General features: G+C 55.6%; 52 protein-coding genes (1 of these 52 running past the window's edge). 36 read left to right on the top strand and 16 right to left on the bottom strand.

Features of this window, described 5'->3' with window-relative positions:
* On the top strand, window positions 1-412 hold the 3' portion of the coding sequence (gene trbC, locus APH44_RS18405) for a type-F conjugative transfer system pilin assembly protein TrbC (protein WP_224459419.1). It extends 320 nt beyond the left edge of the window; 412 of the gene's 732 nt are visible here — the last part of the coding sequence; the start codon falls outside the window, past its left edge; it ends in the stop codon at window positions 410-412.
* A 42-nt stretch (window positions 413-454) separates the two neighbouring features.
* Complete coding sequence (locus tag APH44_RS18400) at window positions 455-850, top strand: hypothetical protein (RefSeq protein ID WP_023383774.1); 396 nt, start codon at window positions 455-457, stop codon at window positions 848-850.
* Between the two features lie 41 nt (window positions 851-891).
* Here the strand turns inward: APH44_RS18400 and APH44_RS18395 are convergent, their stop codons facing one another.
* Window positions 892-1,272 carry a hypothetical protein gene (locus APH44_RS18395; protein WP_023383775.1) on the bottom strand — a complete coding sequence of 127 codons (381 nt, stop codon included), beginning with the start codon at window positions 1,270-1,272 and terminating at the stop codon, window positions 892-894.
* An 80-nt stretch (window positions 1,273-1,352) separates the two neighbouring features.
* Window positions 1,353-2,249: a recombination-associated protein RdgC gene (locus tag APH44_RS18390; protein WP_023383776.1), complete on the bottom strand. Its 897-nt coding sequence runs from the start codon at window positions 2,247-2,249 to the stop codon at window positions 1,353-1,355.
* 122 nt (window positions 2,250-2,371) lie between these two features.
* Between APH44_RS18390 and ligA the strand changes: the two genes are divergently transcribed.
* The 3 genes from ligA (at window position 2,372) to APH44_RS18375 (ending at window position 6,185) form a co-directional block, all read left to right on the top strand.
* Window positions 2,372-4,378 (top strand): NAD-dependent DNA ligase LigA, encoded by a 2,007-nt coding sequence (ligA, locus tag APH44_RS18385; protein WP_054893916.1) that lies wholly within the window; start codon window positions 2,372-2,374, stop codon window positions 4,376-4,378.
* Window positions 4,379-4,438: 60 nt separating this feature from the next.
* Entirely contained in the window at window positions 4,439-5,506 is a 1,068-nt protein-coding gene (locus APH44_RS18380; RefSeq protein WP_023383778.1) for a toprim domain-containing protein, read from the top strand.
* Between the two features lie 142 nt (window positions 5,507-5,648).
* Window positions 5,649-6,185, top strand: coding sequence for a DUF882 domain-containing protein (locus APH44_RS18375; protein WP_054893915.1), 537 nt, complete (start codon window positions 5,649-5,651; stop codon window positions 6,183-6,185).
* Between the two features lie 46 nt (window positions 6,186-6,231).
* On the opposite strand, the gene APH44_RS18370 is transcribed toward APH44_RS18375, so the two are convergent.
* The 4 genes from APH44_RS18370 to APH44_RS18355 form a co-directional block, all read right to left on the bottom strand.
* Window positions 6,232-7,137, bottom strand: coding sequence for a hypothetical protein (locus APH44_RS18370; RefSeq protein ID WP_023383780.1), 906 nt, complete (start codon window positions 7,135-7,137; stop codon window positions 6,232-6,234).
* Window positions 7,138-7,148: 11 nt separating this feature from the next.
* The gene (locus tag APH44_RS18365; protein WP_054893914.1) at window positions 7,149-8,423 is read right to left on the bottom strand and encodes a hypothetical protein; all 1,275 of its coding nucleotides are present in this window, start codon (window positions 8,421-8,423) and stop codon (window positions 7,149-7,151) included.
* Window positions 8,416-10,176, bottom strand: coding sequence for a type IV secretory system conjugative DNA transfer family protein (locus tag APH44_RS18360; protein ID WP_054893913.1), 1,761 nt, complete (start codon window positions 10,174-10,176; stop codon window positions 8,416-8,418). The genes APH44_RS18365 and APH44_RS18360 overlap by 8 nt, the downstream gene beginning before the upstream one ends.
* Before the next feature lie 64 nt (window positions 10,177-10,240).
* A complete protein-coding gene (locus tag APH44_RS18355; RefSeq protein ID WP_054893912.1) occupies window positions 10,241-11,113 on the bottom strand; it encodes a hypothetical protein in 873 nt (290 codons plus the stop codon).
* A 222-nt stretch (window positions 11,114-11,335) separates the two neighbouring features.
* Here APH44_RS18355 and APH44_RS18350 point away from each other — a divergent pair, with 222 nt between their 5' ends.
* The 13 genes from APH44_RS18350 (at window position 11,336) to APH44_RS18295 (ending at window position 26,366) form a co-directional block, all read left to right on the top strand.
* Window positions 11,336-11,947: an OmpA family protein gene (locus APH44_RS18350; RefSeq protein WP_054893911.1), complete on the top strand. Its 612-nt coding sequence runs from the start codon at window positions 11,336-11,338 to the stop codon at window positions 11,945-11,947.
* Window positions 11,944-12,228 (top strand): type IV conjugative transfer system protein TraL, encoded by a 285-nt coding sequence (traL, locus tag APH44_RS18345; protein ID WP_054893910.1) that lies wholly within the window; start codon window positions 11,944-11,946, stop codon window positions 12,226-12,228. Before APH44_RS18350 ends, traL begins: the two co-directional genes overlap by 4 nt.
* A gap of 58 nt (window positions 12,229-12,286) precedes the next feature.
* Complete coding sequence (locus APH44_RS18340) at window positions 12,287-12,919, top strand: TraE/TraK family type IV conjugative transfer system protein (protein WP_023383786.1); 633 nt, start codon at window positions 12,287-12,289, stop codon at window positions 12,917-12,919.
* Window positions 12,916-13,761 (top strand): type-F conjugative transfer system secretin TraK, encoded by an 846-nt coding sequence (locus APH44_RS18335; RefSeq protein ID WP_054893909.1) that lies wholly within the window; start codon window positions 12,916-12,918, stop codon window positions 13,759-13,761. The genes APH44_RS18340 and APH44_RS18335 overlap by 4 nt, the downstream gene beginning before the upstream one ends.
* A gap of 2 nt (window positions 13,762-13,763) precedes the next feature.
* A complete protein-coding gene (locus APH44_RS18330; RefSeq protein ID WP_054893908.1) occupies window positions 13,764-14,966 on the top strand; it encodes a TraB/VirB10 family protein in 1,203 nt (400 codons plus the stop codon).
* Window positions 14,967-14,980: 14 nt separating this feature from the next.
* Window positions 14,981-15,589 (top strand): type IV conjugative transfer system lipoprotein TraV, encoded by a 609-nt coding sequence (gene traV, locus APH44_RS29280; RefSeq protein WP_082412207.1) that lies wholly within the window; start codon window positions 14,981-14,983, stop codon window positions 15,587-15,589.
* 19 nt (window positions 15,590-15,608) lie between these two features.
* A complete protein-coding gene (gene traA, locus APH44_RS18325) occupies window positions 15,609-15,950 on the top strand; it encodes a TraA family conjugative transfer protein (RefSeq protein ID WP_054893907.1) in 342 nt (113 codons plus the stop codon).
* Window positions 15,951-16,062: 112 nt separating this feature from the next.
* Window positions 16,063-18,495 (top strand): type IV secretion system protein TraC, encoded by a 2,433-nt coding sequence (traC, locus tag APH44_RS18320; protein ID WP_054893906.1) that lies wholly within the window; start codon window positions 16,063-16,065, stop codon window positions 18,493-18,495.
* A 180-nt stretch (window positions 18,496-18,675) separates the two neighbouring features.
* Window positions 18,676-19,140 (top strand): hypothetical protein, encoded by a 465-nt coding sequence (locus APH44_RS18315; protein WP_023383792.1) that lies wholly within the window; start codon window positions 18,676-18,678, stop codon window positions 19,138-19,140.
* Window positions 19,141-19,144: 4 nt separating this feature from the next.
* Window positions 19,145-19,708 carry a S26 family signal peptidase gene (locus tag APH44_RS18310; protein ID WP_041925802.1) on the top strand — a complete coding sequence of 188 codons (564 nt, stop codon included), beginning with the start codon at window positions 19,145-19,147 and terminating at the stop codon, window positions 19,706-19,708.
* Between the two features lie 29 nt (window positions 19,709-19,737).
* Window positions 19,738-20,709: a conjugal transfer protein TraF gene (traF, locus tag APH44_RS18305; RefSeq protein ID WP_082412208.1), complete on the top strand. Its 972-nt coding sequence runs from the start codon at window positions 19,738-19,740 to the stop codon at window positions 20,707-20,709.
* Window positions 20,710-20,720: 11 nt separating this feature from the next.
* Entirely contained in the window at window positions 20,721-22,160 is a 1,440-nt protein-coding gene (locus APH44_RS18300) for a conjugal transfer protein TraH (RefSeq protein ID WP_224459420.1), read from the top strand.
* A gap of 9 nt (window positions 22,161-22,169) precedes the next feature.
* Complete coding sequence (locus APH44_RS18295; protein ID WP_023383796.1) at window positions 22,170-26,366, top strand: conjugal transfer protein TraG N-terminal domain-containing protein; 4,197 nt, start codon at window positions 22,170-22,172, stop codon at window positions 26,364-26,366.
* Window positions 26,367-26,558: 192 nt separating this feature from the next.
* Here APH44_RS18295 and APH44_RS18290 read toward each other — a convergent pair whose 3' ends face one another.
* Genes APH44_RS18290 through APH44_RS18280 form a run of 4 tightly spaced genes read right to left on the bottom strand, consistent with a single transcriptional unit; the run spans window position 26,559 to window position 29,439 of the window.
* A complete protein-coding gene (locus APH44_RS18290; RefSeq protein WP_224459421.1) occupies window positions 26,559-27,179 on the bottom strand; it encodes a thiol:disulfide interchange protein DsbA/DsbL in 621 nt (206 codons plus the stop codon).
* Window positions 27,085-28,719 carry a GspE/PulE family protein gene (locus tag APH44_RS18285; protein WP_023383798.1) on the bottom strand — a complete coding sequence of 545 codons (1,635 nt, stop codon included), beginning with the start codon at window positions 28,717-28,719 and terminating at the stop codon, window positions 27,085-27,087. The genes APH44_RS18290 and APH44_RS18285 overlap by 95 nt, the downstream gene beginning before the upstream one ends.
* A 9-nt stretch (window positions 28,720-28,728) precedes the next feature.
* Window positions 28,729-29,007 carry a hypothetical protein gene (locus APH44_RS29275; RefSeq protein WP_023383799.1) on the bottom strand — a complete coding sequence of 93 codons (279 nt, stop codon included), beginning with the start codon at window positions 29,005-29,007 and terminating at the stop codon, window positions 28,729-28,731.
* On the bottom strand, window positions 29,008-29,439 hold the full coding sequence (locus APH44_RS18280) for a lytic transglycosylase domain-containing protein (RefSeq protein WP_023383800.1): 432 nt from the start codon (window positions 29,437-29,439) through the stop codon (window positions 29,008-29,010).
* A gap of 48 nt (window positions 29,440-29,487) precedes the next feature.
* Here APH44_RS18280 and APH44_RS18275 point away from each other — a divergent pair, with 48 nt between their 5' ends.
* From APH44_RS18275 to APH44_RS18220, 11 genes are all read left to right on the top strand, one after another.
* Window positions 29,488-30,450, top strand: coding sequence for a tetratricopeptide repeat protein (locus tag APH44_RS18275; RefSeq protein ID WP_023383801.1), 963 nt, complete (start codon window positions 29,488-29,490; stop codon window positions 30,448-30,450).
* An 825-nt stretch (window positions 30,451-31,275) separates the two neighbouring features.
* Complete coding sequence (locus tag APH44_RS30110) at window positions 31,276-32,460, top strand: hypothetical protein (RefSeq protein WP_175442732.1); 1,185 nt, start codon at window positions 31,276-31,278, stop codon at window positions 32,458-32,460.
* A gap of 245 nt (window positions 32,461-32,705) precedes the next feature.
* Window positions 32,706-33,122: a hypothetical protein gene (locus APH44_RS18260; RefSeq protein ID WP_023383803.1), complete on the top strand. Its 417-nt coding sequence runs from the start codon at window positions 32,706-32,708 to the stop codon at window positions 33,120-33,122.
* Window positions 33,119-34,279: a hypothetical protein gene (locus tag APH44_RS18255; RefSeq protein WP_041925803.1), complete on the top strand. Its 1,161-nt coding sequence runs from the start codon at window positions 33,119-33,121 to the stop codon at window positions 34,277-34,279. The genes APH44_RS18260 and APH44_RS18255 overlap by 4 nt, the downstream gene beginning before the upstream one ends.
* A gap of 12 nt (window positions 34,280-34,291) precedes the next feature.
* Window positions 34,292-35,884: a conjugal transfer protein TraN gene (locus APH44_RS18250; protein ID WP_217989949.1), complete on the top strand. Its 1,593-nt coding sequence runs from the start codon at window positions 34,292-34,294 to the stop codon at window positions 35,882-35,884.
* 306 nt (window positions 35,885-36,190) lie between these two features.
* A complete protein-coding gene (locus tag APH44_RS18245) occupies window positions 36,191-36,655 on the top strand; it encodes a membrane protein (RefSeq protein WP_041925804.1) in 465 nt (154 codons plus the stop codon).
* Window positions 36,656-36,934: 279 nt separating this feature from the next.
* Complete coding sequence (locus APH44_RS18240; RefSeq protein WP_224459422.1) at window positions 36,935-38,728, top strand: helicase-related protein; 1,794 nt, start codon at window positions 36,935-36,937, stop codon at window positions 38,726-38,728.
* A 14-nt stretch (window positions 38,729-38,742) separates the two neighbouring features.
* Window positions 38,743-39,384, top strand: coding sequence for a hypothetical protein (locus APH44_RS18235; RefSeq protein ID WP_023383808.1), 642 nt, complete (start codon window positions 38,743-38,745; stop codon window positions 39,382-39,384).
* An 80-nt stretch (window positions 39,385-39,464) separates the two neighbouring features.
* Entirely contained in the window at window positions 39,465-41,198 is a 1,734-nt protein-coding gene (locus APH44_RS18230) for a VWA domain-containing protein (RefSeq protein WP_023383809.1), read from the top strand.
* 125 nt (window positions 41,199-41,323) lie between these two features.
* Window positions 41,324-42,388 (top strand): AAA family ATPase, encoded by a 1,065-nt coding sequence (locus APH44_RS18225; RefSeq protein WP_023383810.1) that lies wholly within the window; start codon window positions 41,324-41,326, stop codon window positions 42,386-42,388.
* Between the two features lie 115 nt (window positions 42,389-42,503).
* Complete coding sequence (locus APH44_RS18220) at window positions 42,504-43,625, top strand: DUF3150 domain-containing protein (protein WP_054893903.1); 1,122 nt, start codon at window positions 42,504-42,506, stop codon at window positions 43,623-43,625.
* Between the two features lie 48 nt (window positions 43,626-43,673).
* On the opposite strand, the gene APH44_RS18215 is transcribed toward APH44_RS18220, so the two are convergent.
* Complete coding sequence (locus tag APH44_RS18215; protein ID WP_224459423.1) at window positions 43,674-44,369, bottom strand: XRE family transcriptional regulator; 696 nt, start codon at window positions 44,367-44,369, stop codon at window positions 43,674-43,676.
* Window positions 44,370-44,655: 286 nt separating this feature from the next.
* On the opposite strand from APH44_RS18215, the gene APH44_RS18210 reads away from it, so the two are divergent.
* The 3 genes from APH44_RS18210 (at window position 44,656) to APH44_RS18200 (ending at window position 50,861) form a co-directional block, all read left to right on the top strand.
* The gene (locus APH44_RS18210) at window positions 44,656-45,648 is read left to right on the top strand and encodes a hypothetical protein (RefSeq protein WP_054893902.1); all 993 of its coding nucleotides are present in this window, start codon (window positions 44,656-44,658) and stop codon (window positions 45,646-45,648) included.
* Between the two features lie 141 nt (window positions 45,649-45,789).
* A complete protein-coding gene (locus tag APH44_RS18205) occupies window positions 45,790-48,324 on the top strand; it encodes a DNA topoisomerase (protein ID WP_023383812.1) in 2,535 nt (844 codons plus the stop codon).
* Window positions 48,321-50,861 (top strand): hypothetical protein, encoded by a 2,541-nt coding sequence (locus APH44_RS18200; RefSeq protein WP_054893901.1) that lies wholly within the window; start codon window positions 48,321-48,323, stop codon window positions 50,859-50,861. Before APH44_RS18205 ends, APH44_RS18200 begins: the two co-directional genes overlap by 4 nt.
* 60 nt (window positions 50,862-50,921) lie before the next feature.
* Here APH44_RS18200 and APH44_RS18195 read toward each other — a convergent pair whose 3' ends face one another.
* Window positions 50,922-51,377 carry a hypothetical protein gene (locus APH44_RS18195; RefSeq protein ID WP_023383814.1) on the bottom strand — a complete coding sequence of 152 codons (456 nt, stop codon included), beginning with the start codon at window positions 51,375-51,377 and terminating at the stop codon, window positions 50,922-50,924.
* A gap of 81 nt (window positions 51,378-51,458) precedes the next feature.
* Window positions 51,459-52,388: a recombinase family protein gene (locus APH44_RS18190; protein WP_003150544.1), complete on the bottom strand. Its 930-nt coding sequence runs from the start codon at window positions 52,386-52,388 to the stop codon at window positions 51,459-51,461.
* 201 nt (window positions 52,389-52,589) lie between these two features.
* Here APH44_RS18190 and APH44_RS18185 point away from each other — a divergent pair, with 201 nt between their 5' ends.
* From APH44_RS18185 to APH44_RS18175, 3 genes are read left to right on the top strand one after another with little or no spacing between them, the layout of a single operon-like run.
* Window positions 52,590-52,829: a ribbon-helix-helix domain-containing protein gene (locus APH44_RS18185; RefSeq protein WP_003089107.1), complete on the top strand. Its 240-nt coding sequence runs from the start codon at window positions 52,590-52,592 to the stop codon at window positions 52,827-52,829.
* The gene (locus APH44_RS18180) at window positions 52,829-53,239 is read left to right on the top strand and encodes a putative toxin-antitoxin system toxin component, PIN family (protein WP_003150546.1); all 411 of its coding nucleotides are present in this window, start codon (window positions 52,829-52,831) and stop codon (window positions 53,237-53,239) included. The genes APH44_RS18185 and APH44_RS18180 overlap by 1 nt, the downstream gene beginning before the upstream one ends.
* Window positions 53,240-53,242: 3 nt before the next feature.
* Window positions 53,243-56,236 (top strand): Tn3 family transposase, encoded by a 2,994-nt coding sequence (locus APH44_RS18175; RefSeq protein WP_003299771.1) that lies wholly within the window; start codon window positions 53,243-53,245, stop codon window positions 56,234-56,236.
* 12 nt (window positions 56,237-56,248) lie between these two features.
* Here the strand turns inward: APH44_RS18175 and APH44_RS30445 are convergent, their stop codons facing one another.
* Genes APH44_RS30445 through APH44_RS18160 form a run of 3 tightly spaced genes read right to left on the bottom strand, consistent with a single transcriptional unit; the run spans window position 56,249 to window position 57,107 of the window.
* Complete coding sequence (locus APH44_RS30445; RefSeq protein WP_003089113.1) at window positions 56,249-56,461, bottom strand: GDCCVxC domain-containing (seleno)protein; 213 nt, start codon at window positions 56,459-56,461, stop codon at window positions 56,249-56,251.
* Between the two features lie 7 nt (window positions 56,462-56,468).
* Window positions 56,469-56,744: a mercury resistance system periplasmic binding protein MerP gene (gene merP / locus APH44_RS18165; RefSeq protein ID WP_003150552.1), complete on the bottom strand. Its 276-nt coding sequence runs from the start codon at window positions 56,742-56,744 to the stop codon at window positions 56,469-56,471.
* A 12-nt stretch (window positions 56,745-56,756) separates the two neighbouring features.
* Window positions 56,757-57,107 carry a mercuric transporter MerT family protein gene (locus tag APH44_RS18160; RefSeq protein WP_003089115.1) on the bottom strand — a complete coding sequence of 117 codons (351 nt, stop codon included), beginning with the start codon at window positions 57,105-57,107 and terminating at the stop codon, window positions 56,757-56,759.
* Window positions 57,108-57,181: 74 nt separating this feature from the next.
* Here APH44_RS18160 and merR point away from each other — a divergent pair, with 74 nt between their 5' ends.
* The gene (gene merR, locus APH44_RS18155; protein WP_003089120.1) at window positions 57,182-57,580 is read left to right on the top strand and encodes an Hg(II)-responsive transcriptional regulator; all 399 of its coding nucleotides are present in this window, start codon (window positions 57,182-57,184) and stop codon (window positions 57,578-57,580) included.
* Window positions 57,581-57,671: the final 91 nt, after the last annotated feature.

The raw sequence follows: 57,671 nt of genomic DNA, 5'->3' as shown, positions 1-57,671 counted from the left end.
CTTCGTGTCGTTCTCGATGCCCAAAGACAGGCTTGAGCGGCTGGCGCAACAAGCTCGCGAAACCGGTGCTGTCATGGTCGTGAGAGGGTTCAAGAATGGCTCCCAGATGCAGACCAAACAGGCTGCGCTGGAGGTGAACAAGGCCGGTGTGCCGTGGGAGATCAATCCCAATCTGTTCAAGGCCTTCAAAGTGGAATCGGTACCAACGTTCGTCGTGGCGTCTGCAGAAGCAGAGTCCGTTCTGGACGATGGCTGCTCACCAGATGCCACCTTCACGTCGATCACCGGCGACATCAGCGCAATGTTGGCCCTGGATACCATCCGCCTCCGTGCGCAGCCTGAGATCGCAAAGCTTGCCGAGGCCAGGTTGCAGAAGATCTACAAACAACAAGCCCCTGGCACCGTCCACTGATCACGATCGAGCCCGGCATCGCGCCGGGCTTCTGGTGAAACTATGCAAACTGAACTGACCACCATTGCTTGGGAGCCTGGCTTCCAACTGAACCTGAGCTCCTGGGCTGATTTGGAGATTGCGAAGCGTCGTGGAGAAAGCCCAGGCGAACTATCAGCATGCGCTTTGAATTCCTGCATCTTCTACCTAGGCGCCTATGTCATGACTCGCGACCTGGTCGCACACGTCGAAAAGGGCATCACCTGGAACGCGCAGGTTTATGAGGCATGGAACTATGGCCGCTGCCAAGAAATTCACAAAATCTGCCGAGGGCTTGCACCATCAGATGCCGACGCCCTGTTGCATGCTAGTGGGTATGCGGACGTCAGCCTGGATGAGCTCAGCGACGCCTCGGACGAAGCAGTCCAAGAGGCATGGGCCGCGCTGTACGGCGAGTAATAAAAAACCCGGCCTCAGGAGAGGCCGGGTGCTGTAAAACGTTAATCAGCTTGAGCCAAGCGCCCAGAACCGAATGCCACACGACGGGCCACTGCATTCCATTCCTGCACAGTAACCAGCATGCTGGAGCGGGCCTTCTCGTGACCGTTTACTGTCTGGCGATACTGCAAGCGCACAAAGCCAGGCGTGACACTTGGATACCCTTCGAGCTCATACACGTTACGAAAACCGTCAACATCGATGTTGCTGGCGGTGTAGATCTGCGAGAAGAACATCCTGTAATAACCGGCCTTTGCCAGCATCACAGCAATTTCGCAGAGCAGTTTCAAGCGCATGCAGCACGCGGTGATGAACAGTACGAGTTCAAGCGACAGAGCTTGAGCCTTACGTTTGCAAACATCGGTGTCGATAGTCAGTTTCATGGTCATTCTCCCGGGTTGAGTGGCTAAGCCTTGCGTTTGCCTAGTACCCGGTAATGCACATCACGCGACTACAAATCGGATTATCCCTGTGCGGCCTCCTCACCGCCGAGCGCTTCCATGAGAGCGGGTACGAGCTTTGCCAGCACGCCGGCGTAAGTCAGAAACATCGCGCCGAATGCAGCCTCCTCTTCCTCCTCATCGGGAATCTCTTTGTTCACGTTTTCGAGGAAAACAATGCGCTTGAGTGTCGACTTGTCAGTCAGCACGAAGGACACCTCTTCATTGAACGTCATGGCCAACCGTACGGGGCGCCGACCTTCGAGGAGGTGCTGTCGGATCTCCTCGCGCTCCAGGCTGATCGAGGCGTAGCCCACCTTAGATTTTTCAAGGTCCAGCCCCTGCAGGTTGACCTCACGGTCGACCGTGAATTCGTCGGGGGATTCGTTGTTCATCAACCAGGTGGCCATCGCAGAGGAGGGGTCCATCGAGGTTCGAATCAGTGATGCAGGGATATCGATGGCGTCATGTATTTGAGTGACGACATCATCGGCTTTCGCCGGTGAGCCACAGTCGATGCCGATCAGGCCCGCCGAAGTATCGATCCACACCTTCTCAGTGCTCTGTGACTCGAATGCCCTGGGCAAGAGCTCGATAAACGCCTCTTCCTTCATCGCCTTGAGCTGGTCCCGGCTCGGCTTGTAGCCCTTCTCGGAGAGCATCTTGGCCGCCTTCTTCGCCACGTGTCGCTGCAATACAGGCTCGGGTACCTTCTTTTCTTCAAAGCACAGATTTAGCAGGATCTGCTTCTGCACCTCGAACACGAGGCCACCGCCAACCCGGGGCTCCACCCAACCCTGGGTTTTGATGACGCTACCCGTACAGGGAGTGAATGCCCTTTTTTCCAGACGTTTCGCAAGCTCGGCCGTAGACAAGCTCCAGGGCTCAGTAATCCGGTAGAGGTGAAGGTTCGAAAACATGATGCAACTCACTCCTGGCCGGCTTACCGCCAGCACAATTTGGCGCACGAAAAAGAAACATGTACGCATAATACTGGCAGATTTATAATCATGCACACACCTATCCTGCCAGTGGAAAAACCATGTCTGAATTCGCCCAGGTTGAGCAACGCCTTCTTCAACTCCGTGCAGAGGTCGCTGGACACATGGATGCGTACCACCGACTCGATGCCCCGACGATCCCGGACGGAGAATTCAACCTCCTGTTTCGTGAACTGGAGCAACTGGAAGCTGCGTATCCAGATCTGGCTACCGCTGACTCAACAACGCAGCGGGTCGGTGGCCGGGTTCTGGAAGAGTTCCTCCAAGCACAACACGATGTCCCAATGCTGTCGCTCAAAGACGCCATGAACGAGGAAGAGGCCCGGGCATTTGCAAGCTCTGTGGTGGATGAGCTGTCACAGCCGGCGGACATCGAGTTCACCGCTGAACTGAAGTACGACGGCTTAGCGCTTTCGGCTCGATACTTGGCTGGCGTCCTGGTTCGCGCAGTCACCTGCGGGGATGGAACGACCGGTGAGGATGTAACGGCACAGGCCAAAACCATCCTGAACTTGCCCCTGACCCTACCAGCGGCCACTGATCTGGAGGTTCGTGGCGAGGTTGTCATACTCAATAGCGATTTTAAGATCGTGAATGAGCGCCTCAAGAGCCAGGGCTTGAAGACCCTCGCCAACCCCCGCAACGCCGCCGCCGGCAGCATGCGCCAGCTGGACCCCAAAGTAACTGCGTCCAGGAGACTGTCTTTCTACGCGTATGGCGCCCAAGAGCTCGACGGCACCCCTGCGTTCAAGGCAACCAAACAGTGGAAGATCATTGAGGGCTTGCTGGAGCTCGGATTCAGCATTGCCCCGGAAACGACCGTGGTCCACGGCTGGGATGGCATCAAAGGGTTCTACGATGCGGTGGGTGCGAATCGCCACAACCTCCCAGTAGCCATCGACGGCGTCGTATTCAAGGTCAACTCCCTCGCCGACCAAGAACGCCTTGGCTGGAACAATCGCACCCCCCGATTCGCCATTGCGTCCAAGTACCCAGCAGAGGAGGCCGTCTCCGTCGTCGAAGACATTGTGGTGCAGATCGGCCGAACGGGGCCTGCGACCCCTGTGGCAAAGCTCAAGCCTGTGCGCGTCGGTGGCGTAGTGGTATCCAGCGCCAACCTCCACAACGCCGATCAGATCGAGGCCAAGGGTATCAAGGTCGGTAGCACCGTCATCGTTCGCCGAGCGGGCGATGTGGTACCGGAGATCGTTCGGACAGTGCCCTCGATCGGCGATAAGACCCTCTCCCACTATGTGATGCCGACAGAGTGCCCGTCATGTGGTAGCCCCCTCGTTCGCCTGCAGGGCGCCGTCGAGCTGCATTGCCCAGGTGGCATTAAATGCCCGGCACAGAAGCAGGGCAAGATCGCTCACTTCGCGTCTCGGCTGGGAATGAACATCGACAACCTGGGCGACAAGTCGGTCTCAACTCTGATCGCCGCCGGCCTGATCAGCATGCCTTCCGACTTGTACAGTCTGAACGACAAGGTCATCGCACCGCTCCCCGGGTTTGGGCCGGTCTCAGCGAAGAACCTGGTCGCGGGCATTGAGGGCTCGAAAGCTCCGGACCTTCCGCGATTCATTTTCTCGCTGGGGATCGAGGGTGTCGGCGAGGCCACCAGCAAAGCTCTGGCGGCGCAGTTCGGGTCCTGGTCAGCATTCCGCGCAGCGACTTACGCGCAACTGCTGGCCATCGCGGATGTTGGGGATGGTACCGCCACCAACATCACCCGATTCTTCGAGGATTCTACTCTCGGTGCTGAGGCAGATCGGCTGGCCACGATCACCACACCCAACGACTTCGCTGCCATCGGCGGGGCCTCGCTGAAAGGGAAGGTTGTCGTCCTCACCGGCACTTTTCCAACCCTCAGCAGAGAGGCTGCCAAAGCTCTGGTCGAAGGAGCCGGGGGGAAGGTCTCAAGCAAGGTTTCAAGCAAAACCAGCTTCGTCGTTGCCGGCGAGGCAGCAGGCTCGAAACTCGAAGCCGCCAAGGACCTGGACATCGATGTGTGGGATGAAGCCCGGCTATTGGCCGCCGCCGCGGGCTGAGTATTACAGGCCGGCGTGAAGCATCACAGAGCATTAAGATTTCATCTGGAGAACCAGAAAATGTCAGTAACTAATGGACCATACAAGCGCGATGCTAATGGAGTCGCCTATGAAGTCGACTTTGAGTATGTGCGAGATAACGTCCCGCTCGACTGGTTCTTCGAGCACATGCTCGGTGCGAAAGCGAGACCATCAGCAGGTGCAATTCGGTACAACATCTGTCCAAACCCTGAATGCGGAGCTTCTTCCGTTCACTCGGTGAAGATCAGCGTGAAAAACGGCGGGTGGCTCTGCTACTCGTGCGGTGAGCAAGGTGACGTGGTCGCTGCGGCGGCATTTTACTGGGGGAAATCTCATCGGGAGGCAGGTCTTGACCTGATGGGCGCCGATGTTGAGCTGCTGAAGCACTATGTTCCGCCCAAGCCCATGGACGCGATCCAACGCGATGACAGTGCTCTTGCGCTGGTATTGCAACGCGTCGCCGAAGCTTGCAGTTATCCCTCGAAAGATGCCCTGAAGTACTTTGCTGGCCGGGGTATATCTGAGGATGTAGCCCGGGAAGCTTGCAACCGAGGCATCCTCATCACAATCCCGAACAACCCGATGGAAGCCAAGGGGTTCTTGACTGAAGTCGCAGGGCAGGAACTGATGGTGAAAGCGGGCCTGTGGAACCCCGAAAAAAAGGCGCCAGCCTGTGCATTTCGGCCACTGTGGTTTCGGTCGCAATCGCACTGTGCTGCTGAGTTTAGGCTCATGCGTGAACCCAAAGAAGGGGAGAAGAAGGCCATGCGGTACGGCGGAAAATCTCCTTGGATCTGGGAAGGCTCTGAAAGTGAGTTCATGATCGTCGAAGGTCCGATCGACATGTTATCAGCCGTCGAAATGGGGTCGAAAAGGACGATCTTCGCGCTTCCTGGTTGCGAGAATTGGGAGCCTGAATGGTTCAACATGATGGCCAAGAAGAACGTGCTTCAGGCGCTCGATCCTGATAAGCCGGGCTTCAAGGCTGCAGAGAACCTCAAGCCAGTGCTAGTGGCTCTTGAAGCCAACCTTGGCACCTTCAATCCACCCAACCGGGTCGGCGACTTAAACGAGCAGCTCAAGCACATGCGTGGCCTCCTAAACTAACCCACCAAACCCGGCTCTCGCAGCCGGGTTTTTTTGGCTTGTTACAATGCGACCCCGGGGAGTGCGTCGGTAGATTCATAACGCGTACACATACATCAATACGGGTGATAAAATCACCGCTCAGAGAAGTGGAGCCCCCCTTTTGGACCGTCGAACATTCCTGCAATATGCCCTCGGCTTGGCCGCTTCCTCAACTCCGCTGCTCTCAAGCGCCAGCACCTTCTGGGATCAACCCAGACGTCTCTGGCTGAAGCGTGAGATCAAACCCGGGCAGTGGGAGGAGGTCGACAAGGTCTATTACCAGAACGGTCGACTCGATTGGTCCGGCTATGACCCCGTGTGCCGACTGATGCGCGATGTTCACACGGGCAAGGCTGTGCAGATGAGCCCTGTGCTCCTGGACGTCGCAGGAATTCAAGGTTGGTTCAAAATTCACGGGATAACGAAGCCCATCATCGTGCTTTCAGGGTATCGCGAAGAGTCGACCAACAAGAAGGTGGGTGGCAAAAAGCACTCTGCGCACCTAAGAGGTGGCGCTTGCGACCTCACAGTGCCAGGCGTACCGGTAGACTACCTTCGACGACTAGCCCTATATCTTGAGGGCGGCGGCGTGGGCGTTTACCCAGGCCGGAACTTCATTCACGTAGACGATGGAAATTTGAGGGTCTGGCGGGGATAGTACCAGGCTCTCGCTCGATGAAGAGCCTGGCTGCCCCCGATCATGCTTAGAACATGCTGGACCAGGAGATCTGGTTGACGAGGGGCTTGTGAGGGAGCAAGGCCAGGTCCACGGCCCTCAGTGCTGGGTTACGGCCGGTGAGGTACCAGCAATCATTTTGCTGACTCAGCATGTATCGATCACACAGCCGCTCCAAAGCCGAACGATAGGCCTCTGTGACATTGCCGCCGGATGCGAGTGCCAGCAGGTCAGCCGATCGAATGCCAGGCTGCCCCCACGCTACCCGAGCAAGATCGTACCCTTCATCACCGGCCAGGATGAAGATCTCATCCGCAACAGCTTCTGGCACGGGGTCGATCATGAAAGGAAACTCGACCGGGAACACGTACCAGCGACGCCAGAACTCGTAGTGGATCCGCAGACGAATGACGTCCTTGCGAGCTCCAAGCACCTCACAGCACTTATCAAATGCCCAGTCGCCAAGGGTAGGCCCGAACACCCATTGGGCAGCTGTCACATACACATCGGTCGGCAGTTTCTTCGCGAACAAAGCCTCGACGTTGGCCTTAATGATGCGAAACGCGAGACGCGTTACGCCGTCCTCGAAATCCTCTTCATCAAGCCGGCGCAGCTCATCCTTCTTCAGTTTTCGTCTTTGCGCTCCAAGGTTCGATAGATTATTGAGTGCGGCGAGCCCAAGTTCTTCAGCAAAAGGATATGACTCGACCACAGTTTCGTCAGTCCCCAGAAAATCCACTTGAGCATCGTCTGCAGCGTTATCAAGATCGAAGGCGTCAAGACCTTCGAAAAGATTGGCGCTATCAAAGCTCTCAAGCCAGTTACGAACATCGCCAGGATCAGAAAGACCGCCAGAATCGTCAGATAGAAGCTCAGATCCGAAGACATCATTTTCTTCCTCGTTGCCCAGGGGCATATCAGTGAATTCGTTCATTGGCACCACCCTTAAACCGGAACTGTTTGCGTGAATTGATCTGCGCCAGCCATTCGGGCATGCTGGCGCCTGGCCGGCCATCTGATGTCGGCCGCTGTGGCGAACCTCACTTCACCAGGGGTGGCCACACTCGCCCAGGTCACCTGGTGCTCGCCGGAAACAATCGCGTAGTCGGTGGTGCCCATCGACAAGAGTTTTTGCATCACATCCCCTGTGCCCTGGGCTTGCTCAGGCTCCGTAGGCAACAGCTGCGAATAGACCTGCGCTGCCGACTCGGATTGAGGTTTGAACAGAACCAGGTTGCGAGCTCGACTCAGGCAGGCCTCGCGCAGATCCAGAGACTCACGCCCAAGATCGTCGAGCGAACCAGCTGCAACCCATACGCTCATCACCTGCTCAGTCTGTGGCGAGAGCAGCTGCTCGATGCTCGGGTCATTGCAACCACCTGGATCGGTGAACACAGCCAGCGCAGTGGGTGCACCAGGCTCACCGATCGACCGCAGAACAGCATCCGCCAGATTCGAGATCACGATGCGGCGGAGATTGGACGCCGCCTGGCCTCGGCCGATGTAGGGAATTGCGAGATACACGATCTTTCGTGTTACCAGCGCCTCGTGCAGCACGACGTCAGGCTGGTAGCTGTTGAACACTTCACCCGCTCTACCGGCGCCGAGCATGCACATGCTCCCAGCGAGGCCCGAGAAGCGTCCTTTCAGCTTTACCGCACAGATGTCGCCAACATCATCCTGAAAGGCCTTGCAGGCCTGCTGCAGGGCTCCCAGCTGCACTGAACGAGGGTATGCAGTGGCCATGTGTTCGATCAGCGCTGAAATAGCGTCAGGCTTCATCACGAACATACCCAGATCAAGGTACGAGTAGGGCAGGCCAGCGAGCTGCAGCGAGGACACAATCGCCCGAACAAGAGCTGCGGTTGGGGTTGAATCGTGACCTGCCGTCGCATCCTGATCCGCGAGGAAATTCAAGACATGGCTCGCGACCTTGGTAGGAGCTGTGTGCAGCACCGGGTTGTAGGTATGGCTCAAGGCGGGACTACCAGGATTCACGATGAGCAGATCAGCTCCCCGGCCAACTGCAGTGCTGGCGCCGATCATCGCTCCCAAAAGTGATTCATCGACCGATGAGCCGACCACGAAGACCGCAGCGCCGGCTGCAATGCGTCGCTGAATCACCTCCCTGATCAGTTGCCCCTGGCCCTCAGTGCTCTCATCGAGCACAAGGGTATGCCCGGGCACAACATGAGCGCCCTTAGGTTCTACGTTACTCATCTCTCAGCTGCTCCTGTTGTTTCTTCCGCCCACCAGTGGGCAGCCCGCTGCCACCCAGGTACTTGTCACTATTCTTGAAGAAGTCCGCACCCTTAACGGACGGCCTGCGGAAGTGGTTGATTCGAATAGGGCCGATTTCTTTCTGCAGCTTTCTGTCGATGCTGATCATCGGCACCCGGACGTTGAAGATCTGGTCTCCGCCGTACTGGATGATGCATTCCCCCTTACCGAGCGCTTTGAGGTCATCCGGCGAGACCTTGTACTCCTCCTGCTCTCGCTCACCGACCGATATGCCGGCGGCAGCACCGGTGCCACCCTCTGGCGCCACATTGAGAAGGGGGGTGCTACTGCTTTCGTTCTGCGTACCGCTCAATGACTTCGTGATACCGATTTTCATGCCGATGAGGTCTGCACACTCAACGGCCGTGGCCTGGGTACCGATCTTGAAAAAGATCTTGGTCCAGGTGTTACCGATGACCATCTCTTTGAAGTCAGGAGAAACCACATCCAGGTTGGCCAAGGTCTGGGCTGCGGGGAACAGTGCCATCTGCGCGCTGCGCCCCTGTTCAAAGGGGCGTGCTAGCGACTGAACGGCGTAACTGCCCAGCTCATCCATGAAATTGAAATGCGGGGGGTTAGGCCGGTCCTCTTCAGGCAGCGCCTGGATCCACGAGATAGCCGTACGCAGGTCGCCCAGGAACATCTTGCCGAAGTTGGAGGCGGCTTCGTTTTTACCCATCGTCGGGAGAGCGACGTAGATGATCTTCTTCGCCCGGATTGCTTCGAACAGGTCGATCTCGGGGGCGTAGGTGTTCATCACGTCACCGAATTTCCCCGTACCGAACAAGTACATCCGGCCGGCAAGACCGCCGAACGTTTCCTTCATCCGCTTGATGTCAACCACGTTCTCCATGCCCGGCTTTCCGCCGATCTTGTATTGCTCAAGGAACAGGGAGAAGTTCTTGGTCGCCGGGTTGTGAGGCTGGGTCTTCTTGAGCAGGGTTTCCAGTTCCTCGATCGCTTTGTGGTTCATCAACAGGATCGTGAAGTCGATGAAGTTGTAAGCGAGGCCAGCAGCTTGCATTGCCGCTACGAGGGTGGTGATGCCTTGGTTCGCCGACTGTTTGTAGTGGTCAGCGCCAGGGTTATTCTCGGTAGAGGGAATGATGGACAGGATGCGGGCGGCGATCTCATCAGGGTCACCCCTGAGGATGGGGTTGTATGTATTGCTGAGTGATGGGTTACCCGGGTTCAGAATCAGCAGATCCTGCTCGCGGCCCGCCCAGACGCAGTACTGGTAGATCGTTTGAATGTCGTCCGCATTCATCTTACCGTCGATGAACGTCAGGCCGCCGCCACGCTGGATCTGCTGGAACATCATCAGTTTGCCCAATACGGTTTTACCTACACCGGACTGGCCCAGGATAAATCCATGCCGCATGAAGTCTTCATCAGGGACACGTACAGGCTGTCCCGTGTCGGTAGTGAAGCCAAGCAGCAAGCCATCTCCGTGCGCCAGATCGGTAGCCGAGCGGATATTGATCTTCGACTCAAGGAGGAGCTGGTTCTTCCAGAAATCAAAGACACGGTTGCCCACGTACGCCGCACCCGCAGCCCCCATGGCGAGGGGGAGGGTGGCCGGCACAGAGCTGAAAAAAGGCGATGTCAGAAGTCCACCAGCACCGATCGAACTCAGTGCCAGGGTGTCTTTGAAGCCACCGATTTTCGAGCGAAGTATCTGATCCATACTCATGGAGGTGAGCCTTAAGCTACGCACAAAAAAACCCGAGCACCATGAGGCGCCCGGGTTGTGGGGGTTAGAGGAAAACGCTCGACTCGGAAGCCTGCGCATTGTCTTTCTCTGCTGCGGGTAAGCGCAGCAGCGGCGATTGCAAAAGCGTTTGGATTTCCATCTGCGACAGGAGCTTGTCCTGCTCGATGGTGGTCCGAACGCCTGGCACGTCCTTTACGGTCTGCCCGGTTTGAGCAATTTGATCCAGCTGATCCTTGTACTTCTGGTACCGAGATTTCTCTGGCGGTTGCGTCGATGTCTGCTGTTGGGTATCTGATTGAACAGTCTCAGCTGCACCTGTTGTGCCTCCAACTGATTCGTTTACCTGACCATGCTGGGCTTCCTCGCGGAGACCCTCGACATATTTGGTGTCATCGAATTTGCCAGTGAAGACATCGGCACTGAAGCCAAGCAACGAAAGGCATTTTGAAGTTGCGTCTGTGAGACTTTTCTTGGCGTGATCCTCATCACTACTGATGATTCCGTAGGAATCTCGCGTGATGTAGGTGGTAGCGCCGAACTGCTTCACTGAACCGCGGAATCCCTGTTGCAGGTACCACAGCTCAACGTACACCTTGTGAATGACTTCTTTACCAACGACCTGGCCATCCACAACGAACGGTTTCCCGTCCACGTACGCTTCACTGATCAGCTCGACACCCCAGCCAAGGCCAAAAGGTCCGAAAACCTCAGTAGCACGCTTGATCTGATAGATGGGCGCGATCGCGGTCCCCTGGAAACCACCCTTGTTGAAGGACTTGGTCTCATCAGGATTGGTCTTCTCAACCTTGTTCCACACCTGCAGGCCAATAGAAGCCGCGGCCTGGCCCTGGCTGGCCCACAGCGATTCGCCGTTGGCCGAGCTTTGGTGGGTTGCTGCGTCTGTTCTGGTTTGCATTTTTGACTCCTACGACTCTGCAAAGAGGGAATACCTAATGCAGGGGTATGAAGCACAGCTGCTGATAAGGTGGTGGGGCTAGACCGCGAAATCGCCAAAAGCGTTTGCAATACGTAACACGTCGCTATATTTTAGGCGCCACAAGAGGACGGTTGCAACAAAAAGCCAACTATCTGTATTATCGCTACGTGTTATTTAGCATTCCAAACCAACGAGTATTCTATGATCACCTTGAACAGAGCCATTCTGCTTGCGTCGCTTGCGCTCTCAGCAAGCACCGCGGGTGCCGTTGATGTGCGACAGGTAGTGGTTCCAGACAGCTACGGCGTTGCGATTGAGCCCGCGCATGCAGGGCACGCGCTTGTTGAATCCATTCGCGACACCCAGAAGAAAGCCGAATCTCCGGTCTGGACGGTGACTGAGCCAGCCAGGCCTCGGGCCCTGATGCCGGCAGAAGAGGCTCTGCTCGATGCAGAAGATGCAAAGATCGCCGAGGAGGCCCGTCACACGCGGACCACGCTCTACTTTGACTTCGACAAGAGCATGCCTACGGGCTGGTGGCCGCTGACCAACGTCATCGCTGACGCACTTCGCGTCGGCAGCACCATCACCCTGATCGGTTATGCGGACGAAGTGGGCGAGGCGATTTACAACCAGCGCCTGTCCGAGAACCGCGCCATCGAAGCTGCGCGTTACCTGGTTCGGCACGGTGTTAAGAAGAAAAACATCAAGGTTTACGGCCGGGGCAAGCGTGACCCTGTATCTAGCTCCGATAGCTCGATGAACCGTCGGGTCGAGGTCGACATCGTTAAAGCTGCGGGGAAACCTCTGTGAAGGAGATCGATATCCCGCGCTACGTTGACAGTCAGACGCAATTACTTTTTTGGGAAATCGATGAGGCTGCGATCTTCATTGGCTGCCTGGGCGCAGGTATCGCACTGGGGGGCTGGGCAACCATCGCTTCCCTCGCCGGCGGCTGGTACGCAGTAAAGCGGTTTAAGCGTTTCAAGAGCGGTGCACTGGACGGCATTCTGCATCACCTCTGCTACGAGGCAGGCGTCATGGGGCTGAATAAACACTACGACGACTCTTCGAAGCGCGACTACTTCTACTAAAGCTTTCGAACGACTTTATTTGTACGCGTTATGTATTCGATAGCGCTTTGAGGCCGCAATGAAGATCAAGAAAATGCAGAACACGATGGAAGGGCTGAAAAGTCTCAGAAACTTCCAGACCTTGTCGATCGCGTGCCTTTCGGTATCGGTCCTGCTGCTCACTTTCAACCAAATGGGGCAGCACGAAACCACACGTTTGGTGCCGCCGAACCTGGACAAGGCCGTGAAGGTTGGCTGGAACAACGCGGACGACGAGTACATCAAGTCCTTTGGCCTTTATGCCTCGACTTTGATGGGCAATGTCACGCCCAAGAACGTGAATTTCATTGCCGACTCTGTTAGCGCCTTCGTTGATCCGAAGATCTACGCAGACGTGCGCAAGAAGATGTTCGTGTTGGCCAACGACCCCGTGTTCGCAACGAATGCTGGTTCTGTGTCCTGGAACGCCACTGACATCAGCTACGAGAAGGAGACGAAGAAGGTTTTCATTCTCGGTTCGATGGAGTCTCGCAGCGCAACCGGCAAGCCCAAACCGGACTACCAAGTGGTCGAGTACGTCATCGAGATGCGTGCGGGCCGCCCTTGGATCACGGGTATGGACCACTACCCAGGCAGCACCCCAAAAACACTCAAGTGGCTTCAGTCTCACCCGCCTAAGCCAGCAGAACCAACCAAGGAGGCGCTTCAGTGAAACGCTCAGCCATTGCTCTAATCGTGCTGGCCACCATCCATGCATCCATCTCATGGGCTGATGGGATGGCGGAAGTAAAATTGCCGCCTGTTCCTACGGCAGCAAAACGAGTCAAACCTGTCGAAGCGCAGCCTCTGCCTGGCTTGGGCGTTATGCCTGGCGCCGAATCTGATTCGCGCACCCAGGTAGTTCGCGTGAGCTCGGACCGTAACGAAGTTATTTACGTTTCGAACATCTTGCCGAACCGGATTTCCACTCCGTTCGCTTCGCCTAAAGCAGTCGACCAGCAACCTGATGATTTGGATATCAGTACGATCGGTCAATCGCTTTATGCGACGATGAAGACGAAGGATAAGCCAGTCGCACTGTACGTGACTGGTTCTAATCCAAACGACCCGGTCATTTCTTTGACCCTGATTCCGAAGGAGCTCCCACAGCAGACCATTACGCTGCAACTGGACAAGCCGATGGTGGAAACTGGCGGTCATGCGTCCGAGAACCAGGCGCCCGACAGCAACAACTACACCGATACTATTCGTTACGTGTTGCGAGAAGCAGCTCTCGGCAAAACCCCTGAAGGCTTCAGTGAAGGTCTGTTGCCTGCGTCGGCCGCGAACATTGGCAACGTAATTGCCTATCCAAAAGTTCGTTACTCCGGCCCAGAGTACGATATTTATCGTTACAGCCTGCAAGGAACGTCCAAAACCGACGTCGATCTTGATGAAGGTACGTTCTACAGCGATGGTGTCCGCGCTGTGTCTTTCTTCCCGACAGCCACCCTACGTGCCGGCATGACCACTGATGTGTTCATCGTCTCTGATAAGTCGGCTACGGGGAATTAAGCATGGCTATCAAAGACCAGCTGAAAGATAAGTGGCAAGATCTTAGCCCAGGCGTTCGATCGACAATTGCAATTATTGGCCTTTTAGGCTTCTTGATGATTGTCGGCTCTGTAATTGTTGGCAATGACAAGCCCAAGAACAATACGAAAACCGAAGGCACTTCCGACACCAAGCTGCTCTTGCCTCGTGGAGATAATAATACTCCTGAGCAGATCATGGCTAAATTGGCTTTACAGGACAAACGTTTTAAAGAGATCGGCCAATCGCTCAAGCAGATGGAGCAAGATCGCAAAGATGATCGCCTACGCGCCCTTGAAGAAGAACGACTGCGGGGGCAACGGCCTGACCCTGTTACCCAGGACACGCTTCGCGAGCTGAAGCGCTTGGGTGATCGGATGGACAAACTGGAGCTTAGCAAGGGCGGTACCGCTCCAGCTCTGAATGCTGCGTTGCCAGGCTATGAAAGCGCAGCTGGCACTGGTGAAGCCCTGCAAGAGCCGAAACCGAAGGTAGCAACCCTGCGGGTCACTGGCGGTACCCAAACGGCCCGGAATGAGGCCCCGAAGCAGGCAGAGAAGCCGACCCCGGCGATGCCAGCCGGTTCGTTCTTCGAAGGTGTGCTGCTGAACGGTATGGACGCGCCAACCAGCTCCACAACGCAGAAAAACCCTGTGCCGACGACCATGCGAATCAAGTCTGACGCCGTACTGCCAAACAAGTACAGCGTCGATGTTAAAGAATGTTTTGCGCTCGCTTCTGGCTACGGTGTTCTTTCCAGTGAGCGCGCTATGCTCCGGACAGAATCTTTCTCTTGCGTACGCAAAGACGGAAAGATCATCGAAGGGAAGATGGAAGGTTACATCGTTGGCGAGGACGGGCGGGTCGGTATGCGTGGTCGACTCGTGTCCAAGCAGGGCCAGATGATTGCCAAAACTTTGGTTGCCGGCGGTCTCTCGGGCCTCGCACAGGGCATGACACCACAAACAATCCCGCAGTTGAGCCTGGGTGACAGCAGCACCACTCAAACCCAAAGCGCTGACACATCGACCATTCTGCAAACTGGTGTTGCTAAAGGGTTCTCTACTTCCGCGAATGAAATTGCCAAATTCTACATGGAGATGGCTCGCGAAATGACTCCGGTAGTTGAGATCGACGCCGGCCGCAAAGTTACGATCATGCTGGTGAAAGGGATCGAACTGAAATGATGAAAGGTAATCATATGAAACGTACTGCATTAGTCGCAGCGCTGTTGCCTATTGCTCTTCTGAGTGGTTGTTCGTCCTGGTTGAATACCGCCGGCGATGACGAGTTCTCATGCCCAGGCATGCCGCAAGGCATCATTTGTAAGTCGCCAATGGCTGTTTACAAGTCCACAGAACAGAGCCCAGCGCTGACCGACAGCGATATGCCAATTGGTCAGAAGGCACCGAACGTAAAGTACGGTGACGACATGGGAAAGACTGCCGGCTCTGAGCATAACCTCAAGGTATCCAATGGTGTGCCAGGGCCAGCTGTTGCGGATCTTGCTCGACCGGTTCGAGTTCCAGCCCAAGTCATGCGCATCTGGATCGCTCCGTGGATCGACAGCAAGGACGATTTGCACTTTCCGTCCTACCTCTTTACCGAGATTCAGCCACGCACTTGGTCGTTCGGAAAATCCGAATACTCAGGCCAAGGCATGGTTGTTCCTCACCTTGAGTTAACCGCTGTACCGCCAGTCAATGTTGCCGCCCCTAAATCGGAAAACGTTGCTGCAGAACCAACCAATTACGGACCGCAAGTTACGTCGTCCGCAATCCCATCCACAACTGACATCAATCTGAACTGATAACACTGGGAGCTACACAATGACCGCACAAATCGCACAAATCGAAACCACCGCAGTAGCCGCTGCTCCATTCAAGAAAATCGACAAACGTGCCCTGGTGAGCATGGCTGTGGTCGGTCTGGCTGTCGCCGTCGACGTGACCGCCGGCGCCGACTCCACCTTCAACGAGATCGTCATCAGCCTCGACGGTTGGATGACCGGCTCCCTCGGTAAGGTCTTTGCCCTGGGTGCCCTCGGTACCGGCCTGGCAATCGGCGTGGTCAAGCAATCGGTCATGGCCGTTGTGACCGGCGTAGCCGTAGCGCTCTCTGCAAGCGTTGGCCCAGGCGTACTGACCAACATCTTCACCGCAACGCTGTAACGCCCCTCAAGGCGCACTAGGTCGCTAGTGCGCCTTTTCAACTGGCTCTGCCTGCGGGTTGCCCTCCAGGCCTTCCAAGCCTACTCAACCACCACATATGGCGAACAGTGAAATGGCAGCTTCGAAAGCGACGCTCAAAGGGGATAGAACATCCACCCCTCAAAAAAAACTCAATGTCAGGGCTATCGACCCCGACTCAAAAGTATTCTTTTGCTCCGACGGGAATGAACATTACCTCGGGGCATGTTTTGTATCTGACGCCCTGACAGGCGCCAGCTCCTCGACCGTCGACAAGCTTCAGTCTGCCCTGAGCATGAACTTCGCGGCAGGCACCTACATTCAGATCGCAATGCTTGAAAGCCCCGATGTCGGCGAATACATCGATGCCTATTTGAACAGCAAGCCAGCGCTGAACCCGATTCTCAAGGCTCTCTCACGCCAGCACGCCAACCTGATTAACGGTGGCGTTGATAATCCGCTGGTTCAGCGGAGTGGTGTGATGCTGAATCGTCAGCGCGTCATCGTGACCGTGAAGTTCCCTTGCCGCACCGATAGCCCCGATGACGCAGACATCGCGGCGACGAAAGAATCGGCCGACCGGGTCACGGAAGCGCTCAAAGCAGCGTCGCTGAATCTGTTCCAGCTCGATGCAGTTGGCTATCTGGTGCTCATGCGAATCCTCACGAAGCTGTGGGATGCTCCTCGGTCGCACTACGATGAAGATCAACTGATCAAGGACCAGGTCTACTACCCTGGCGACTCCATCAACTACGATGACCCGTCGACCATCAATTTCAATGACGGCGCCCACTATGCGAAAGCGCTGAGTGTCAAACACTTCCCTCAGAAAACCAGCCTCGCAATCATGAACCACATGATCGGCGACCCGAACGGGCTTTCGAACCAGATCACCGACCCGTACTACATGGTGCTGACCATCCACTACCCTGACCAGGTCGTGAAGAAGGACGAAGTCAAGCAAACGTCCTCGATCATCAACCACCAGGTCTTTGGGCCCACAGCTCACCTGATACCCATCCTCAGCTACAAGAAAAAGGGCATCGACACCCTGGTTCATGAGATCGACGGCAAGGGTGCGATCATCGTTGAGGTGAACTTTACGATTTTCCTGTTCTCGCGTGACAAGCAGCGCCTGAACAAGTTGTCCGCGGGCCTGCAGGCTTACTACACCTCTCTGGCTTTCGAGCTCCGGGAAGACAGGCGCATCCTTGAAGCTCTCTGGAACAACCTGCTGCCACTCAATACGTCCAATGAAGGCGTCAAGAACCTCTATCGCTTCCATACGATGGCAGTGCGACATGCCTGTCAGTTCCTACCGATACTCGGCGAATGGACAGGTAGCGGCATGGGTGGGGCAATGCTGCTGCTCACGCGCCGTGGCCAGCCTGCTTTGGTTGATCTGTACGAGTCGAGTACCAACTACAGCGGGATCATTTTTGCTGAGGCCGGCGCTGGCAAGTCGTTCTTCACACAGAAAATCGCCGCCGACTACCTCGCTGCAGGCGCAAAATTGTGGGTGATCGACGCCGGCCGGAGTTACCTGAAGCTGTGCAAGATGGTTGGTGGCGAATTCATCGAGTTCAAGCCTGAGTCGGATGTATGCCTGAACCCGTTCACGCATGTTGAAGACTTGCACGAGGAAATGGACATCCTCAAAGCCACCATCGCCAAAATGGCCGCACCGGAGGACACGCTTAACGATTACCAGCTGTCCCGTGTCGAGCAGGCCATTACCAGTACCTGGGAGAAGTTCGGCAACGCCGCAAATATCACCGCTGTTGCAGACTGGTTCATCAATCAATCGGATGACGAAGAGTGCCGGCGCTTGGGCCGCCAGCTGTTCCCGTTTGCCGGTGGTCAGTACACCAAATGGTTCGATGGTGAGAACAACCTGGACATGAGCAACGCGTTCATCTGCATGGAGCTGAGCGATCTGAAGGGGCGCCCAGCTCTTCAGCAGGTGGTCCTCCTGCAGTTGATCTCGCGCATCAACCACGACATGTACAAGGCGCAGCTGGGTGAGCGAGGCCGGAAGAAAATCCTCATCGTCGATGAGGCCTGGGAGATGCTCGACGATCCAATGATGGCCAAGGCCATGGTTGCTGCTTACCGCAAAGCGCGGAAAGAAGATGGTGCGGTGCTGGTAGTAACGCAGGCTATTGGCGACGTCTATGCGTCGAAAAACACCGAGGCAATCGCCGCAAACTCGGCCTGGCAGTTCATCCTGCAGCAGAAGTCCGAATCGATCGACTCGGCCATCGACAGCAAGCAGTTCAAGATCGAACCTTACGGGGCTCACATGCTGAAGACGGTACACACCATGCCCGGCAAGTACAGCGAGATTATGGTCAAGCGTAGCGAAACCGATTGGGGCATCGTGCGCCTTGTTGTGGATGAGTTCCACAACGTGACGTTCTCCTCGAAAGGGGCAGCCCGCAACGAGATTCTTGATGATCTTGACCGTGGGGTCGATGCGGTAGAGGCAGTGAACAATTACATGGCCCGCCAGAGCTCTGCGGCGTAATCAGGCCAGCAAGCAGTCAGCACCTGCACCATCACCACCACTGCAATAAAAAGCCCGGCCATGCGCCGGGCTTTTTATTGCGGCAAACTGATACTGTTGTCGTAGTGCTACGTGTTATGCTTGCAAAAATAACTGCGCATTGAGCGCTACCTCTTTCCACCGCTACTAGGGAACGCCACGATGACTGATACAGCGAATAGCCAACAACAACAGCCAGGGGAGCAAATCCGCCCTGATGATGACCAGGTAAGGACTAAGCCAGCACAGGGTGGCAAAGCCCAGCAAGCACCTGCAGGGGTTTCCTTTCTGACATGCGCCTTCGTGGCTCTCGCTGTATCCGGCTTCACCAGCTTCATGGCTTATCACTTCGCCGGGCAGAACCTCAGTTCGGGAGCACAGGTAGTGCTGGTTGATGGCACCAAGCTCGCCAATGCGCAGATGAAGCGTACTCTCGATAAGGCCGGCTTAAGCCCTGAGCAAGCGCAAGCCGACGGCCTTGCATTCGTGACAGAACTTCAAAATGTACTGAAGGGGTACACAGATTCAGGGGTGCTGGTGATCAACTCATCGGTAGCCCTAAACGCACCCGCGGGGCTGAACGTTACCGGCCAGGTTGCACAGCACCTTGGCCTTGAGCTGGAGTGATCGCATGAACTCTAAAGCACTGGCGTCTCGACTGGTGTCCCCGCTCAAAACCCTTCGGACAGACAAAGCACGGCTTCGATTTCTTCGAAACTCGCTCATAGGTATCGCCGCTGCGTTCATCGTTGCAATTGCGGCCGTTACGACGTTTCGCCAGGACTACCGGATCGGTGTTGATCTTGCGTCAGTCCGTTGCCTGCCCTGGCGCCTGTACATGATCACTTATGGCCAGCCTGCTGACCTCAAACGGGGTGATTTCGTCGCATTCGTGCCGAAAGGCGGCCTCATGGGCGAGCACTTCGAAGGGAAGACCGTTGGAAAGATGGTCGCAGGCCTCCCGGGTGACAAGCTGGTCGTGAAGAACAACGTCGCCTACATCGGCGATCGACTGATCGGTGAGCTGGACCTTATCGAAAAGCTGGGCAAGAAGTCCGGCGATTTCGACCGTGTCATGACAGTACCGGCCGGCAAGATTCTGGTCATTGGGACTGAGCCAAGGAGCTATGACGGCCGCTACTGGGGCTTCCTAGATTCGAAGCTGATCATTGGCAAGGTAGGGCCCATCATCTGATGAAAGCTCCATTCGAACGACTCAAGCGTATGCGTACGCGTGAAGGATTACTAAAAAACATTCTAGTATCGGCGCTATTGTCTATCGCCGCCTTGCCCAGTGTTGTCTATGCGGATGTCGACAGCGGATCTCCGAGGTTCATCGAGCGCAAAGCTGAGGGGTGGTTTTTCTACAAAGATCCAAAAGAGACTGCACCGCCTCCGCCATTAATCCGTCAAGAGCCCAAAGCTCCCAGCGAAAAACCTGACTCCAAAGAACCGACAGTTCACCCGTTTTCTGTTTCGTGGCTGCGCGAAAACATGCCGAAGCTGTTGGACGCCGCGATCGACGACCCTAGCAAGGAAAACGTTGAGGCGTATCTCTACGCGCAGCGCGTGGCCATGGACAAGTCCCAGCGCTATGCAGAGATGACAACCCGTGTTGTGGCCGCCGATCCATTCCTGGACGAGAACAACCGAGTCCCTATCGCAACTTACACGAAACCATTCTTCCTGAGGAATGCTCAGGCCGGTGTAACTGAGGCACTAAAACATGTCGCGACCGTGGGCGGCTTGTGGGTTTTCTTCGATTCGAAGTGTGAATTCTGCCGACCTCAAGTGAACACCGTTCAGAAACTGGCCAAGGAGTATGGATTTGTCACGAAATTCATTTCCATGGATGGCAAACCTCTACCGAATGTAACGGAATTTGAGAAAAACACCGGGCAAGCGAGCATTCTGAACCTGCGCATCACGCCAACTACAGTTCTCGTTGTTCCTCCGAACAACTACTACATCGTATCGCAAGGGATGATGGCCCAAGACCAGCTCGCAGAGCGGATCATCATTGCAGCTGACAGCAACAATCTATTGCCGAAAGACATTGCACAGAAAATCAATACATATGATCGAGGCGTCTTGACCAACGAAGACACTCAAAAGGGTGCGAGTGATGATCCAAAGCAGTGGGTTAAATACCTGAAGGACAAACTGGAAGGCCGCTACGAAGGGGGGCAACAATAATGCGGAATATATTGAAACAGCTGGTATCGTTATTACTGGTGGCAACACTTACCATGGTTTCAGCACCTGCATCAGCTGGACTTGCTGATGCGCTTGACGGCATGTTCATGTCGAACAGCACCAGCGCGGGCGCCTTCACAAGCCAAAGCCGCGGCGGCATGGTAGGCGGTGGCGCAGCCCTTCGAAGCCCGGTTCGTAACATTAACCTGGTTGCTTTCGACCCGCCTCGATTCTCGGCCGGTTGCGGCGGGATTGATATGTTCGCGGGGTCATTCTCGTTCATCAACGCAGACGCCCTGGTTGCATTGTTCCGCCAAATCGCAGCGAACGCTGTTGGGGTTGCGTTCAAAGCCGCCATTGACGCTATCAACCCGGCTCTGGGCAAGCTGATGCAGGACTTCCAGAATAAGCTGCAAGCCCTGAACCAGATGATGAAGAACACATGCGCTGTGGCGAACTCCATCGTCAAGTCGTTCACAGATCCATCAGCTCGAAAAGAGATGGTTGACCAGGCATCGACGGCGGCCTCGGCAGCAACTGGCTCCTTCTCTGATCTGTTCGCTGGTTTGACAGATCTATTCAGCTCTCCGAACAGCAGTTCTGACAAAGGCACCAATGACGGAAGCTGCGAGGAGTGCGGCAACCCTGTTTGGAAAGCCCTTACCGACACCTCATCAGGCCAATACCTGGGTAACCCCGACACTGGCGAAGCTGACAGCAATCTCGCTAACGAAGTTGTGATGAGCATGATTGGCGCAGTAGTTATGACTGCGCCGGACAGCTCCTCGAAAAACTCTGACGGTTCTGAAAAGCCTAAGGTTGGTCAAATTTATAGCCCAACCTTGACACTGATGAATTTCAAAAACGGCTCAAGTTCCAACAGTACGCCGCTTAAACTCCTGCATTGCGACAACGGGTACGACCGCAACAAGTGCACTAGCATCAACCCCAATAAGACATTGAGCTTTGATGGCACCTTGGGCTACACCAACAAAATGCTGTTCGGCTACGCACAAGGCGCGACAAGTGGTACAGCTAGCACTTCGATTGTAGGCAAGCTTACAAACTGCACCAGTAACTCTTGCGACTTCACTGCAGCACAAAAACAGTTCATCAACTCTGTCAAAACACCTGCGCTTGCCTTGATTAGAAAGGTACAGCAATTCCCTGGGGCAATTCAGGGTGTTGCGGAACAAATGGCGCCAATCATCGCAAATGAACTGGCCCTGAAATATGGTGAGGCTGCTCTGTATGCAGCGAACCAGACATTCAACGGAGTTAAAGGCATCAAACCTGACTTTGTTGACCAGAACATTAACAAGCTCGTTCAGGAGCTCGCAGCCATCAGGGCGGAGGACGCAAACTTCCAACCAAGGGTTGTTGCTACCGAGCAGTGGATTAAGATGATTTTAACCAGCAACCCAGCGATCTTTGTTAAGCCGGGCCTCTAGGGATATATTATGGACTTCACTGTATTTGTACTAGGTGATGTTTCGACTTTTTACAATACGCTCAACAGCGTAGCGATGATATTCAACGCCAAGGGTTTCATGACTGGCGTGTACCTCGTTGGTGGGTTCATTGCGCTGATCTCAGGAATTATGTTTGTAATTCAGAAAGGCGCTTCGGAACAGTTCATCCCTGCAAACGGACCTGTGGGTGGCCTGTTTGGCTTCGCCATGATGGTTGCGTGTTGCACCATTAAGGCCGATGTGAAGATCGAGGATATCTACACAGGGACGGTCAACAAGGTTGATAACGTCCCCCTTGTAATCGCGGCACCAGCCAGCTTGTTCACAACGACAATGTACGGACTGTTTGAAAAAATCAACACAGCCTACCAAAGCACCTCAGGGAGTTACATGGCCGTCACTCAGAATGGCTTTGTCACTCCGTTGAAACTGCTTCTTACACTGCGCAAGGGTGTGGAGAATGTTGACCCGTACCTTGTGGCCAGCTTGAAACAATACATTATCGACTGTGTTCCTGGCTCAACGACATTCAGCATTGCGGATTTCCAAAAATCCACAAATATTGTTTCTTATGTATTAGGCCATTCCCGCGGCACGGGCCTTACCACCTATTGGGATAACGTCAATATTGGAGGCTCCGCTCTTTCTTGCCAGGAAGCACAGACCAAGATAGCACTCAAGGTTGATGCGTTCCCATCCTCCGCAGCCGCGAAACAAATGATCAATGCCGGCATGAAGGTTAAGAGCCCTTCGGGCAGTGCTTACACGCCTGACGATGTTAGTGCTGCAATTACCAACCTGGTGCCTTCGCTGTGGTCTGCCGCTCAAAGCGCTGATGATTTCATGGTGAACGCGCTGTTCTACAACTCTGTAGTAGGGACATACAACTGTCTAGATAGCGTTTCCGATCAAAACAGCTTCAATCTTTGTATGACATCGTTGACTCAGCAAGACGAGCAGTTCCGCTCCGATGCTGCGGCGTCTGGCAGTTTCTTTGCAAAGATCATGACACCGACAATGGTCTTCCTTCAGATTCTCTTCTTCGGCTTCGCGCCCATCGTCATCATTTACAGCCTGTTTAAAGGGGCTGGATCGCTGATGATGTATGTAAAGTTTCTGGGGTTCGGGATATGGACTACTTCCTGGCTGCCATTTTCCGCTGTGATTCAGATGTACATCCAAAACGATGTCGCAGAGAAACTGACTGAGTTCACAGAAGCTGGCCTAGTACCGAGCAACATGAAGGCGGTCTATTACGATGTTCTTGCAACTAGGCTGGGTATCGCATCGGATATGCTGGCCGCCACACCACTCATTTCTGCAGCAATGCTTGGCTTGACTGCTTACGGCATGGTAAGCCTTGCCAGCCGCTGGTCGGGGCGCGACCACAATGACGAGAAACTTCAGTCTCCTGATCTTGTAAAAAATGGGGCACATGTCGATGTGGCAAGCCGTAACCAGTACCAGTCAGAACATTCCGGCAGTGTAAATAACGGTCTGTCACTCAATGGCGCCAACTGGAACACGGCGGATCTAAAAAACACGCTAAGCACTTCCACCCAGAGTGCCTTCGGTTCCGACCATTCTAAGCGCAGCGAGAGCTCCTCAGCTGTCGAGGCCTCACTGCGCCAAATGTCCTCCTACAAATCCGGTGACAGCTGGACAGATCAGCGCATGCAATCGCTCGATCGCCAGCACAGCAATATTTCCCAGCAGGCGATGAAGCTGGGGGATAGCATTGGTCAGGCCTTGGGGTTCACTGGGAAGGAGATGAATTCCTTCAAAGAGGCGTTCGACGCGAAGGTGGGTTTCAGCGGTATCTTCGGCGGTGTTTCTGCTGGCATTCAGAACGCCACTGGGAAAGATATGACCAAGTCTCAGGCCTCAACCATTGCATCCCAGTTTGGTTCAGAGATCTCCAAAAATGAAAGTGACATGTCCGGGTGGAAGGCCTCAGTTGCTGATACGTTCTCTCATAGCACTGGCAGAGAAGCCGCAACTGAAAACGCCTTGGGTCGACGTCTGAGTGCAACCACCGCCGACACCCAATCGTCGTTCAATCGCTTCCAGCAAGCTACATCAGCGGAGGCCGGCGTTTCCGCAAACGCGAAGATCAGTGAGGAGACCACCGGCGGGAATCTCACCCGATCGCAGCAGGGGATGCAGGCGCTCAATCAGGCAATCGCCGGGCTCAGCGATTCGCAGCGCAGTGAATTCAACAAGAAATTCCCCGAGCTTGAAACCCGCTATGCCCAGCAATCCACTGGCATGGTTGGCGCTCGTGAGTCAGCCCAGCTGTGGGCCCTCAAGTCCATTGGGGCGGACACAGAGTTCGCGAATGTCATTTCGGCTATGACTGGAAACGTTGTGGGTGGGCCGAGCGAAGGTGATGCGGCCAAATTCCAAGGCGTAGGTGGGCGAGCAGCCCAGGTCAGTGACAACCCAGCCGGTCAGGTTTCTCGCGCTAACATCGGCAACCCGTCGACCAATGTTCCCGGGGTCAATCCGAATCAGGTCGGCCCTACTGGTGCTCCACAACCACAAGAGCTCAGGGAAGTCGCATCTGGAATGGATCCATACCGTTCCTACGAGGACCGCGAGACCTATGTATCGTCGCAAATGCCAAGCAGCCATGCCAAAGCTCAAGAGCAGATGCGGGCGGGTAAAACAGCACTCGAAAATGCGGACACTACCCTTTCCCCTGAGCAGATCCGCGACACAATGTCGGTCAAGCCAATCACGAACACCATGGTCGGCGTAGGCCAGGCCGAGCAGCAATGGGAGCAAGAAAACCCTAAAACTGCGATGGCCGTTACGGCAGCGACTATGTTTGTGCCAGGCGCAGGATGGGGTGGAGCAGCTATCAAAGGGACTCAAGCGACAAGAGCGGTTCTGGCAGCACGCAGCGCTGAAACTGCCTTGAAAGCAGCTGAAGCCGGTACCGAAGTTGCTCAGGCTGCACGCGTGGTCAATGCAGCTGGGCACGAGGTACCTGCGCTGCTTCGTGGCCAAGGCCAGGCTTCGCGGGTCGTGAACGCCGAACATGTGGCAGAAGCTGCTGAAACTGCGAAAGCCGCTGCAGCTACTGCGAAGACTGCTGGCCGCGAGGCCGCAGCCGCCACCAAGCTTGCTGGCAACGTTTCGGTTGTTCCAGGGATGATGATCGCTTCCGATCACATGGCAGACAACTACAATGCTGATGTGGCCGCCAACGGCAAGCCTGAGCGCTTTGAGCCCGGCTCAAGTGTGCGCTCAATGCTCCAGAGTGATGGCGCCACACCTGGCCCTCAAGCACAGAGTGGTCAGCCGCTTGTGACCCCAATGCCGGCGCGCGCCGACGCTCTTGCTCCCCTGGGCGGACACGCAGGCAACTTGATGGCTGCCCCGGGCGAAAATACGCAAGCTGCAGCCCATGGCCAGCCACTGGTCACACCAATTAATGCAAACGCTGAAGCGCCTGCCCCAGCACCAGCTCCAATACGACAGGAGGCGCCCCATGCACAGAGCAGTCAGCCTGTAGCAGCGGCAGCGCTCGCCGGGGGGGAGGGCAACGCACCGATCCGCCAAGACGCTGCACCTGTTCAAGCCAGCCAGCCCGTGGCGGCCGCAGCGCTGACCAGCGCCGAGGCACAGGCACCAATCCGTCAGGACGCTGCACCTGTACAAGCCAGCCAGCCCGTCGCGGCCGCAGCGCTGACCGGCGTCGAGGCTGCACCGATCACAGGTCACGCAGGGGAGCTTAGAGCGGCCCCAGGTGAGGGGCTCATGACCGCGGGGACTAGTCAGAACCTGATGGAGCCCATTGGTCACGCGTCCACCGCCGCTCACACCGGTCAACTCCATATGGGTTCGCAACCAGCCATGGCCGAGTCCCACACTGAACTACAAGCGGGCGAAATGATGACGGCATCGGGTGCTGGTTTGATGACTGCTGGTGCCCAATCGCAGGCTAGCGCTGGGCTCTCAGCAGGTGAGCCACAACTGTCCGGCTCAGATAATGGGTCAGGTAGCCCATACGGTGAAGGCATGATGGGAGCTGCGGATGCTTACGAGTCGCCGTTCAGTGGAGGAGGGAAGCCGGCACCCGTTACGCGAGTGATGACCCTGGAAAACACCGTTGTTACCCCGGAAGACAAGGGTGATGACGACGCCAAGCCGCCGACGACGAGAGGGGGCAAAAGCTAACTACAGCTGAAAAAGAAAGCCCGACTATGCCGGGCTTTCTTTTTTGTAACGCTGCCCGCCTTCGGACTGTACAGCTCTTCTTTGTAGATAGGATCCCTGGCACCGGGCTGGCCGCCAAAATGCAAAACCCCCGTGGGTACGGGGGTTTCCTGTTTTGACAATCTTTCCTGGCAGAACCAACCGTGGGCTGGGTTATTGCTCCAGCATCACCTTGGAAATCATGCCGTTGGCCAGGTTCATGTAGAGCGCACTATCGCCGGAAACATCGTCAGGTGTGATCACGTACTTCCCATTGATGACCATGGAAGGTGTGGCATCAACTCCATATGTGAGGAGCTTGGCAAAAGCCTTCTCCAGCCGCTGCTGAGTGACGTTGTGCCAGGCTTCGTTGAACCCCTGAACGTTCGAGATCGCTACAGCTTTCGTCCATGTATCAGGGCTCTCCATCGGCATGCCATTCTGCTGGATCAACGTATAGGCCGCCGACATGAATGCGTCGAGTCGGGCTGGATCTGCATCCTGGACAGCAAAAAATGCACGAGCAGCAATGTAATTGGCTTTGTCGGGGACCGCTACGGGAAGGAACTCAGCGGACCAGCCAGGCGGCATCGTTTTGGCCCACCGAGCCAAGGTCTGATCGTATGAAGCACAGACTGGACACGCAAAGGAAAAGAACACGATGACCTTGTGACTGTCTTCAGCCTGGGCCGCAACCTCTCTATACGGCAGCGACGGCAGCGACTCCTGTGCTAAGGAGAGGACTGGAGTTGCCAGCAGGGCTGCCATAGCCATCCGCGCAATAAACTTCTTCATATAAACTTTCCTTGCTGATGAGGTTCTGCTCGATGAGCATGTCGAAGATTGACTCTTGATTTCGCTCAGTGCGCCACAGCTCGACAGTATCCTTCAGTGCCCTGAAGTTGATTTTCCGGGTCGCGGCCAACTCATTCAAAAATTCCACCGCCCCCTCGGTGTAACCAAGAGCGTTCACCACGTCATCTTGTGACACAAGCGCCAGATCAATGAGGGCTTGCCCGAACTTTTTGACCTTGCCTTCAATCGTACACCGCAGCTGAAGTTCAGCTGCCTGATTTGCCTGCGTAAAGGTAATGAGGCCCTGAGCGATTAGAACATCACCGATGCGCCTAACCGCTGGCTTCACAGAATCATCTTTAATTAAGGTCCGTACCCGTCCCAAGGTTGTCAAGCCATCAGTTACCATCCGCACAGCGGATTGGCCTAATGTGTCGAATTGGCTCTGCCGTGCAGCAGCGTTCAACACAGCCATCTCTCCACCGCCACCGATAATGGCTGCACGCACTGATCTGTCTGATCTAATAAGCTCAATGATGGGGCATTTACCTGAAAACGAATCTTTCGAAGGCGCAAATGGAATATTGCCTGTGACAGGCGGCAGCCCATTCTTTTTCAACCACATGCGCTCTACGTCATTAATAGGTAGCCATTCGTGTTCTATATCAGTCCGAAGAGTCTGCACAAGTCGCTGAGCAATCACACCAATGAGTACAGACGCAAGTGTTTGGGCATCGACCCCAAGATCAACGATGCGAGGTACAGCTTGTGCTGCACTATTGGAGTGCAATGTGGCAAAGACCAAGTGGCCGGTGTTTGCAGCCTGAATGGCAATCTGTGCGGTTTCCTGGTCACGAATCTCACCAATCAGAATAACGTCCGGATCCTGACGCAACAGGGCCCGTAGACCCAATGCGAAACTGAGCTGGGGCGTTACGTTGATTTGGACAAAGCCCTTAACTACATACTCAACCGGATGCTCGATAGTACAGATGTTGAGCGTACCGTCGTTGATGGCATTGAGTGCTGCGTACAGTGTCGTGGTTTTACCTGAGCCGGTTGGGCCGGTGACAAGGATCAGCCCTTGAGGTTCGTTGATCATCTCGCGGAATGCGTGCTCGACCAGAGGCGGCATTCGAATTCGGTCAAGGCTCATCGACGCGTTTTCTTGGTCGAGCAACCGGCATACGATTTTTTGCCCATTGTGACTTGGAACCAAGCTCACACGGACCTCCAACTCCAGTCCCGGGTATCGCAATCCGATACGACCATCGAGGGGGATTTGATGCTGCGAGAGGTCCATGGTGGCCCGCGATCGAATTTTCGTATCGATCATTTTTCCCATAGCAGGCTCTACGGTTTCAAAATGCCTCAGCTGACCGTCTTGCCGTAGCTGAATATGCACGTGACCTTGAACCCACTGGAAGTGAATGTCCGGGACTTTATTCTCGGCGGCCATCCTGAACAAGTCGTTCAAATAGGTTGCCGCCGGTTTATCTGCCGGGGAGTTGTAAATAAAAAGATCTGGTTCCTTTGCCACAGTCAGCTCCTATTTAGCCTGGCCGGTAGTGCAGTTGAGTTCTGGGCCATAGAACAAGCGCGAAATGAAACTTTGCACGGATTTATCAGCCGCAATGCTCCAAATCAACAAGTCAATACGCGAATCTGTACTAAGGTAGTTCGTACCTGCCCAACGAACTGCATCAAAAACAACTCGGACCGGTAAAGCGCCACGCTCGACGCGTTCACACGGTTCCTCCGGGGATACCGTGTACAAAATCCAGCCAAATAGAAGAACAGCAAAAAAACTGCTGAATAGCTGTTTCATTTACAAACCACCGTAGTTATTCATGACTTTCTGAATGTAAATCCGCTGACTTTTCTCATTAGGGCTGTTGTATGCGCCAACCGCTTTCCAAACATGGCCGTGTGAAGCGATGTTACTTGCTAGGATCCAGGCGCCGACATTCGCGCTAACACAGCGATCTAACAGCTCCTTCTCACCAATACCGTATTTCGATAGCTTTGGAAGCCAAGAGGAATTGATCTGCATCAATCCGATATCCCAGGTCCCATCGCTATTTTTTTGGCTCACTACGTCTGCTTTGCCCGGTCGGTTCTCGGTGACCTGAATGGCGCGGAGTAGCTTCTCGCTGACCCTATATCGCGCAGCCGCCTCGGCGAAGCAGTCCGCGTGGGAGGTCGTAGGAAGCCAGGCCAATGCACCTATCAGGAGAAAAGGGAGGGATAGTTTTTTCATGCGCTAGAGAATACATTACGCGTACCAATAAACAAGGTGTATCCGCTAATGCATTCACTGAATCGACTGCCGATCCTGTTGGCGCTCCCTCTAGCGTTCGTGAGCCTCACCTGTGCTGCAAGCAGCGCCCAAGACACGTCAGCAGCTGCATACTTCAGCAACGAAGCAGCAGCAGGGGGCGCCGACCTCCCAGACATCTCCACTGCTATGAAGGGCCTCCTTTCAACCGCCCGGGAGGGTGGCGAAGTACTTCGGACTTGGGCAGCCTACAAAGCTGGGGACAAAGCTGCACTGCCGAAGCTCTTCGAGCTCGCCCAAGGCGGGAATAGCCGAGCACAGAACGTAGTGGGCTATCTGCTGGATCACGGTGAAGGGGTCAAAAAAGACAGCGCCGCCGCTGCAGCATATTTCTCTGCCGCCAGCTCTGACTACCCCCTTGCTCGGTACAACCTGGCAGTACTTACTTTGCTTGGCCGCGGTGTACCGAAGGACGAGACCAAGGCGATGGAGATGTTTGAGTCGTCAGTAAAGGACGCGTCTGTCGATCTTGCAGCTGTCCGCCTGTCGCTCTACTACCTCAACAAAGGCGACCATGACAAAGCCTGGACATGGGCAAATGAGGGCGCCAACCGTGGCAACGTGACAGCCTACTACCTACTTGGGCGGATGCTCTACGAACGCGGGGGGTACCAAGAGGCATACAACTGGCTGACGAAGGCAGCGCAAGCAAGCGAACCGAATGCACCCGCCATCCTCTCTGCGATGTACAAAAATGGCCAGGGGATGAATCAAAACGTGAAGATGGCCGCATCCTGGTGGATGATCTACGTCGGTCTGAACAAGGGAAAACCGGGCATGAACTCAGCGGGAATGTCGTCCTTCGGACTGACCGCCAAAGAACAGAATGACGCAACCAGCTTCGCAACCAACTGGCTATTGACACACAAACACATGAAGCGTCCTGACTACGACGCCACGCTGCTCCAGGCCAACAGAAACGACAAGTCGTGAGTCCATACGTACAGAGCTGTAGATAGCAGACCTAGCCCCACTATCGGCCACGAGATGAGGGCTATCCGCCAGTCTGCCCTCGATGGCCAGCAGTGCAAGACAATGGGACCTGCGAGAATCCACCAGGCCAGGTCCTCAAAAGCCAGTCCCCCTACCTGATTCGTGGTGCGCCATGAGGCGAGCGCATAGAGGACTGGCAGAGCTAACAAGGGTGCAAGAGCGGTAGCCCAAGCATTCGCCCATGTCAGGCGCTCGAACTCCACGGACCCAAGGATAATTTGATTTCCTTCTCGCCGAGGTATCAGGGTCATTCCAATGGGCCTAGCCCTTGTGAGGTAGCCCACCGCGAAATGGAAGAGTTCATGGCTGAAAACACCAACCGCCCTGAGCAGAGACGCTGCAAGGGATCGAGGTGGCAGCATTCGCACGACAAATGCCATCACAAGCATTGGCACCAGGTAACCCCCAGGGCTTGCCAGCAAAAAATTCTCCAGAGCACTGTATCGCTCCATAACCATCCATCATCCCTCGCGCTAATGAAATCCCATGAAAAGCGCTTTCAATACTGACAGTATTATGCTTATGTGTCATGCGCAGACGATGTACGCAACCATGTGTCATGCGATCGGCGTTTCTAAATTTCGACAATGCTCAGGCCGATCTGACATTGAATCAAGTGCGGTACATGAAGAGGCCAAGCAATCTCAACCGGGCCGTGGGCAGGGGTAGCGAATTGGTACGAGATGGCCTGTTGGGTCCGCATTGTCGCAGTCATGCTGGAAAGGAAGTCCTCACCATCCAGCATCCGATAGCAAGGTGAATGGGATGAAAAAAGGAAAACAACGGGTGCTAACTCTGGCGGGGTTATTGGCCGTAGCCGTTGGTGCTTTAGCCGACCCGCACTCGGAAGGTACCGAACTTGGAAAATCAACTTTAGGTAAACTCTCCTCTAATGTGACTTCAGCTAACGCTAAATCGATGCCTTTTTACACTGACACACCATCGCAATCCTCTCAATTTGGCAGCAGCTCACTTTTCACTGTTGGTACAAGCCGCATCAATAGTTGTAAAACTGAAGCTGACGGCCCTGATGCGATCGCGAATCAAGAGTGTGATGCAGTAAACTTCCTAGCAAAGAACCCATATGAACGCGTTAAAGTTGATGTCGACGAAAATGATCCGATAATCAGTGGCATTGGCGAAATCATCAATAATGCAAAACCCGATGAGATCACTGAGAGCTGCGGCACGAAGACGACTACTACGCCAGACATTTACTCAACAGAAGTGTGCAACGAGTACAACCTCAGCGATCAAAAAATCTGTTCAATGGGCCAGGTTGTGGACGTTGACACAAAGGCCAACTTCCAATGCAATGTCACCCAGAACGCACTAGAAACGGTATCGTGCGACAAGTACCTTGTGCTGTCCTGCCAACCCCCAATCGCAGGCTGCACAGGATCAGGCATCGCCGTAAACTCCGCAACGATCAGTAATGGCGCCTATCAGTTTACTCTGGTCGGCTCTGCCCTGACGATCGTCAATAACGTCACGGCCATCAATGAAGTGACAGAAGCAGACTTTAACTTTTCCATCGCAGGGCTTGACCGTGTCGATGAGTTCTTCATCAACGCCATACATTCCGACAACTATGTAGGCATTGCAGTCAATGGCATCTTTATTGGTGTACACGGCCGTGCATTTGGAGGCTGGAACGCGAATGCCACTAAGCTGGTTCAAGACACCAATTACAGCCCTCCTCATGCTCGGTGGAGTGACAATCCCGCCGACCACTACAAAGCAGAGACTGGCAATAATCTCAAAACAAGCGAGCATATCGACTTGATTCCATATTTGCGAGAAGGCTCGAACGTTATAAATATTAAAGTTCTCAATGGTAAAGGCCCAGGCTATGGGATGGTTTATATCACAGCGCACCAACAGTGCCCTCCAGAATGCGAGGAAACTTGGGTTGATCAGTGCTCATCGTATGAACAACGTTCGCTATAAACCCTCACCACTGAACTACCCCGCGTATCAGCGCATGTAACCCGACCAAACGTATGCTTATGAATCAGAAGCCCGCAGATCATCTGAACTGAGGGCTTCTTTGAGCGTAACCGGCGCCAGATCACTTGCGGATACGTTCCCGATGGCTAGTGGCGTTCAGCCGGCCTCCAATCTGCCAGATTGATTTCGATACCAAAGTGCCTTACATTTACGTGTAAAATACTGTCAGTATCCGGGAAGCCGAAATGCATTTCAGAGCCAAGCTGTTGTCCCTGTGCACCTCCTTCATCGTCCTCGCCGCCGCCCCATTCGCAGCGCACGCCGACACCTCAAAAGAAATTCTGATCGAAGCTGTGAAATCCGGACATGCATCCGCTGAGCTAACCGGTGACCAGGCTGACGTCTGGATGGCTCAAACCCATTCCCGTGAACCGATCATGGTGGAAGCCAAAGTCGTAGAGCAGTTGAAGCAGCCAGGCTGTGCTCGCGTAGCCATTCAGTTCACCCAGCAGATGGTACCGAAAGTCAATGGGGGGTCCGGACCACTTGAAGTTGGCTGGGGGATGAACGTCTGTGAGGACGGAGCGCCACCGGCAGACCCGAGTTTGTTCACTCAAGAACCGCAATCGGCGACCAAGGTCAACAAGGTCCAGTCCAAATGAAATCCAGAATCAATGGCCTGCTGACCTTGGCCGCGGCTCTCGTGCTGTCAACCACAGTTGTGGCTGATCCACACTCTGAGGGGACAGAGCTCGGCAAGGCAAACCTCAGTAAACTTTCCTCCAACGTGAGCTCATCCAATGCGAAGGCGATGCCTTTCTACACAGACACGCCATCGCAGTCTTCACAGTTCGGCAGCACATCACTATTCAACGTCGGTACCGCACGGATAAACACGTGCAAGACAGAGCCAGACGGCCCCGACCAGATCGCGAACCAAGAATGCGATGCTGTCAACTTCTTGGCAAAGAATCCCTACGAACGAGTCAAAGTTGATGTCGACGAGAACGACCCGATCATCAGCGGGATCGGTGAAATCATCAACAATGCCAAGCCAGGCGATATCACTGAAAACTGCGGTACCAAAACCACAACCACCCCGGACATCTACTCGACGGAGGTATGCAACGAGTACAACTTGAGCGAAGCAAAATATTGCTCAATGGGTCAAGTCGTTGATGTCGACACAAAGGCAAATTTTCAGTGCAATGTGACACACAACGCTATCGAGAACGTCACGTGTGACCGTTACCTCACCATGGCCTGCGAGCCGCCTATTGTAGGATGCGACAACGGAGGTATTGTGCCAGGAACCACACAATCCGACATGTACACTTCCTGGAAGCTGGCCAACTCTAACGGTACCTATGCGCTTCAGTTCGGCTCCATCGGTGACAACTACTGGCGCGATGGTATTTATCCGCGTTCGCTTGAGTTCGAAGTCAAAGACCCGACAATGCTCACCGAGTTTACGCTCGCATCCGTGTACTACGACGACTACATCCTGATCAAAATCAACGGTACTTATTTGTTCAGTGGTCCTTATGGCGGTACTGAGCTGTCCCTTTTCAGCAACGGCAAAGTTAACATCGGTGATGGAGTACAGCGCAACCGGGAGCTTGGTAAAAGCTGGGGGGCGAAACCAAACATCAATCTGATTCCTTACCTGGTGGCTGGTGTCAACAAGCTTGAAACGATCACAGCTGTAGGTGGCGGAGGCGAAACTTACATCACAATGTACGCTCGGATGCTGTGCAACGGCCCCTGCACCGAAACATGGACTGATCAATGTAGCGCGCTGAATGCTCGCGCTCAGTAGGGGTTATAACGGATGAGTATTAGAAACGTTTGGAAGAAACTGATTCCGCTAATGGTGTTAGTTTTTTTTGCAACCTTCTCCCATGCGGCTGACTGCCGTAAAACAGGGGAAACATGCGTAGAGGGCGCCGAAACCCGAAATATTGCGGGCAACTTAATCTACAAGGCTTGTTGGCGATATAGATCTACATACGAATGCGTGAAGCCTGACTCTGTTGATTATTGTGCCGCCATTTCGAAGGTCGCTGGCTGTTATCAAACCTCAACATCCTGCATTTCCACCGCTTGGAACGGCACGTGCCTGGTCGAGCAGCGAACTTATCGTTGCGACAATCCGGCCACACCAAAGCCGTCCGACACCATACAGTTGGACGACACCCATACGATTATCCGCGACGAGCTCGACACCAGCCAGTGCGACCCACTCGCTACAAACCCGCTGTGCTATATCGCGTCGCACACGTGCGTTGAGGGACCGGAAACCCGGGTCATCAACGGGTTGCCGGTCTATAAGGCATGCTGGAAATACAAGGACGACTATTCCTGCATCAACCCTGACAAAAAGAACGACTGCCAGCAATACGAGGACAAGGGCTGTAAGAAAATCGTCCAGACGTGCATCGAGAGTACCGATCCGATCGGCTGCGTTATGTCCCAGATCACCTATAGTTGTATTACCAAAAAGGGTGAGACGACCACCACCGAGGATTGCAGCACGAAAGTCTCCTGCTACGAGGGTGTCTGCTGGGACACCAGCTATCCATCTGATAGCGATTTCGCCAAAGCTGTTGCAGCTAAAGAGGCAGCTCGTGAAGCCGGTGTGTATGGTTCGGACGGCGAACTGTTTGGCGGTGAAGATGAATCCTGCCGAAAAGGGTACGGTGGTATTAAAAACTGCTGCGGTAAAAGTAGCGGAGCTGAAACCAACTTCTCCATTATGGGCCAGGCAGTCTCTACTGTCGGAGGAGGCCTAGCTAGCTATGGCTCGAAATACATGTATGACTTTGCGTACAACAACGTCGAGTGGGTAAAACAAGGTGCTTCTGCTTTGGGGGCGGCGGCGCCATCTGCGCCAACACTTAGCTTCAGTGTCTACGGCTTGAGCTATGCCGTCGGTGGAACCATCCCTGCCACAGGTATGCTTGGTGGCCCTGTTTATGGCCTTGGCGGCGGCTTTTACTTCGACCCGTACAGCTTTGCGATTGCTGTCGCAATTCAAGTAGTAATGGAGCTCAAGTCCTGCGAGCCAGAGGAGCAGCAACTTGGGATGCATCGTGGCGCAAACCTGTGTCACCTGGTCGGTAGCTACTGCTCTAAAAAAGTCTTTGGTGCATGCCTCGAAACCACTGAGGCGTACTGCTGCTACAACTCTGTGCTTGCAAAAATCATCAACGAACAGGGCAAGCCACAGATAGGGAAGGGCTGGGGAACACCCGAAAGCCCTAGTTGTGGCGGATTTACAGTGGAGGAGTTCCAGCAAATTGACTTCTCAGCACTCGACCTCTCCGAGTTCGTAGATGATGTCATGAATGCAACCGTTCTTCCTGAGGTCAAAAACATTCAGGATGACATCTCACAAAAAGCCAGCGACAACACATACAACTAAAACGGAAACCCTCTAGAGCCCCGCAAATTAGCGGGGCTTTTTTTTGGCTGGGTGTGTCCGGGCAACCGATTAATACACGGCCTTGTGAAGGAAAAGAGAATGGGGCTTAAGAGATGATTTACACGGACCTATAACTGCCAATCAGTTTTTTTCGCCGCCGTTTACAAACCCGTGTGGCACATCCCGTGAGTGTAAAGCTAACCCAAGACCCATTCAGGATTGGATCACACCGTCTCGGCCGTCGCCGTCCTGTGCTCTTTCTAATTCGCACTATTAAAGCGAACAACTGACTTAAGGATAAAAATTATGAATAAAATTATCGCATCTCTGCTGATCGTCACTACTGCTGCAATGTCTGGTTGCGCCTCGAACATGACGAACCGGGATTACTCCCAAGCAACTGCCATGCAGAAGATGAAGGTTGAACTCGGTGTCGTCGACTCTGTTCGTGATGTCAAAATCAATGGGAAGCCCTCGCCAATCGGCGGCATGGCTGGTGGTGCCTTGGGCGCTATCGCCGGCAGCAATGGCGGTGGTGGTCTGGGACAACTGGCCGTGATGGTCGTCGCAGGTGCAGTTGGCGCCGCCATTGGTGCTGCGGTCGACAAAAAAGCCCACGATGCTGATGGGGTCGAGATCACCGTTAAAATGACCAGTGACGGTAGCTTGCAGGCGGTCACCCAGGCAAAAGATCCAGCTGAAACCTTCGCCCCTGGTGATTCGGTTCGCTTGATCACAGGCCAAACCGGCGACTCTCGGGTCAGCCACTAATGTTCCACCCAGCCCTAGACGACATCATTCGTCTAGGGCTTTTTTGTGCCGGCACCGGAACCAAGCGAGTGCTATTTGATTCTCTTGAGTTATAGTTACGCGTGACTATTCATATTCGATCATCAACCGCGAAATCAGATTATGCATGACATAGGCCGCCTCACACGCCTGGGGTTCACATCGCTGCCCGAGTGCCTTCTGACGGTACCGAAGGAATACAGGGATTTTCACGACCCCATTGTGGTGCTTCCCTTGCCTGACACTGGCGAAGCCTCGTACATGGCGCTCACCCTAATCGAGCGATCGATCTACGATCGCACCGGTGCGCCCTTGCAAGAGGCCAAAGGGGCGTTCCGCGGATTCGTCAAAGTGGTCGACGGGCGAGGTCAGCGTCTGCACATCAGCTTGATTGGTAAGCCTTCGATCGAACCCTGGATGGCGTACGACTTTGGCGCGACGGTGCACACCTACGGCGAGGTGGTCACCTATGAGGGCCGTCCCTCCATGTCCAACCCAATGGTCATACCCCCTGCGATGATTGGACGGGTGATGCCCGTCTATCAGGGAAAGCAGAATCAGGTGAGTGCTGAAGTTCTTGGTGAGGCCATCACCGCAGCGATGGCACACATCAACGAGGCAGCCTGCCTGCTCCTAGAACAGGCCCTGATGCACGAAGATGACTTCCGGAAGCTGACAGGCCTTGTCGACCCTGCTGACTTGCTGCGTAACCTGCACACGCCTTTGTCAGTGCGTGAGGGAGACGAGGCGGTGAGGATTGCCAAGGCCGTATGCATACAGGCGCTTGTTAATCGCGTTGAGGCTCATCGCAACCGACCAGCAGTGAAAGGAGCCCTCCTCCGAATCGACCGAGTCCAGGTTGCTGATTTAATCAGGCGTGCTCCTTTCTCGCCGTCTGCCGACCAGCTTCAAGCCATCGACGAGATCGTGTCAGACCTCAGGTCGCCCTATCCGATGCAGCGTGTCCTGTCGGGTGATGTCAGTACGGGCAAGTCATTCACGTTCATGGTTCCAGCTGCGGCAAGCTACCTCGCGGGGGCAAAGGTTGCCATCATCGCGCCCGGGCAAATCTTGGCGCAGCAACTGGCGGCCGAGTTGAGCAGCCTCTTCTACGAAATCCCCGTTGTCACTGTTGTCGGTCCGGTGGGCAAGACCAATATTGACCTGTCTGCGGGAATCGTTGTCGGCACCACTGCTGTGCTTTCTGCCGCCAAAAAAGCGGGGATAGTCTTCGACCTGGTCATCGCTGACGAGCAGCAACGATTCTCTGTGGCGCAACGGCAGAAGCTCATCGCGCCCCATACCAACTTCCTTGAATCAACGGCAACCGCGATTCCCAGAACGGTTGCACTGGTCAAGCTCGGAGGCCTGCCAATCTCAATTCTGAGGACCACGCCGGTACCGCGGGAGATCGTAACAAGGATCATCACGCACAACGCTAGGCAGAAGTTGCATGATCTCGTTATGCAGATCATCAAGCAGGGCGGACAAGCAGCGTTCGTCTATCCCGTCGTCAATGGTGAGGCTGAAACTCGCAATGCCGTGGAAGCCGCCTACGAGCGATTCAGGAGGAGCTTGGGAGACGACGTAGGCCGGGTCCATGGGGGAATGACGGATGACGAAAAGACTGACGTCATAAACAAGATGAAGGCCGGGCAACTGAAACTTTTGGTCGCCTCCACTGTGATCGAGGTAGGCGTTACCTTCCCCGGTCTGACTTTGCTAGTTGCAGTGAGCCCCGAGCACTTTGGTGTGGCTCAGTTGCACCAGCTCCGTGGTCGGGTAGCTCGTAAGGGGGGGCGTGGGTTTTTCATCATGTATCTGCCGAGCCCCATCAAACAGTCAGCGTCATCGCGCTTGCGACTTTTGACAGCCTGCAATGATGGGTTCGTGCTCGCCGAGAAAGATGCGGAGAGTCGCGGCTATGGTGATCTGAGCCTAGAGGGTGAAAAGCAATCTGGTGCCAATCGACCGTTGTTCTTCGGTTTACGGCTAAGTCATGGTGAAATCATGGCTGGCGCAGTCAAAGCGGGCCTCATACCGGCTCAGGAATAGGACAGGGGGACAAATTGGCCGCGAAATCAACACCGCTCGCTGTCAAGGTAGCGATTTACCAGCGACTACTCTCCGGGGACATAGCCCGCGACGTCGGCCGCATGTATGTCATCAGTATGCCAACCGTTTTGAAGTACGCTAATGATGCGGTTGCGGAGCTGCGCCTGCTTGAAGCGGTCGAGAGCTCTCCCATCCTGGTGGGCTTCTTAAGCCGCACCGTTAAAATCCAGTGCTACCAGTATGTGGATGACGAGGTAGTACGAGACCTGATGGCCCCGATCCTGGAGCCCTACCTGGGCCAGGCTGAGAAAATCAACTTCGCAAGCCGGGAGAGCGCTGATCAGCCATTGTCGACCCGCGTAAGCCGTACAACTGAAGAAGATTTTCAAGCGATCGTAGCTGAGATGTCGCAGTCATCCCACCCAGGCCTTACATCGTCGGCACTCCTACGTGACATTGTTGAGGACTACATTGCCCGGTACAAAGCCAACGGCCGGCCCCTACCACCCACCTTGGTCCACCAATCACAGACGCCGGCGCCAGTTGAGCCTGCAGCCCCAGCCCTCGATGGCAAAGCTCTCATGAAGGACCTGCAGTGCGCTCTTCGTGAGCAATTGCAAAAGCATGGTATCGAACTGCCACAGGGTGACGATTGATTTTCTAATCACGTGTCAAGCATTCCCCTTCGTAAGGCAAAGGCATCGCCGATGCCGTCACTCAATAGAAGGGGATATCCATGGGTCTCGCTCAAGCGCAGCTTCCTGCAACGTCCAAAGTCTCGATGCGTCACATTTACCTCTATACCCATCTGCTGATCGCGGAAGCGAACAAGCTGGGGCGACGGGTGCGTGTCATCTGGGCCAACATTAAAACTGCTTCGATTGGCCCGGATCAAAAGGTTGCTGGTGGGTTACTTCTGACCTTGCCTCTGACCGCTGCCATGGGTACTGATGAAGATCTCGAATTGATCCAAGGTCTACTCGACCATGAAATTCTCTGCCACGGCCTGCACACGGACTTTTCTGTTTTGATGAAGCCAGATATCTCCGGAACACTGCTGAACGTTCTAGAGGATCCCCGCGGCGAGCTATTGGCAAAGCCCCGCTTTCGTGGTGCCAACGCGAATATTCACAACACCTTAAAGATCCTGGTGAAAAGAGGAGTTTTTCACGGTCCAGTCGCTGGCCAAGAAACACCTCAGTCAATTCTCGTTGCCTGGTTGGTCACTGAGCTTCGTAGTGAGCTCCTTGAACAAACCTGTCTGAAGGACTTCGCTATCGCGTATCGCGCACTGGCTATTGCAACGTTCGGTGCACCTTTGGTTGAGCAAGTGAAGGCGATTGCTGTAAAGGGCTGCAATGCATCAGACACTCAGGGTGCGAACCTTGCAGCGAATGAGATTGTGGATCTACTCCAACTGACTAAGGACCAACAGAAGAGCCCCCCGCAACAAGGATCTGGTAGCCACAACCCGCAAGGTGAACCTGGTTCTCCGGGGCAACCAGGTAGTAATGGCCAACCCAGTACTCCCGGTAACATCTCCGACGCCATAAACCAAGTGCTGAACGCGAGCCAGATTGATTGTGGAAGCTATGCAAAAGGGTTAGAAGATGTCATCTGTTCCAGCCTGCCTGGCGTGAGTCAGAATCGGTTGGGAGGCTATCAGCCAGACGCCTCAAACGAGATGAAGGAATTGAGTCTTTCAAAGTCTGGTGGCTCATTTGAAAATCGTAGCCTTCTTCGGGCTGGCGCTCAGAAGACAGCTGCAATACTCTCAGCGACTTTCGAGGAACTCATAGAAACAATCACCCAAAATGAAGTATGGGCTGCAAGTGAAGGAAGGCTCAACACTCGAAAACTTTGGCGATACGCAGTGGGAGACGACCTAATCTGCACCAGAAGAAAGCAAGCGGAGGAGATTGACACCTGTTTCTACCTTTTGGGTGACGAAAGCTCTTCCATGGACAATAAATTTGGACCAATTCCAAAGAAGGATGAGAGTGACGATCGGATCTCAGCACAGGAAGCTTGCAACCGGGTTTCGGTGGCAGTAGGTGAAGTTTTGAATAACTCGGCCATTCCATTTGGAATTGCTACCTACAACACAGTAGTTCGTGAATGGCATGGGTTTGAAGAGAGCTGGGCCGGTACATTGCAACGGTACAGCCCTGAGCCCAAAAATGGTACGAAAACTCACCTTGCTGTGGTCTGGGCGCTCAAGAAACTCATCGATCGACCGGAGGCCCGCAGAATTCTGATTGTGGTTACTGACGGGGATCCTGGGAATAGCGATGTGCTGCGTTCAGCCGTTGATGAAGCAATGCTGATGGGCATCGAAGTACGCTTCGTCCTGATCGGTGATGGGTACCATAAACGCTACGCTGACCTGGGTTTGGCCTGTGGAGTGGCACAATCCGACAAAGACCTCGCGACAGCCGTTTTTGCAGCGTTGAAGCAGGGTATCGTATAGAGCCAAAACGAAAGACCAGCCGGACTCCTTGGAGTCCGGTTTTTTATGTTTCTACTCGCGTGTTAGGCATCCCCTTGTACCAGGCCTTCGCAAGAGGCCATCCATTGCCTACTGGGGATTTGACCATGACTGCTTTCCAACACATCAACGACCCGCAACTCGACGCTGGAATCGACACCCTCAATCCAATTGAAGTCCGTTTAGCACCAGAGGTTTTCGGTACAACAGCACCATTTTTCAATGGAATGCAGACCAAGATCTTTGCTGAAACACGCTTCACACCAAAAATCGTACCTTACAGCTTCGACGATGAATTGCTTACGCGCCTGATCCTTTGGGCAGCTTCAGCAGGACTTCCACAGGACTTTTTCAAGGCATCCATCAAGAAAGCGACCTACATCTACGGGCCAACCGGCGCCGGCAAAACCACGTTAGTCGAGGCCTTTGCGTCCCGTACGGGCAGGTCGGTTTTCACCGTTCAATGTTCCGAGGAAACCACTCTTTCTGACCTCTTCGGCAGTTGGAAATTGTGCGGCCCCGAAGGCATGAAGTGGATCTATGGGAAGGTGTGCCAATGGGCTAAAACCCCCAACTCCATCCTGCTCTTGGATGAGTTCGATCAGTTACCACCACAGATCCAGATGGGTCTCAACGGTATTCTGGATGGCAAGCCGATCTTTCTTGATCAGACCAACGAAGTGATCCCGATTGCTCCTGGATGCTTGATCGCTGCTACTGGCAACACAAACGGCCAAGGGTCTGCTGGCGGCAAAGGCGGTAGCGCTACTGGCTACAGGGGTACCAAGAAAATGAACATCGCGACGATGGACCGCTTCAATTCGATGTTCTGCACCTACATGGAGGAGGGTCGTGAAGCCAACCTCATTGTAGACCAGACGAATACTGATCCACTGGTTGCAAAATCCATGGCAACCCTGGCAGCCAAAGTTCGGGCGAACTTCATCGCTCTCAACGAGGATGCTGGGGCAGGGGGGATGGCCTTCAACTTCACCATTACAACCCGTAATGTGCTGAACTGGGCGATGAACTACAAGCTCCTCATGCAGATGGGCAAAACGACTGAAGAAAGCCAGAAGCTTGCTCTGCAAGTGACAGTTCTGGACTTCGCACCGCACGATGAGGCTGCTGCGATCCTGAGCACCTGGTCGACGATCGTCGGAAAAGTCTAACGCTTCACCATACCCCGGCTCGCCGGGGTTTTTTCGTTTATGGGTGCCTGTGAGGCATCTCCTGTCACTGGGTCTTTCGCAAGGGACCCGCTCTTTCAATTTCAGGAGAACCACCATGAGCACTACCAAGCAAACCGATGAATTGGGCATCAGCATCCTTCAGGATGTAGTGCTTTTTGACGTCATCATTGGTGGAAGCACCGGTGAGAAAACTGTAGATGGGGATGACTTCATCCGCGAGGTCGGGCGCATGCTGCCGTCGGGCGCATTCGCTTGGGTTAACAAATACCGATCGGAAGCCAAGCGAGAAATCCTTAAAGTAGGGGTTTCTCGAAAGGTAAACAATCGTATCCGCGGATACTTTGTACCCACCCAACACGCAGACGAGCTTGCAAAAGTGCTGCATGCGATCAAAGGAAAATATCTGGTTGAAAAGGCTTCCTTCCTAAACACTTTACCGGACCTGGTGGAGAAGTGGGCTAGCTCTCCTGCAAACGCGGTTACAACACCAGGTGGTAAATCCCGTGCAGATTTGATCCGCCAGCATGCTCCACAGGCACAAGTGCTCGAAAGACTGTTGACCTTTGACACTTCGGCGATTCGTATCAGCAACACCAGCTACTTTGGCGAAGAAGATGCACTTCAAACGGAAGTTAAAGGCTTAGTCGGCCAGGCCGCTTTGGAGATCGCGGTAGATGTAAATCGCTCCTGGACTCGCAAGGGCAACGGCAAAACGACGTCGAGAATCCTGGGTTTGATCCGTCGGGTTCAGGACAAAGCTGAAGCTATGAGCGTTCTTTCAAGCAAATTCTCTAACTTGGAGAAAATGTGTGCATCGGTGTTGGCTGCTGTTCCGAGCGGACCGAGCATTGAAGGGGTTGCTTACATCCAAGTATCTGGCTTGTTGTCCTTCTGCATGGATCCTGAAAAAATCCTTGGAGAACATGCCACCGAGTTTGATCCTTTGAATGTATCGGCTTCTGATTCAGCGCCGGCTGTTGCTGACGATAACGTCTTCTTCAGTAGCTCAGCATCTGCAACTATTCATCCTCAAGCAGAACAAAATGAAGTTACCATCGTTCCTGAGGTCTCTGTGATTCCGCCACTTCCAACTGGTCGCAAGACAGAGGAGAACCTCTTCTTTGCGGCTGAACCTGAAAAAACCCTGGTAGAGCCTGAAAAGGTTGTGCCATCGGACACCACCTCGCAGCCACCATCGGCTCCGTTCATCTTCTAACCCAAAAAAAACCCCGGTCAATGACCGGGGTTTCTTTATTCCCGCAAATTAAGCCACCGGCGGCGGTTGCACACCAGGCAGCTCGATTTCGGCCTTAGCCAACAGCTGGCGCCCAGAGAGCTGCTCATACAGCAACACCATGGTCATGCGAACGGAGAGAGGCGTTTGCGCCCATTCATCCGGCTTCGGGATATAGCCCGCCCAGGTAGGATCACTACCCATCTTCTCGATCGACAGCCAGAGCTGCTCATCAAGATCTTTCTTGTACACAAAATCTTCTGGCGTGAAGAAATCAGCCAGGTTGTAAACCTGGATGAGGGGGAGGCCAAGGAATTCAGCCACCATTTGCAGCTTTTCCTTACCCAGCGATCGTATCTGGCGGTTCCCGTTAGCCAGGGAGTTCCAGTAGATGACCGTGATACCCATGACATCGGCAATTGCACGATCAGGTAGTCCACGATCGATGATCACCTTTTTGATCATCTTGACGAGGCGAGAGCCCGGCATAGTGTTCCGAGTTTCGACTGCTGCATGTCCCTTATCTTCTGGTACTGCTGTTTTGGCCTTGGCAGAAGCACGAGGCCTCTTAGGCGTAGCAGCCTGAGGGGCTTGCGTTTTTGCAGTAGGCTTTTTAGCTACCGGCTTCGCCGCAGCTTTTGCAGCTGGTTTTGCTGGTGCTTTGGCGGGCGCTTGAGACCGCCGTCCTGTCGATTCACTTGCGGTCTTGTCGCTAGCTTTGGGCATTGTGCGGCTCCAGGTTGGTCGCGGCGTCTAACACGATTCAGGACGCTCCCTAAACAAATAAAGCAGAGAAATCCAGTATAAATTTAAAAAAGATTCTACACAGTTAACAACAAGATTCAAATCTCTTGTTCCGGTGGAAAAAGAGACTTTTGGGCTGGATGTGCCCCCTTGCAGGTAGCTCTGTGACCGCCAAGCACGCGACAAGTGCATTTTGATTCGCCTTGTATTATTGGTACGTGTTGCGTATTCTTGAGAAAACCAAGCCATTCACGTATCGAGGTACTCAATGCTGCCCCAGGACGCAAAGCGGAAGCCTGACTCCTATTCGTATCCAAACGGGATGCTCAACTCTGGCTACATCGCCGGCGTCCTGCGGTTGAATGATCCGGTCAAGGGGATCTGCTACATCCAGCAGACCCGGGCGGAAAACCACATGCTTCCCATCCACTACGATCCCAAGAAGTCGCCGATCCCCAAGGACATCAAGGAGTGGGACCTCATCATGGCGTTCGTTCACACCGATGGCGCCATCGAGGGTGATAACCGTATTGCACGGGTGAAGAGCATCCGATTCGAAGCTCCAAACCTGATGCACCTTGGAGGGCGTTTTCGAGACGACTTCATGCGGAAATGGGATGTAGCCGTGCACGCAGCGGCAAAGGACTCCGGTACTCCGGATTCTGTGGCACAGCTGGAGAGTCTACCCAGCGCTGGCACAGAAGACCGTCTCAACTCGTTCGATTGGAAGGCAATGGATCTCAACAAGAACGCCTCGAACCAGATCCGTATCGCAGGCTTCATTCAAACCAAGTCGCTGGAACGCAACCGCAAACATCCCGTAGACGGTACTCCAATCAACGACCGCCTGGTCGTGCTGATTCGGCAGTCGAAGGACACCGATGCCTGCATCCCTGTTCGTTGGTACGGCCGTAATCTGCAGCCGCTGTCTGAGAAACTCGCCCGCGGCATGCCTATCATCGTCAACGGCGAATTCCGTATGGACGTAAAGGCAATCTCCCTGCCGGATGGTGAAACAGGGATCGCCGAAGTGTCCAAAATTCCGTTCATTCAGGCCAAGGACATGCCAGGCCCTGTGCTCCCGGACTCTGGCCACATCAAGATCGTGCCAAGCTGGGCGGCTGAGCTCTTCAAGGGCCACGGTACCCAGGCGCCGCAGCCGAAACAAGGAGATGCAGAGCGCAGCGCCATGTTCGCCTCGGCCTTTGGTTCCGACTCGGCAAGCACGCCTGCAACTCCAGGTGAGCAACAAGACGCATAGCAGCGGCCGCCTCACCTCGTTCTGTGAAGCCATCGAGATCCAGCACTGGAGTCGATGGCTTTTTTGTTTCTCACCCAGCAGCCGTCTGGCTAGGCCGGCAGCTTGGAAGAAATGTAATTCTGCACTGGAAGGCTAGTCCGCATGGGCAAGACACTGATCATCACTGAAAAAGCAACCGTAGCGGTCTCAATCGCGCAAGCGGTCGGAGGATTCAGCAAGGTGGAATCATGGCTGGAGAGCGAGAACGCTATTCTTGCCCCCGCTGCCGGCCACCTGGTTGAAATCCATTCAGAGGAAATGGCCAAGGGAGGGCGGGACATCGGCAATCTGCCTGTGATCCCAGATCAATTCGACCTGAGGGTCATTGAGCCAAAGGCCAAGTTCTATAACGTGCTGCAACGCCTAATGCGTCGGCCTGACGTCACCGCTGTTGCGAACGCGTGCGATGCCGGCCGCGAGGGCGAGCTCATATTCAGGCTCATCTACAAAATGGCTGGATGCACAAAGCCAATGCTTCGGATGTGGATGAGATCCATGGTCGATGACGCTATCCGGCAGGCGTACAAGAACATGCAGCCAGGCGCAGATTTCGACAACCTCGCCATGGCAGCAGAGATCAGAAGCGAAGGCGACTTTATCGTCGGCATCAACGCGAGCCGGGGTATCTCACGCCTCTATGAGCGAGAGACTGCTAAAGCCGAGATATTCCCGCTTGGCCGCGTGCAGACCCCAACGCTGTCCTTGGTTTGTGCTTTGGAGCTGGCAATTTTGACCTTCCGGCCCATGCCCTATTGGGAGGTTCACGGGAGCTTTGGGGTTGCTGCTGGTAAATACACCGGCAAGTGGTTGGCACCACAGACGACTGAGCAGAAGGGTGGCTCCCAGCACCGGATCATGGATCGAGCAAAAGCCGATGCTTTGATCAGCAAGTGCTCTGGAGTCGCACCGAGCAGTGTGGTGGATGAAGTCAAGCCGGCCCAGACGGGCCCTGGCAAGCTGTACGACCTCACCTCGCTGCAGCGAGAGGCGAACCGCAAGCTTGGGTTTTCTGCAGCATACACACTGGAGATTGCCCAGAAACTTTACCTGGAGCTCAGCCTCACTACTTACCCGCGGACTGACTCTGCCTACCTTCCCGATGACGCAATCAACGACACGAAGAAGGTCATGGGAATGTTTGCTGGAACCCCCTATGCAGATCACGCGCAGCGCGTGCTCGATGAAGGCTGGGTACGACCCAACAAGAAGATTTTTGACTCGACGAAGGTGTCGGACCACTTCGCTATCATTCCAACCGGAAAGCGAGCTGGGGACCTGGAGCCGGACGTTCAAAAAATCTATGACATGATCGTCAAGCGCTTCATTGCCGTGTTCCATCCAGCAGCTGAGTATTCGGTGACTGTCCGGCTTACGACGGTGGCTGACGAGCTCTTCAGGTCGACAGGTCGTGTGCTTGTGTCCCCAGGTTGGATGGTGGTTTACGGAGCCGGGATCGTCGAGGACGTAACCGATCAAAATGGTGACTCCGACGACAAGAAAGAGCTCGCACGGTACGTCAAAGGAGAGTCAGTCACTCCGCTGGGCATGGAGCTGAAGATGCTCAAAACCAAGCCTCCAGAACGGTACACCGAGGACACGTTGCTGGGCGCGATGGAGACGGCAGGGCGCCTGGTAGAGGATGAGGACCTTCGTGAGGCGATGAAGGAGCGGGGGCTGGGTACACCGGTCACGCGCTCTGCAATGATCGAATCGCTCCAATCCACCAAGGACGGCGCAGGCCGAAAAAAAGAGCCCTATCTCATCCAGCAGAAGAAGTACTTTGCTCCCAGCGCAAAGGGGATGACTGTCTACCGTTTCCTGGTCGACAACGGCATCGATGCCCTTACGTCGCCAGTTCTCACCGGGGAATGGGAGCACAAGCTCCGTCAGATGGAAAAGGGGGCGTACAAGCGTGACGCTTTCAAATCCGAGCTTGCAGAGTTGACCACGGAAATCCTCGACTCCATCAAGAAAAAATACGCAGGTGTCCAGGTCAAGAAGCTTGGCGCTCTCTGCCCCACCTGCGGCGGCGCAGTTGAGATCCAGGCCCGAACGTTCATGTGCGAGCGGCAGTGCGGATTTTCCATATGGCGGGAGATTGCCAGTCGCATGCTGAAAGTATCGGAAGCAGAAACCTTGCTCCGGGACAAGGTAGTGCTTGGGCTCAAGGGCTTTGTCAATCCGAAGAAATCCACCAAGTTCGAGGCCGGGCTGAAGCTGCTCGACACAGGCAAGGTCGAGTTTTACTTCGACCCGACGGCGAATACCCGGGACTCCAAAGGTAATGTCGTTTCCTGCCCGAAATGCCAAGGCGGCATGCGCAAAATCAAAGTCCCCAAAGGGCACTTCTGGGCCTGCGTTGATCGAGAGCAGTGCAATCACACCATGAACGATCGCGACGGCGACCCAGTGGAGCGGCCGAAGTCATTTCCATGTGACCTCTGCGGCAAACCCATGTACCTGCGGAACGCTGAAAAGTCTCCTTTCTGGGGTTGCAGTGGCTTTGTGAAGGGGGGCGGTGGGTGCTCCAACACATTAAAGGACAATAACGGGGCCCCGGTTCCGAAGGAACAACCAGCCAGTTCAGACGGGGCGCCGTCACCTACGGTCCAAACAGACAGCGGAGCTTTCCTGTGAACGCCAACAACAAGGTCATTCGCGCAACGGCCATCGTGTTCGGTTTCTGGTGGCTTCTGCTTACGGCCCGAGCCTTTGGCGGTTCTCCCATGGAGTTTTTAGAGAACTGGCCTCTGGTGGGCTATAACGTCTCACACTGGATCCTGGGCGTTGTTTCCGGTCTGATCATCGGTGTCTGGTTTATCTGGTTCACCAGGTTGTCAGCACTGAACAAGCTATACGCCGGCAAGAAAGGAAACATCCTCAACGGCGCCCGATCGACGCTCGGCAAGGTTCCCATGCCCACCTCAGCGCTACCTCGCATCGAGGTAGCGTCAAAGCGTCTCCCCATCGGCAGTGAAAAAGTGCTGGCTTGGGTTGCTGCCAATGAGAAGAAGTGGCCGGCACATGTAGCGTTTTTCTGGGCTATTTGGGACACCTATTCCGCACATGCGCACTTCCCTGCATCGCATCGCAAGGGGGGGCACGGAAATCGTCGGCTTTGGGAGCATTGTCTGGCCGTGGCAGATACCGCACTGGAGGATGCTGGCGCATACGTATTCGACGGGGTTTATGTAAAGGCCAGGGGCAAGCCCAAATTCAAAATCATTGACCTGAAAAACAAGGAATATCGGTTTGACGCCACTGATCCGCTGATCCCCATTCTGGGCCTGGCGCATGACATCGGTAAGCTGGAAGCCTATGAGCTCCTACCCGACGGCAGTGTTAAGACCCAGGAGGAGGTTGGAGCGCTCACACCGCAGGATGACAACCGGATCCAGCACGATGCCCTGGGTGCGAGAATTCTTGCACGCTTCCCGGAATACTGGGCCTTACCTGCACGCGATCGACAAGCAGTGAACCTGGTCATCGCCCACTACCACCACCCAAGCGATTTCCCGGTTGACCGCAATGGCCTCAGCCTGGACGACCGCATGACGGCGCTCATGGAGTTCCTGATCCTGGTTGACAAAAAGACCGGCATGGTCGAGTCGAGCATCACCGAGACGCTGAGTGATCACGAGATCTCAGAAGACGAGTCCAATGCCATTTATCACAGCTTCGTCGAGATCATGACGGAGTACGGCAGAGTTAACGGCACCGGTGACCAGGCCAAAGATTCCACGCTGAAGATTGCTCAGAAACACGATGGACTGATCGTCATCCGGGAAAAGGACCTTCGATCTCTCATCTTGGCCAAAATGGGCTGGTCGTTGGAGGAGGGTGATGGTCGGTACCGAATGACCCTCAATCTTATGACGACGCTCCAAGAGAAGGGGCTGCTGTACTCGCGACATAATCACGCCGACATGAGCCGATTTTTGCCGATGTACTCGGTATCGTTGCGCAACGCACAAACGGGTGCTCACCTCACGACCTGGGAACCTTGCATTATTGTCGTGCCAGTTGCCACCACCCCCGAGCTTGCGGGCCTCAGTGGATTACCCAACATGGGTACTAAGCTGGATATCGAGCGCCCATTGTTCACGCACAATCTGGGAATCACTGAAGCAGATGCGCTTCGGGAGATCGTTGCCCGTGGTTTCAGTGCTGAAATCGCCGCGAAGATGAACATCGCCGGCAAGCAAGAAGTGAAGCCACAACCAGCACCAGCACCAGCACCAGCACCAGCACCAGCACCAGCACCAGCACCAGCACCAGCACCAGCACCAGCACCAGCACCACAAGTTCGGGCTGATGAAGGATTTAGTCAACCCATAGCTGATACCGCGAGTGTTCCTCAACCTAATGCTCCAACAGTCGACTCAACCGAGCACGCAACATCTGCGCTCGCCGGCGCTGCAAGCGGTGATTCCGAGCAAAGTGACGTTCCAGGGACGCAATCCGGTATCTCCGCTGAAGCGCTAGCGGCGCAGGATGATGACCCGCTCATGAGTGGTGGTGCAGATGACGACTTGCTAGATGAGGACCTGCAGAGCTTGTCGATTAGCTCGTTCGGTCCCGGGCAGGAGGTGGAACTGGAGGAAGATTTTCTCGCCATAGAACCTGGGCACTCAGGGAGCGATGACGTCGATGATGTGGATGATGTGTTCGGCGCATTCGCGCCCAGTGAATCCTCGATCGTGGACACAGCCGAGCAAAGCGTGAATTCAACTGCAGGAGAAGAAGGGCCGGGCGCTTCGCTCATACACAATGATGGTGATCTAGGCGTACCGGCGCCGGCACCTGTGGCGGTAGCCATACCTGATCCTGATGCAACCCCAACGAAAAGGATAAGCCCTGCTGCCGAATCCGCAGCGCTCAGGGCTCTTGAAGAGGCAGGCGCCAACTTCACTGCATTCGTTGCACCAAGGAAGAAAAAGCCAGGCCCTGCTGAGCAGCTAGAGGGTATCCGCGCAGCAGTAAAAGCGGAAGAAATACCGATTTGTGGGACAAGAGATGGGTTTGATTACGTGTTGGAGTCAGACCTGATGGTCTACGACCCAAAACTGAAATTGAGCACGCTGATTCGGGCGGGGAAGTTGCCTACCGTCGAGCCTAAGCCAGGCGTGGTAATGGTGGGCATTCCGATGGCGCCGATGCAGCTGGACCTTTGACGAGCTGCCGGCTCTGATCATGACTCCCTGGCTGACATCAAGAAAGCCAGGGAGCCATGATCAGTCGTAGGTCTGAGCGTACTGCTTTTCGGTCAAACGGCTCAGCAGTTTGAAATAATTTGCTCGCGTCGACTGATCAAATACGTCGGTTTGAACTGAGAGCATGTCCAACGCAGCTGCATCCTCTCCTTTGCCCGAAGTGAAAGGAAGTGGAGCTGTGGCATAAAACACATTGCCGTTACTAGCCTGGGCCGCATCCAAGACGGCTTTAACTTCCAGGTAGCGCGGGTAACGAGTAGCAGTAAGGAAATCCCCATCATAAACGTCGAGCTCGCCTGATTGGTCCTCGACCAACACAGCCATCAATGGCCAGTTGTTTTCGGAGCCATCCTTGCGCGAACCGCCCGTATCTGGGCTAGCAAAAAAGATGACCTTACGAAAGGTGTTGGTGGCAAACACCTGCAGAAGCGCTGCCTCGTTAGATGCACTGTCCGTGCATGTCTTGCGGTTAGCCATAAAAAGTCCTCATCTAAAGTAGCACCACGCGGTGCGTTATTGGGGTTTGGGGAGCAATGGAACCAAAAACCAACGTAAGCCCTACCAACGCTTTTCGGTGTCTTCTTCCCAGGCGCCCATCTCGACAAAACAGTTGCGCATGTCGGCCTCCTGGCTGATCTCGGTCAGCAGGTCATGCACGCTCTTGTCCAGCTCATCGTCGCTCCGATACGGAATGGTCAACTCATAGTGGCCGGCATCCAGCCGCTTCATGCCATAGGGCTCCAGGCAGTAGCGCTCAATGTTCTCCGTGGCCCGCTTCCGGCCGCGCACGAACTTGCTGTTATTCACCACCGCGAGGCGCAGGGTGACGGTGGCCACCCGCTCGGCGGCGGGCGGCTCTGCCGGCGACGCGGCCGAAGGCTGCTGGTCGCGTGACCTGGCGCTCTTCTGGTACGCGCCGATCTCGACACCACGGTGGCGCAGGTAGCTGTACAGCGTGCTCTTGGAGATGTGCAGCTTCTCGCCGATCGCGCTGACGCTCAGGCGACCTTCGCGGTAGAGGGTTTCGGCCGCCATGGCGGTGGCCTCAGCCTTGGCTGGCAGGCCCTTGGGACGGCCACCGATCCGGCCACGCGCCCGTGCGGCCGACAGACCCGCCTGAGTCCGCTCGCGGATCAGCTCGCGCTCGAACTCCGCCAGCGAGGCGAACAGGTTGAACACCAGGCGGCCTTGGGCGTGGGTGGTGTCGATGGGGTCATTCAGGCTCTGTAAGCCGACCTTGCGCTCTGCCAGCTCGCCGACCAACTCGACCAGGTGCTTGAGGGAACGCCCAAGGCGATCCAGCTTCCAGATCACCACGGCATCACCCGGCCGCACGTTGGCCAGCAGTTTGTCCAACTCCGGCCGGGCGCTTTTCGCGCCGCTGGCGATGTCTTGGTAGATGCGTTCGCACCCGGCCTGTTTCAGGGCATCGACTTGTAGGTCGGCTTTCTGATCCCGAGTGCTCACTCGCGCATAACCGATCTTCATCAAAAGTACTGTTTACTCGACTACGTTAGTAATAGTTGAACTTTGATTAAGCGTACCAGTTATTTGAACCGTAGCGCGGGGAGCTTAACGAACCGAGCCATTCCTCGATAGAGTTCGGCAAAACCTTCGTTTTGTCGAACCATTGCATCGCCCTTTGTGATTGGCGTATAAACACACAAACACCTATTAGCGGAGAACGCTATGAATACCATTCGCTGGAATGTCGCCGTCTCGGCCGACACCGACCAGTCGCTTCGGATGTTTCTGGCCAGCCAGGGCGGCGGCCGTAAGGGCGACCTGTCGCGCTTCATCGAAGAAGCGGTACGGGCACACATCCTGGAGCTGAGCGCTGAGCAGGCCAAGGCCGCTAACGCCCATCTGAGTGAGGCAGAATTGACCAACGCGGTTGACGAAGCGCTCGACTGGGCACGTAAGCGCTGATGCGGGTCGTGTTGGATACCAACATCCTGTTCAGCGCCCTGATCTCGCCACATGGCGCGCCCGATGCGATCTACCGTGCCTGGCGGGCGGCGCGTTTCGAGGTGGTGACCTCGCGGATGCAACTCGATGAAATTCGTCGAGCCAGCCGCTATCCCAAGCTTCAGGCCATCCTACAGCCCGCCAAGGTGGGCGCCATGATCAATAACCTGCAACGGGCTGTGGTACTGGAGCGCCTGACCATTGAGGTCGAAGCCGATGATCCGGATGACTCGTTTTTGCTGGCCATGGCCTTGGCGGGCGATGCGGACTACCTGGTAACCGGTGATCGCCGCGCCGGCCTGCTGCAACGCGGGCACATCGAACGCACGCGGATCGTCACGCCCGCCGTGTTCTGCGTCGAGGTGCTGTGATCAATGCCGGTCGGTTTTCTGACTCAAGAGCAACGCGACGGTTTTGGCCGCTATGTTGATTCGCCCAGCCGTGAAGAGCTGGAACGTTACTTCCACCTGAGCGATGAAGACCGTGAAGCCATCCAGGTGCTGCGGGGTAACCATAACCGTCTGGGTTATGCCGTTCTGCTGACCACCGTCCGCTTCGTTGGCGTTCTGCCGGACAAGCCCGCCGCCGTGCCGGTGGAAGTCCTGCAGGTGCTTTGCCGACAACTGGCGATTCCAGACCCCGACTGCCTCCAGCGCTATAGCGATCATCGCCGCTGGATACATGCCACCGATATTCAGAACCGCTTTGGCTATCGTCATTTCACCGATCCGGGCATCGGCTTTCGCTTGAGCCGCTGGCTGTATGCCCTCTGCTGGACGGGCACCGACCGGCCGGGAGTGCTGTTTGAGCGAGCCACCTCGTGGCTGTTCACACAGAAAGTCCTCCTGCCTGGTGTGTCTCAACTAGAGCGCTTTATCGCCCAGTTGCGCAGTCGGGTCGAAGAACGCCTCTGGTTTACGCTGGGCCGCAGCGTGACTGAGGAACAGCGATTGCAACTGCAAGACTTGCTGACGGTGGCCGAAGGCAACCGCAGCTCCCGGCTGGATCAATTGCGCTCCGGCCCGGTCATGGTCAGTGGCCCCGCGTTGATTCGGGCACTGCGCCGGCTCGATGACGTGCGCGGCATCGGCATCACCTTGCCGGCGGCGGCGCACATCCCTCCCAGCCGTATCGCCGCCCTGGCCCGCTTCGCCAACACGGCCAAGGTCACCGCGATTAATCGGCTGCCGGCGTCGCGGCGGATGGCGACACTGGTGGCCTTCGCACTCTGCCTGGAGGCGACTGCGCACGACGACGCACTGGAAGTCCTGGAGGCCTTGCTGCGCGACCTGTTCAGCAACGCGGAGAAGGCCGACAAGAAAGCCCGCATGCGCAGCCTGAAAGACCTGGATCGGTCGGCCGCGACGCTCGCCGCCGCGTGCAAGGTCGTGCTGGACAGCTCGATCAGCGATGACAACGTGCGCGCCCGGCTGTTCAACGACCTGCCGAGGACCACCCTGGAAAAGGCCCTGGAAGAGGTCAACGCGCTGATCCGCCCGGTAGATGACGTCTATTTTCTTGCATTGGAAGCGCGCTACCGCAGCGTGCGCCGCTTCCTGCCCGACCTGCTCAAGCACATCCGCTTCGGCTTCAGCCCGGCCGGCAAGGGCGTGGCGGCTAGTCTGGAGTGGCTGCAACTGAACCTGCCGCGCCGGAAGCCAGAGGATGACGCGCCGCAGGAGATCGTGGCCAAGGCTTGGCAGAAGCACATCACCCGCGAAGATGGCTCCCTCGACATGGGTGCCTATGTGTTCTGCACGCTCGATGCGCTGCGCACGGCCCTGCGCCGCCGCGATGTCTTCGTCTCGCCCAGTTGGCGCTATGCCGACCCGCGTCTTGGCCTGCTCGACGGTGCCGAATGGCTGGCGGCGCGACCGATCATCTGCCGGTCACTGGGCCTGACCATCGACGCCAAAACCACCCTGGACGCCTTGTCCGTCGAGCTGGATGCAACCTGGCTGGCAGTAGCCGCGCGCCTGCCCGACAACCCGGCGATTCAACTGAGCGAGAACACCGAGGGCAAGACCGAACTGTCGCTCGGGGCGCTGGACAAGCTGGACGAGCCCTGCTCGTTGCTGCAACTGCGGGCGGCCGTGTCTGACCTGATGCCGCGTGTCGATCTGCCGGAAATCCTCTTGGAAATCGCCGCCCGCACTGGCTTTTCCGAGGCCTTCACCCATGTCTCCGAACGCAATGCACGCGCCGACAACCTGGTCACCAGCCTCTGCGCGGTGCTGTTGGGCGGGGCCTGCAACACCGGCCTGGAGCCCTTGATCCGCACCGACAACCCGGCGCTGCGCCGTGACCGGCTGTCCTGGGTCAGCCAGAATTATATCCGCGACGACACCCTGTCAGCGGCTAACGCCATCCTGGTCGGAGCGCAAAGCCAACTGGAACTGGCCCAAGTCTGGGGTGGCGGCGAGGTCGCCTCCGCCGATGGCATGCGCTTCGTCGTACCGGTGCGCACCGTGCATGCCGGCCCCAATCCGAAGTATTTCGGCACCGGCCGGGGTGTCACCTGGTACAACCTGATTTCCGACCAATTCTCCGGCCTCAACGCCATCACCGTGCCCGGCACGCTGCGCGACAGCCTGGTGTTGCTGGCGGTCGTGCTGGAACAGCAGACCGAGTTGCAGCCGACGCAAATCATGACCGACACCGGGGCCTACAGCGATGTGGTGTTCGGGCTCTTCCGCCTACTTGGCTACCACTTCAGTCCGCGGCTGGCCGATGTCGGCGGTACCCGCTTCTGGCGCACGCGCCCGGACGCGGACTACGGCAAGCTCAACGGGCTGGCCCGCCAGTCGGTCAAACTCGACCTGATCGCCGAGCACTGGGACGACCTGCTGCGCCTGGCCGGCTCGCTCAAACTCGGCCGGGTGCCGGCGACTGGCATCATGCGCACGCTGCAAACGGGAGATAGACCCACCCGGCTGGCCCAGGCGCTGGCCGAATTCGGGCGGATCGAAAAGACTCTGCACACGTTGACCTATATCGACGACGAGTCCAAGCGCCGCGCCACCCTGACCCAGTTGAACCGAGGCGAAGGCCGGCACAGCCTGGCCCGCGCCGTGTTCCACGGCAAACGCGGCGAGCTCCGCCAGCGCTACCGCGAAGGCCAGGAAGACCAGCTCGGTGCTCTGGGCCTGGTGGTGAACATCATCGTGCTGTGGAACACCCTCTACATGACGGCGGCCGTGGAACGGCTCAAGCAGCACGGCTATCCAGTGCTGGAAGAGGATTTGGCCCGGCTATCGCCGCTGATCTACGAGCACATCAACATGCTCGGGCGGTATTCCTTTGCGGTACCGGAAGAAGTTGCGCGCGGCGAGCTGCGGCCACTGCGTAATCCAGACGACGACCTGTGATCCCCCTAAACGCTATGAGCAACACCCAAGCTGCTGCTGGATCGGCGGGCACTTCACCGAGCCGAACGAACAGAAAACGCAGCAATCCCCTGGGTTGGGGCGCAGCAGCGCCTTGCAGTTGCTGCACTCGTAATAGAACTGGCAGGCGTCCGTGGGCATGGTTTCCGGCTTGGCGAAGCCGCAGCGCGGGCAAGTCAGCACGGACTCAAGGACAATGGCGCTCATCGTGACCTCACTTCTGCACTGTGGAGGGGTATCCCGCGTTCGCGGTCGCCTCAGTCAGTGCCTCGGGCTGGGCCTTATCGGGATCGTAGGTGACGGTCGCCGTCTTCTGGTCGAAATTGACCTGGACGTCACTCACGCCGGACACCTTCTCCAGCGACTTCTTGACCGTGATCGGACAGAGTCCGCACGTCATGTTCTGCACGTCGAGCGTGACGGTTTTCGGGGGAGCCGCCAGCGCCACGAAGGGCAAGGCGAAAAGCACGGCGATCAGCAGTTTGCGCATGGTTAATCTCCTTCAGTAGAACAGCGGGGCGAGCCACGGCACGGCCAATAGGCCGAGCAGCAGCACGCTGACGATCCAGAACACGAGTCGCTGTCGCACGAGCGTGCGCGGATCGGCGCAGGGTGTACCTGGCGTACAAACCTGTGGCACCAGGTAGAGCTTGCGGAATGCCAATCCCAGGAACAGTAGAGTCAACCCGATGAAGAGGGGGCGTAGTGGCTCCATCATGGTCAGAGCGCCCACCCACGTACCGCCGACACCGAGTGCCAACAGCACCAGTGGCCCGACACAGCACACCGACGCACCGATGGCGGTCAGCGAACTCGCGACCAGCGAGCCTTTCCCGGTGAGTTGCATCCCCATTCCCATCTCCTGAGCCTGATTGCCTAGGTGCTATTCTAAACTCCGTACCAAAGTACGGAATCAAGGAGAAAGTGATGGCCACAGAGCTGACCATTGGCAAGCTGGCAGACGCCGCCGGGGTGAACGTCGAGACGATCCGCTACTACCAGCGACGCGGGCTGCTGGATGAACCAGCCAAACCCTTGGGTGGCCATCGGCGCTATCCGGTGGACATGGTGAAGCGACTGCGTTTCATCAAGCGGGCTCAGGCGCTGGGTTTCACGCTCTCGGAAGTCGGTGGACTGCTGACGCTGGATGAGTCGTGCGCCTGTGCCGAAACGCGAGCACGGGCTGCACGCAAGCTCGCGTTGATCGAGCAGAAGATGGCCGACTTGGTCGTCATGCAGCAACTGTTAGGCGAACTGGTGCAGCAATGTGATGCGGGAGACGGCGGAACGATCTGCCCGATCATCGAGGCACTGATCAGAGAGTAATGCCTGGCGGGTGAGCTGGAGATCGGAAAGCCCCTTTACGGTGGGATTCAGAGCTTACGTTGGTTTTTGGTTCCATTGCTCCCCAAACCCC

Source organism: Pseudomonas sp. NBRC 111143 (genome assembly GCF_001320965.1).
In the GTDB taxonomy this organism is placed as follows: Bacteria; Pseudomonadota; Gammaproteobacteria; order Pseudomonadales; family Pseudomonadaceae; genus Aquipseudomonas; species Aquipseudomonas machongensis.
The sequence above is the reverse complement of the archived record's forward strand: the minus strand, read 5'-3'. Positions and strand labels throughout refer to the sequence as shown.

Coding starts and splice junctions, on each gene's coding strand:
- APH44_RS18315 (WP_023383792.1), top strand. CDS start 18,676: ATGACTGATACAGCGAATAGCCAACAACAACAGCCAGGGGAGCAAATC.
- merR (WP_003089120.1), top strand. CDS start 57,182: ATGGCCACAGAGCTGACCATTGGCAAGCTGGCAGACGCCGCCGGGGTG.
- APH44_RS18330 (WP_054893908.1), top strand. CDS start 13,764: ATGGCTATCAAAGACCAGCTGAAAGATAAGTGGCAAGATCTTAGCCCA.
- APH44_RS18370 (WP_023383780.1), bottom strand. CDS start 7,137: ATGAACGAATTCACTGATATGCCCCTGGGCAACGAGGAAGAAAATGAT.
- APH44_RS30110 (WP_175442732.1), top strand. CDS start 31,276: ATGAAAAAAGGAAAACAACGGGTGCTAACTCTGGCGGGGTTATTGGCC.
- APH44_RS18280 (WP_023383800.1), bottom strand. CDS start 29,439: ATGAAAAAACTATCCCTCCCTTTTCTCCTGATAGGTGCATTGGCCTGG.
- APH44_RS18245 (WP_041925804.1), top strand. CDS start 36,191: ATGAATAAAATTATCGCATCTCTGCTGATCGTCACTACTGCTGCAATG.
- traV (WP_082412207.1), top strand. CDS start 14,981: ATGAAACGTACTGCATTAGTCGCAGCGCTGTTGCCTATTGCTCTTCTG.
- APH44_RS18215 (WP_224459423.1), bottom strand. CDS start 44,369: ATGCCCAAAGCTAGCGACAAGACCGCAAGTGAATCGACAGGACGGCGG.
- traA (WP_054893907.1), top strand. CDS start 15,609: ATGACCGCACAAATCGCACAAATCGAAACCACCGCAGTAGCCGCTGCT.
- APH44_RS18260 (WP_023383803.1), top strand. CDS start 32,706: ATGCATTTCAGAGCCAAGCTGTTGTCCCTGTGCACCTCCTTCATCGTC.
- APH44_RS18380 (WP_023383778.1), top strand. CDS start 4,439: ATGTCAGTAACTAATGGACCATACAAGCGCGATGCTAATGGAGTCGCC.
- APH44_RS18220 (WP_054893903.1), top strand. CDS start 42,504: ATGAGCACTACCAAGCAAACCGATGAATTGGGCATCAGCATCCTTCAG.
- APH44_RS18160 (WP_003089115.1), bottom strand. CDS start 57,107: ATGGGGATGCAACTCACCGGGAAAGGCTCGCTGGTCGCGAGTTCGCTG.
- ligA (WP_054893916.1), top strand. CDS start 2,372: ATGTCTGAATTCGCCCAGGTTGAGCAACGCCTTCTTCAACTCCGTGCA.
- APH44_RS18400 (WP_023383774.1), top strand. CDS start 455: ATGCAAACTGAACTGACCACCATTGCTTGGGAGCCTGGCTTCCAACTG.
- APH44_RS18175 (WP_003299771.1), top strand. CDS start 53,243: ATGCCGGTCGGTTTTCTGACTCAAGAGCAACGCGACGGTTTTGGCCGC.
- APH44_RS18195 (WP_023383814.1), bottom strand. CDS start 51,377: ATGGCTAACCGCAAGACATGCACGGACAGTGCATCTAACGAGGCAGCG.
- merP (WP_003150552.1), bottom strand. CDS start 56,744: ATGCGCAAACTGCTGATCGCCGTGCTTTTCGCCTTGCCCTTCGTGGCG.
- APH44_RS18180 (WP_003150546.1), top strand. CDS start 52,829: ATGCGGGTCGTGTTGGATACCAACATCCTGTTCAGCGCCCTGATCTCG.
- traF (WP_082412208.1), top strand. CDS start 19,738: ATGCGTACGCGTGAAGGATTACTAAAAAACATTCTAGTATCGGCGCTA.
- APH44_RS18355 (WP_054893912.1), bottom strand. CDS start 11,113: ATGCAAACCAGAACAGACGCAGCAACCCACCAAAGCTCGGCCAACGGC.
- APH44_RS18210 (WP_054893902.1), top strand. CDS start 44,656: ATGCTGCCCCAGGACGCAAAGCGGAAGCCTGACTCCTATTCGTATCCA.
- APH44_RS18185 (WP_003089107.1), top strand. CDS start 52,590: ATGAATACCATTCGCTGGAATGTCGCCGTCTCGGCCGACACCGACCAG.
- APH44_RS18350 (WP_054893911.1), top strand. CDS start 11,336: ATGATCACCTTGAACAGAGCCATTCTGCTTGCGTCGCTTGCGCTCTCA.
- APH44_RS18275 (WP_023383801.1), top strand. CDS start 29,488: ATGCATTCACTGAATCGACTGCCGATCCTGTTGGCGCTCCCTCTAGCG.
- APH44_RS18225 (WP_023383810.1), top strand. CDS start 41,324: ATGACTGCTTTCCAACACATCAACGACCCGCAACTCGACGCTGGAATC.
- APH44_RS18310 (WP_041925802.1), top strand. CDS start 19,145: ATGAACTCTAAAGCACTGGCGTCTCGACTGGTGTCCCCGCTCAAAACC.
- APH44_RS18395 (WP_023383775.1), bottom strand. CDS start 1,272: ATGAAACTGACTATCGACACCGATGTTTGCAAACGTAAGGCTCAAGCT.
- APH44_RS18250 (WP_217989949.1), top strand. CDS start 34,292: ATGAGTATTAGAAACGTTTGGAAGAAACTGATTCCGCTAATGGTGTTA.
- APH44_RS18255 (WP_041925803.1), top strand. CDS start 33,119: ATGAAATCCAGAATCAATGGCCTGCTGACCTTGGCCGCGGCTCTCGTG.
- APH44_RS18290 (WP_224459421.1), bottom strand. CDS start 27,179: ATGAAGAAGTTTATTGCGCGGATGGCTATGGCAGCCCTGCTGGCAACT.
- APH44_RS18390 (WP_023383776.1), bottom strand. CDS start 2,249: ATGTTTTCGAACCTTCACCTCTACCGGATTACTGAGCCCTGGAGCTTG.
- traC (WP_054893906.1), top strand. CDS start 16,063: ATGGCAGCTTCGAAAGCGACGCTCAAAGGGGATAGAACATCCACCCCT.
- APH44_RS18230 (WP_023383809.1), top strand. CDS start 39,465: ATGGGTCTCGCTCAAGCGCAGCTTCCTGCAACGTCCAAAGTCTCGATG.
- APH44_RS18295 (WP_023383796.1), top strand. CDS start 22,170: ATGGACTTCACTGTATTTGTACTAGGTGATGTTTCGACTTTTTACAAT.
- APH44_RS18340 (WP_023383786.1), top strand. CDS start 12,287: ATGAAGATCAAGAAAATGCAGAACACGATGGAAGGGCTGAAAAGTCTC.
- APH44_RS18360 (WP_054893913.1), bottom strand. CDS start 10,176: ATGAGTATGGATCAGATACTTCGCTCGAAAATCGGTGGCTTCAAAGAC.
- APH44_RS18240 (WP_224459422.1), top strand. CDS start 36,935: ATGGCGCTCACCCTAATCGAGCGATCGATCTACGATCGCACCGGTGCG.
- APH44_RS29275 (WP_023383799.1), bottom strand. CDS start 29,007: ATGAAACAGCTATTCAGCAGTTTTTTTGCTGTTCTTCTATTTGGCTGG.
- APH44_RS18205 (WP_023383812.1), top strand. CDS start 45,790: ATGGGCAAGACACTGATCATCACTGAAAAAGCAACCGTAGCGGTCTCA.
- APH44_RS30445 (WP_003089113.1), bottom strand. CDS start 56,461: ATGAGCGCCATTGTCCTTGAGTCCGTGCTGACTTGCCCGCGCTGCGGC.
- APH44_RS18190 (WP_003150544.1), bottom strand. CDS start 52,388: ATGAAGATCGGTTATGCGCGAGTGAGCACTCGGGATCAGAAAGCCGAC.
- APH44_RS18365 (WP_054893914.1), bottom strand. CDS start 8,423: ATGAGTAACGTAGAACCTAAGGGCGCTCATGTTGTGCCCGGGCATACC.